Origin of the sequence: Sediminivirga luteola (genome assembly GCF_014639315.1) — a bacterium.
GTDB classification, from domain to species: domain Bacteria; phylum Actinomycetota; class Actinomycetes; order Actinomycetales; family Brevibacteriaceae; genus Sediminivirga; species Sediminivirga luteola.
This window is the reverse complement of sequence record NZ_BMFY01000001.1, coordinates 57672-115342: the sequence shown is the minus strand read 5'-3', so window position 1 is coordinate 115342 and position 57671 is coordinate 57672. Positions and strand designations below refer to the sequence as shown.

General features: G+C 70.8%; 51 protein-coding genes (1 of these 51 only partly in view). 11 read left to right on the top strand and 40 right to left on the bottom strand.

Annotated features, from left to right (window positions below):
* On the top strand, positions 1-512 hold the 3' portion of the coding sequence (locus IEW13_RS00495; protein ID WP_188548967.1) for a class I SAM-dependent methyltransferase. Its footprint begins 700 nt before the window's first position; the window shows 512 of its 1212 coding nt (coding positions 701-1212); the start codon falls outside the window, past its left edge; the stop codon is at positions 510-512.
* A 123-nt stretch (positions 513-635) separates the two neighbouring features.
* Here IEW13_RS00495 and IEW13_RS00490 read toward each other — a convergent pair whose 3' ends face one another.
* Positions 636-1199: a hypothetical protein gene (locus IEW13_RS00490; protein WP_188548966.1), complete on the bottom strand. Its 564-nt coding sequence runs from the start codon at positions 1197-1199 to the stop codon at positions 636-638.
* Between the two features lie 316 nt (positions 1200-1515).
* On the bottom strand, positions 1516-2706 hold the full coding sequence (locus tag IEW13_RS00485; protein WP_188548965.1) for an o-succinylbenzoate synthase: 1191 nt from the start codon (positions 2704-2706) through the stop codon (positions 1516-1518).
* Positions 2707-2733: 27 nt separating this feature from the next.
* On the opposite strand from IEW13_RS00485, the gene IEW13_RS00480 reads away from it, so the two are divergent.
* Positions 2734-3666: a 1,4-dihydroxy-2-naphthoyl-CoA synthase gene (locus IEW13_RS00480; protein ID WP_188548964.1), complete on the top strand. Its 933-nt coding sequence runs from the start codon at positions 2734-2736 to the stop codon at positions 3664-3666.
* A 111-nt stretch (positions 3667-3777) separates the two neighbouring features.
* Here IEW13_RS00480 and IEW13_RS00475 read toward each other — a convergent pair whose 3' ends face one another.
* The gene (locus IEW13_RS00475; RefSeq protein ID WP_188548963.1) at positions 3778-4233 is read right to left on the bottom strand and encodes a PLD nuclease N-terminal domain-containing protein; all 456 of its coding nucleotides are present in this window, start codon (positions 4231-4233) and stop codon (positions 3778-3780) included.
* Between the two features lie 186 nt (positions 4234-4419).
* Here IEW13_RS00475 and IEW13_RS00470 point away from each other — a divergent pair, with 186 nt between their 5' ends.
* On the top strand, positions 4420-4668 hold the full coding sequence (locus IEW13_RS00470; RefSeq protein WP_188548962.1) for a DUF4229 domain-containing protein: 249 nt from the start codon (positions 4420-4422) through the stop codon (positions 4666-4668).
* Positions 4669-4774: 106 nt separating this feature from the next.
* On the opposite strand, the gene IEW13_RS00465 is transcribed toward IEW13_RS00470, so the two are convergent.
* The gene (locus tag IEW13_RS00465) at positions 4775-5713 is read right to left on the bottom strand and encodes a 1,4-dihydroxy-2-naphthoate polyprenyltransferase (protein WP_188548961.1); all 939 of its coding nucleotides are present in this window, start codon (positions 5711-5713) and stop codon (positions 4775-4777) included.
* Between the two features lie 85 nt (positions 5714-5798).
* A complete protein-coding gene (locus IEW13_RS00460) occupies positions 5799-7127 on the bottom strand; it encodes an AMP-binding protein (RefSeq protein WP_188548960.1) in 1329 nt (442 codons plus the stop codon).
* A gap of 618 nt (positions 7128-7745) precedes the next feature.
* On the opposite strand from IEW13_RS00460, the gene IEW13_RS00455 reads away from it, so the two are divergent.
* The gene (locus IEW13_RS00455; RefSeq protein ID WP_188548959.1) at positions 7746-7982 is read left to right on the top strand and encodes a hypothetical protein; all 237 of its coding nucleotides are present in this window, start codon (positions 7746-7748) and stop codon (positions 7980-7982) included.
* A 71-nt stretch (positions 7983-8053) separates the two neighbouring features.
* Positions 8054-8275 (top strand): plasmid mobilization protein, encoded by a 222-nt coding sequence (locus IEW13_RS00450; protein ID WP_188548958.1) that lies wholly within the window; start codon positions 8054-8056, stop codon positions 8273-8275.
* 237 nt (positions 8276-8512) lie between these two features.
* On the opposite strand, the gene ccsB is transcribed toward IEW13_RS00450, so the two are convergent.
* The 16 genes from ccsB to IEW13_RS00370 all read right to left on the bottom strand — a co-directional run bounded on the left by ccsB (position 8513) and on the right by IEW13_RS00370 (position 25768).
* Complete coding sequence (gene ccsB, locus IEW13_RS00445) at positions 8513-9586, bottom strand: c-type cytochrome biogenesis protein CcsB (protein ID WP_188548957.1); 1074 nt, start codon at positions 9584-9586, stop codon at positions 8513-8515.
* 53 nt (positions 9587-9639) lie between these two features.
* Entirely contained in the window at positions 9640-11295 is a 1656-nt protein-coding gene (resB, locus tag IEW13_RS00440) for a cytochrome c biogenesis protein ResB (protein ID WP_188548956.1), read from the bottom strand.
* Positions 11295-12053 (bottom strand): cytochrome c biogenesis CcdA family protein, encoded by a 759-nt coding sequence (locus IEW13_RS00435; protein ID WP_188549207.1) that lies wholly within the window; start codon positions 12051-12053, stop codon positions 11295-11297. The genes resB and IEW13_RS00435 overlap by 1 nt, the downstream gene beginning before the upstream one ends.
* A 110-nt stretch (positions 12054-12163) precedes the next feature.
* Positions 12164-12799: a TlpA family protein disulfide reductase gene (locus tag IEW13_RS00430; RefSeq protein ID WP_188548955.1), complete on the bottom strand. Its 636-nt coding sequence runs from the start codon at positions 12797-12799 to the stop codon at positions 12164-12166.
* The gene (locus IEW13_RS00425) at positions 12796-13431 is read right to left on the bottom strand and encodes a histidine phosphatase family protein (RefSeq protein ID WP_188548954.1); all 636 of its coding nucleotides are present in this window, start codon (positions 13429-13431) and stop codon (positions 12796-12798) included. The genes IEW13_RS00430 and IEW13_RS00425 overlap by 4 nt, the downstream gene beginning before the upstream one ends.
* Positions 13432-13531: 100 nt before the next feature.
* The gene (locus IEW13_RS00420) at positions 13532-14983 is read right to left on the bottom strand and encodes a phytoene desaturase family protein (protein WP_188548953.1); all 1452 of its coding nucleotides are present in this window, start codon (positions 14981-14983) and stop codon (positions 13532-13534) included.
* 252 nt (positions 14984-15235) lie between these two features.
* A complete protein-coding gene (gene hemL / locus IEW13_RS00415) occupies positions 15236-16570 on the bottom strand; it encodes a glutamate-1-semialdehyde 2,1-aminomutase (protein WP_188548952.1) in 1335 nt (444 codons plus the stop codon).
* 215 nt (positions 16571-16785) lie between these two features.
* Positions 16786-17757, bottom strand: coding sequence for a porphobilinogen synthase (gene hemB, locus IEW13_RS00410; protein WP_188548951.1), 972 nt, complete (start codon positions 17755-17757; stop codon positions 16786-16788).
* On the bottom strand, positions 17754-19391 hold the full coding sequence (locus tag IEW13_RS00405; RefSeq protein WP_229744829.1) for a bifunctional uroporphyrinogen-III C-methyltransferase/uroporphyrinogen-III synthase: 1638 nt from the start codon (positions 19389-19391) through the stop codon (positions 17754-17756). Before IEW13_RS00405 ends, hemB begins: the two co-directional genes overlap by 4 nt.
* A 5-nt stretch (positions 19392-19396) precedes the next feature.
* Entirely contained in the window at positions 19397-20488 is a 1092-nt protein-coding gene (gene hemC, locus IEW13_RS00400) for a hydroxymethylbilane synthase (RefSeq protein WP_188548949.1), read from the bottom strand.
* The gene (gene hemA / locus IEW13_RS00395; RefSeq protein WP_188548948.1) at positions 20485-21888 is read right to left on the bottom strand and encodes a glutamyl-tRNA reductase; all 1404 of its coding nucleotides are present in this window, start codon (positions 21886-21888) and stop codon (positions 20485-20487) included. Before hemA ends, hemC begins: the two co-directional genes overlap by 4 nt.
* A 4-nt stretch (positions 21889-21892) precedes the next feature.
* Entirely contained in the window at positions 21893-22594 is a 702-nt protein-coding gene (locus IEW13_RS00390; protein WP_229744828.1) for a redox-sensing transcriptional repressor Rex, read from the bottom strand.
* 348 nt (positions 22595-22942) lie between these two features.
* Positions 22943-23191, bottom strand: coding sequence for a glutaredoxin family protein (locus IEW13_RS00385; protein ID WP_188548946.1), 249 nt, complete (start codon positions 23189-23191; stop codon positions 22943-22945).
* 212 nt (positions 23192-23403) lie between these two features.
* Positions 23404-23502: a 30S ribosomal protein bS22 gene (locus IEW13_RS00380; RefSeq protein WP_003792170.1), complete on the bottom strand. Its 99-nt coding sequence runs from the start codon at positions 23500-23502 to the stop codon at positions 23404-23406.
* A 147-nt stretch (positions 23503-23649) separates the two neighbouring features.
* Entirely contained in the window at positions 23650-24315 is a 666-nt protein-coding gene (locus IEW13_RS00375; RefSeq protein ID WP_188549206.1) for a potassium channel family protein, read from the bottom strand.
* Positions 24316-24328: 13 nt separating this feature from the next.
* On the bottom strand, positions 24329-25768 hold the full coding sequence (locus IEW13_RS00370; protein WP_188548945.1) for a TrkH family potassium uptake protein: 1440 nt from the start codon (positions 25766-25768) through the stop codon (positions 24329-24331).
* 105 nt (positions 25769-25873) lie between these two features.
* Between IEW13_RS00370 and IEW13_RS00365 the strand changes: the two genes are divergently transcribed.
* Positions 25874-27076 (top strand): acetoin utilization protein AcuC, encoded by a 1203-nt coding sequence (locus tag IEW13_RS00365; protein ID WP_188548944.1) that lies wholly within the window; start codon positions 25874-25876, stop codon positions 27074-27076.
* A gap of 222 nt (positions 27077-27298) precedes the next feature.
* Positions 27299-28336, top strand: coding sequence for a putative endonuclease domain-containing protein (locus tag IEW13_RS00360; RefSeq protein ID WP_188548943.1), 1038 nt, complete (start codon positions 27299-27301; stop codon positions 28334-28336).
* A gap of 267 nt (positions 28337-28603) precedes the next feature.
* On the opposite strand, the gene proC is transcribed toward IEW13_RS00360, so the two are convergent.
* The 9 genes from proC to IEW13_RS00315 all read right to left on the bottom strand — a co-directional run bounded on the left by proC (position 28604) and on the right by IEW13_RS00315 (position 39405).
* Positions 28604-29428 carry a pyrroline-5-carboxylate reductase gene (gene proC, locus IEW13_RS00355; RefSeq protein WP_188548942.1) on the bottom strand — a complete coding sequence of 275 codons (825 nt, stop codon included), beginning with the start codon at positions 29426-29428 and terminating at the stop codon, positions 28604-28606.
* Positions 29429-29903: 475 nt separating this feature from the next.
* Positions 29904-30848, bottom strand: coding sequence for a sugar phosphate isomerase/epimerase family protein (locus IEW13_RS00350; RefSeq protein ID WP_188548941.1), 945 nt, complete (start codon positions 30846-30848; stop codon positions 29904-29906).
* A 105-nt stretch (positions 30849-30953) separates the two neighbouring features.
* Positions 30954-31919: a Ppx/GppA family phosphatase gene (locus tag IEW13_RS00345; protein WP_188548940.1), complete on the bottom strand. Its 966-nt coding sequence runs from the start codon at positions 31917-31919 to the stop codon at positions 30954-30956.
* 91 nt (positions 31920-32010) lie between these two features.
* Entirely contained in the window at positions 32011-33348 is a 1338-nt protein-coding gene (gene gdhA / locus IEW13_RS00340; RefSeq protein WP_188548939.1) for an NADP-specific glutamate dehydrogenase, read from the bottom strand.
* 183 nt (positions 33349-33531) lie between these two features.
* A complete protein-coding gene (locus IEW13_RS00335) occupies positions 33532-34467 on the bottom strand; it encodes an enoyl-CoA hydratase/isomerase family protein (protein ID WP_188548938.1) in 936 nt (311 codons plus the stop codon).
* Positions 34468-34473: 6 nt separating this feature from the next.
* Positions 34474-35601: a bifunctional 2-methylcitrate synthase/citrate synthase gene (locus IEW13_RS00330; RefSeq protein WP_188548937.1), complete on the bottom strand. Its 1128-nt coding sequence runs from the start codon at positions 35599-35601 to the stop codon at positions 34474-34476.
* A 127-nt stretch (positions 35602-35728) separates the two neighbouring features.
* Positions 35729-36634 (bottom strand): methylisocitrate lyase, encoded by a 906-nt coding sequence (prpB, locus tag IEW13_RS00325; protein ID WP_188548936.1) that lies wholly within the window; start codon positions 36632-36634, stop codon positions 35729-35731.
* Positions 36634-38130: an MmgE/PrpD family protein gene (locus IEW13_RS00320; RefSeq protein WP_188548935.1), complete on the bottom strand. Its 1497-nt coding sequence runs from the start codon at positions 38128-38130 to the stop codon at positions 36634-36636. Before IEW13_RS00320 ends, prpB begins: the two co-directional genes overlap by 1 nt.
* Positions 38131-38865: 735 nt before the next feature.
* Positions 38866-39405, bottom strand: a complete 540-nt coding sequence (locus IEW13_RS00315) for a DUF4916 domain-containing protein (RefSeq protein WP_188548934.1) — start codon at positions 39403-39405, stop codon at positions 38866-38868.
* A 532-nt stretch (positions 39406-39937) separates the two neighbouring features.
* Between IEW13_RS00315 and IEW13_RS00310 the strand changes: the two genes are divergently transcribed.
* On the top strand, positions 39938-40813 hold the full coding sequence (locus tag IEW13_RS00310) for a sulfurtransferase (RefSeq protein WP_188548933.1): 876 nt from the start codon (positions 39938-39940) through the stop codon (positions 40811-40813).
* Positions 40814-40833: 20 nt separating this feature from the next.
* Here the strand turns inward: IEW13_RS00310 and IEW13_RS00305 are convergent, their stop codons facing one another.
* Positions 40834-41931 carry a LysR family transcriptional regulator gene (locus IEW13_RS00305; protein ID WP_188548932.1) on the bottom strand — a complete coding sequence of 366 codons (1098 nt, stop codon included), beginning with the start codon at positions 41929-41931 and terminating at the stop codon, positions 40834-40836.
* 254 nt (positions 41932-42185) lie between these two features.
* Between IEW13_RS00305 and IEW13_RS00300 the strand changes: the two genes are divergently transcribed.
* On the top strand, positions 42186-43346 hold the full coding sequence (locus tag IEW13_RS00300) for an NAD(P)/FAD-dependent oxidoreductase (RefSeq protein ID WP_188548931.1): 1161 nt from the start codon (positions 42186-42188) through the stop codon (positions 43344-43346).
* 211 nt (positions 43347-43557) lie between these two features.
* The gene (gene amaB, locus IEW13_RS00295) at positions 43558-45096 is read left to right on the top strand and encodes an L-piperidine-6-carboxylate dehydrogenase (protein ID WP_188548930.1); all 1539 of its coding nucleotides are present in this window, start codon (positions 43558-43560) and stop codon (positions 45094-45096) included.
* Positions 45097-45186: 90 nt separating this feature from the next.
* Here the strand turns inward: amaB and disA are convergent, their stop codons facing one another.
* From disA to IEW13_RS00275, 4 genes are all read right to left on the bottom strand, one after another.
* Complete coding sequence (gene disA, locus IEW13_RS00290) at positions 45187-46302, bottom strand: DNA integrity scanning diadenylate cyclase DisA (protein ID WP_268235158.1); 1116 nt, start codon at positions 46300-46302, stop codon at positions 45187-45189.
* 79 nt (positions 46303-46381) lie between these two features.
* Complete coding sequence (radA, locus tag IEW13_RS00285) at positions 46382-47773, bottom strand: DNA repair protein RadA (RefSeq protein WP_188548928.1); 1392 nt, start codon at positions 47771-47773, stop codon at positions 46382-46384.
* A gap of 341 nt (positions 47774-48114) precedes the next feature.
* Positions 48115-48966, bottom strand: a complete 852-nt coding sequence (locus IEW13_RS00280) for an aldo/keto reductase (protein ID WP_188548927.1) — start codon at positions 48964-48966, stop codon at positions 48115-48117.
* A gap of 157 nt (positions 48967-49123) precedes the next feature.
* Entirely contained in the window at positions 49124-49792 is a 669-nt protein-coding gene (locus tag IEW13_RS00275; protein WP_188548926.1) for a hypothetical protein, read from the bottom strand.
* A 484-nt stretch (positions 49793-50276) separates the two neighbouring features.
* Between IEW13_RS00275 and IEW13_RS00270 the strand changes: the two genes are divergently transcribed.
* Positions 50277-51278, top strand: coding sequence for an iron-sulfur binding domain-containing protein (locus IEW13_RS00270; RefSeq protein ID WP_188548925.1), 1002 nt, complete (start codon positions 50277-50279; stop codon positions 51276-51278).
* 280 nt (positions 51279-51558) lie between these two features.
* Here the strand turns inward: IEW13_RS00270 and IEW13_RS17790 are convergent, their stop codons facing one another.
* From IEW13_RS17790 to lysS, 5 genes are all read right to left on the bottom strand, one after another.
* Positions 51559-52443, bottom strand: coding sequence for an amino-acid N-acetyltransferase (locus tag IEW13_RS17790; RefSeq protein WP_188548924.1), 885 nt, complete (start codon positions 52441-52443; stop codon positions 51559-51561).
* Positions 52444-52453: 10 nt separating this feature from the next.
* Positions 52454-55072: an ATP-dependent Clp protease ATP-binding subunit gene (locus IEW13_RS00260; RefSeq protein ID WP_188548923.1), complete on the bottom strand. Its 2619-nt coding sequence runs from the start codon at positions 55070-55072 to the stop codon at positions 52454-52456.
* Between the two features lie 268 nt (positions 55073-55340).
* Complete coding sequence (locus IEW13_RS00255) at positions 55341-55679, bottom strand: histone-like nucleoid-structuring protein Lsr2 (protein WP_188548922.1); 339 nt, start codon at positions 55677-55679, stop codon at positions 55341-55343.
* Between the two features lie 34 nt (positions 55680-55713).
* Entirely contained in the window at positions 55714-55947 is a 234-nt protein-coding gene (locus IEW13_RS00250) for a hypothetical protein (RefSeq protein WP_188548921.1), read from the bottom strand.
* Between the two features lie 38 nt (positions 55948-55985).
* The gene (gene lysS / locus IEW13_RS00245) at positions 55986-57569 is read right to left on the bottom strand and encodes a lysine--tRNA ligase (protein WP_188548920.1); all 1584 of its coding nucleotides are present in this window, start codon (positions 57567-57569) and stop codon (positions 55986-55988) included.
* Between the last annotated feature and the right edge of the window lie 102 nt (positions 57570-57671).

The window sequence follows — 57671 nt, the reverse complement described above, 5'->3', positions numbered from 1 at the left end:
ATGTGGTGGAGGTGGCGCTGTGGTTCGGCGCGGCGCGCCACGGCTCCGCCCGGCGGACGGCCTTGGTCCTCGGCGACGGGGAGAGCATCGAACTGAACGAGGAACAGCTGCCGCAGGGTGATGTGCCCGCCGGGGAGCCGGCCGGATATCTCTACGAGCCCGACGGCGCGATCATCCGGGCGGGACTCGTCGGCGCCCTGGCCGGTCCCTTCGAAGCGCATCAGCTCCATCCCTCGATCGCCTACCTGAGCTCCGACCGGCTGGTCCGCTCGCCCCTGGCGGCGGTCTGGCAGGTGCGGGACGTGCTGCCGATGAACGTGCGCGCCGTGCGGGACCGGCTGCGCGAGGAGGGCATCGGCACGGTGGAGATCAAGAAGCGGGGCGCGGACATCGTCCCGGAACAGGTCCGCAAGCAGCTGCGGCTGGATGGGCCGGGGAGCGCGACGTTGTTCTACACCCGCATCGGCCCGGCCCACCGGGTGATCCTGGCCGAACGCATCCCGCAGGGCTAGCCCACAGGACGCCCTCGCCCGACTCGCCGGAACACGCACGGCAGACGCACCCCCGCTGGATTGAGCATTCCTGGGGCTGGACACTCGTGGACTGGGCACGCCGGGGCTGGCCGAAAGGCGGGCTCAGCGGCGGCGCGCGAAACCCCAGATCACCCCGGCCACCAGCAGCGTCAGCCCGAGGGCGCCGGCGACGATCGCGGTGAAGACGCTTCCCACCGTGCCGAAGAGCCCGGAGAGGAAACCGCCGGTCGATTCGCCCAGGGTCAGGATCGCCGTGACCTCCGTCTGCGCCGGCTCCGGCTGGGGCACATCGATGGTGTGCAGCCCGCTCTCCCGGGCGACGAAGGAAGCCTCCACTGTCGCCTCGGTGCCCCGCAGGGCAGAGTTCGAGCTGACAGTGGCCGGGCCGCTCTCATAGGGGTCCCCGGACGGCCCGGTGACCACGGGGCGCTGATCGAACCTGGCCCGCGGGTCCGCAGCCGAGCGGGCCAGGTAGATGAAGTAGGTCTGGCCTTCCTGGAGTTCGGCGGTCATCCGACCCGGTGCAGCCGTGTGCGCGAGGGCGTCGCCGCCGGGGCTGCCGTCCTGCTGGAGCACCCCCAGGGGGATGATCCGGACGAAGGAGAGGATCGCGAAGACCATCAGCACGATGCCGCCGGCGAGCAGGATCCCGCCGGAGACGCCCATGATGAGCGGCCCGTTCCCGGCCTTTCCAGTCCGTCCGGCGCCACCGGAAGGACGTCCCGGCGCGGCGCCGGATCCGGCCGGGGCATGCGGTCCGCCCGGACCTGACCACGGGGGAAGCGGCCCGCCATATCCGCCTGCGGCAGGGAACTCCGGCGGGCCGTAGCCTGGATGTTGCGGTGCGCCGCCGCCGGATGCGCCCGGCGGACCCTCTCCGGCTGCGCCGGATCCGGGGTGCTGATGCGGCCTGCCCGGACCCGGCTGCGGGGCGTGGGGGTGCGGCCCCGGGGACTGTGTCATCGCGACTGGGTTCCCTTCCTCACGAAGCGTGGTCGTGACCGCGGGCCTCCCCGCCCGGCGTACGACGGATCAGCTCCCAGCATGCCTGCGCCCGAGCCAGCCACGCCTCTGCTGTGCCAGGATCGGCACGGTAGCGCTCCAGGAGGGCGTCATCGGCGTCCGGCCGGGTGACCGGGAGCATGCCGCCGGAGGGCCGCAGGGAGGGATCGGCGACATCGCCGCGCAGCAGTCCCACCGTGCCGAGGCCGCAGGCGAGCGGTTCCCCGTCCGGGCCGGGCGGCAGCAGCGCAGCCAGCTCCACCCCGGCGGCGATGCCGATGGAGGTGTCCAGCGCCGAGGACACCACCGCGGGCAGCCCGGTCTGGGCGACGATGTGCCTGGCCTGAGCGATCCCGCCCAGCGGCTGGACCTTGACGACGATGTAGTCCGCTGCCTGCAGGCGTGCCACCCTCATGGGGTCCTCGGCCCGGCGGATCGACTCGTCGGCGGCGATGGGGACGCCGATGCCCGCCTCGGCGAGTTCCGCTCGCAACGCCGCCAGGTCCTCCACCGCGGCGCAGGGCTGCTCTGCGTACTGCAGGCCGAACTCCGCGAGGCGCCGCAGCGCCCGCTTCGCCTCGGCGAGGGACCACCCGCCGTTGGCATCCACCCGGATGACGCCGTCCTGGCCGAGCTCGCGGCGGACGGCAGCGACTCGCGCGATGTCCGCTTCCAGCGGCACGCCGGCCTGCGCCACCTTGACCTTGGCGGTCGTGCACCCCGGGAAACGCGCGAGCACCCGCGGCACCTCCTCGGGGTCGCAGGACGGGACGGTGGCGTTGACCGGCACCTGGTCGCGCACCGTTCCGGCGGGGCCGGGGACGTAGGCGCGTTCGAGCGCCGCGGCGAACCACCGGGCGGCCTCTGGCGGTGGATACTCCTCGAACGGGGAGAACTCCGCCCAGCCGGCCGGCCCGCGCAGCAGCATCGCGGTACGGGTGTCCACGCCACGGAATCTCATCACCATCGGGATGGAGACGACGTGGATCCGGGAGAACAGCTCCCTGACGTCCCGCGGCAGTTCGCCGGTCAGACCGGCGGGAAGAGCCCCGTAGGGACCGGGCGTCTCCGCGGCGAGCGTGCCGGCTCCATCGGTCCCGCTGAGCCCGGCGACCGGGGACGCACCGGAGACCGGCCCGGATGCGACGCCGGGATCGGGATGCGCGTTCATGGTCCCACCCTAGCTAGGCTTGGGCGCATGGCAGCTACGACGCAGGTCTCCGAGATCTTCGACCCCTCCCGCTGGCGCGAGGTCAACGGTTTCGACTTCACCGACATCACCTACCACCGGGCAGTGGACCCGCAGACGGGGAAGGACATCGGCTGCGTGCGGATCGCCTTCCACCGGCCGGAGGTGCGCAATGCGTTCCGCCCCCATACGGTGGACGAGCTGTACCGCGCCCTGGATCACGCCCGGCAGACCCCGGATGTGGGCGTGGTGCTGCTGACCGGCAACGGCCCCAGCGTCAAGGACGGCGGCTGGGCGTTCTGCTCCGGGGGCGATCAGCGCATCCGTGGCCGTTCGGGCTACCAGTACGCCTCGGGTGAGACCGCGGAGACGGTGGATCCGGCACGGGCCGGGCGGCTGCACATCCTGGAGGTGCAGCGGCTCATCCGCACCATGCCGAAGATCGTCATCGCCGTCGTGCCCGGCTGGGCGGCAGGTGGCGGCCACAGCTTGCACGTGGTGTGCGATCTGACCATCGCCAGCCGGGAGCACGCCCGGTTCAAGCAGACGGACGCCGATGTCGGATCCTACGATGCGGGCTACGGTTCGGCCTATCTGGCCAAGATGGTGGGGCAGAAGTTCGCCCGGGAGATCTTCTTCCTGGGCCGCACCTATACCGCCGAGGACATGCACCGGATGGGCGCGGTGAACGAGGTGGCCCCCCACGCGGAGCTGGAGGAGGCGGCGCTGGAGATGGCGCAGGAGATCCTCGGCAAGTCGCCGAACGCGCAACGGATGCTGAAATTCGCGTTCAATCTGGTGGACGACGGCCTGATGGGCCAGCAGGTGTTCGCCGGGGAGGCCACCCGGCTGGGCTATATGACCGACGAGGCGGTAGAGGGCCGGGACGCGTTCCTTCAGAAGCGCGATCCCGACTGGAGCCGTTTCCCCTGGTATTACTGAAAAACCTCGCACCCAGCGGCGTCCCGCAGCAGCTTCTCCCGCACCACAGAGACCTTCGTCTGGCCCGGCGGCTGCGCACGGCCACGCACGGTCACCGGTGTCGGCCTGCGGTCAGTTCTCCGCGTCGCGGTCCTCGTGCTGGCCCTTCGGCCGGCCGGGGCTGCCCTGGCCGCTAGGGCCGTCGTCGTCCTCGGGGTCGCTCTCGTCCGGGACGCCGGGATCGTCGTCCTGAGCCGGGTCCTGCTCCGCAGGCTCCTGTTCGGCGTGCTGTTCCGCGGCGGCGCGGCGCTGGTTGCGCTGTGCTTCCCAGCTGCTCTGCTCCGCGAGCTTGCGCAGGAACTCCGGGTCATCGTCGGGAGCCACCGGCGGCCGGACCTGCTTCCCGTAGGAACGGCCGAACGCGAACCACATGATCACCCCGATGGCCGGCAGCAGGATGATGACCAGCAGCCAGGCACTCTTGGGCATGGCCTTGACCTCCGAGCGGTCCCGCCGGGCGCAGTCGATCACGGCGTAGATCGTCACGGAGATCAGGATCACCGCTGCGAGCCAGAGGAGTCGTGCCATGCATCCATGCTAAAGCACCACCCTGGGAGGCGGCGAAGAGGTACCGGGCACCGGAGGCCCGCCTCGGCTGCGATCCGGCCGCTCTCATCCTCGGGTCTGCGGGCATGGCCTCCCGGACTCCGCGGGAACGGCGCGGACCCCGCCGTCCGGCGCTGCCGTTCAGCTTCGGACGATAGGCTAGACGTCATGAAAACGGTCTTCCTGTACAGCCTCGCCCGGCTCGGTCTCTTCGCCGTCGTGCTGGGCGTGCTGTGGCTGATCGCGGATCTGACGCTGCTGACGCTGGTGGCCGCGATCGTCATCTCCGCGCTGCTGAGCTTCCTGCTGCTGGGGCCTCTGCGTGAGCAGATGGTGCAGCGCATGGTGGCCCGCACCGAGCAGCGCCGCGCCAAGCGGGCCGGCACGGACGAGAACGCCGAGGACAAACTGAGCTGACCACCCGGGCGCCGGACGTTGAGGGCAGACCGGCGGGCACCCGCCAGCGCCTCCCCCGCAGCACCCGGCCCGGTTTACAGCGCCAGCAGCGACCGACCCGTGAGCGTTACAGCGCCAGTCCCAGCGCCAGCAGCAACCCGTAGACCAGCGTCGCGATCCCGGTCTGTTTCAGCGGCGGGACCAGCGCGTGGCCCTCCTCGCCGGAGAGCACCGTCTGCAGCGCGCCGACCATGAGCGCCAAGGACAGCACGGCCAGGAACACCGCCGGCGTGCCGGTGAGGATCGGGACGATCAGCAGCACATACGGGACCAGGACCATCGCGGCGTAGGCATAGCGGGCGCGTTGCTGCCCCAGCCGGACCGCGAGGGTGCGCTTCCCGCTGACGGTGTCGGTGGCGATATCCCGGATGTTGTTGATCATCAGCACTGCGCAGGAGAACAACCCCACCCCGACGGCCCCCGTCCAGGCGTTCAGCGGGATGGTGCCCACCTGCGCGTATGTCGTCCCCGCCGTCGCCACCAGGCCGAAGTACACGAACACGAAGACCTCGCCGAGCCCCCGGTACCCGTAGGGTCGTTTCCCCCCGGTGTAGTACCAGGCGGCCAGGACGGCCGTCGCCCCCACGGGAAGCAGCAGCCACGCGCCGGACACCAGGACGAGCGCCACGCCCGCCAGCGCCGCGACCCCGAAGCTGAGGAAAGCCGCTCGCTTCACCGTCTCCGGTGCCGCCAGGCCCGAGGCGGTCAGCCGCAGCGGACCGACGCGCTCATCGTCCGTACCACGCACCCCGTCGGAGTAATCGTTGGCGTAGTTCGTGCCGATCTGCAGTCCGAGCGCCAGGATAAGCGCCAGCAGGCCGCGACTGAAGACCTCCAGCATGCTCGCCCCGCCCGGAGGGGTGTCCACGTCGAAGCTGCCGATCACCAGATGCGGCAGACCGCCGAGCTCTCCCAGCGCGGCGCCCGTGCCCACCGCCACGGGCGCGGCAGCGAGGGGGAGGGTGCGAAGGCGCGCGCCTTCCACCCACTGGGCGAGTGTGGCCATGAAGATCCTCGTGAACAGACGTCGATCGGGGTCGCTACGGAATACTCATCGTACTGCCCGTCCGTGCCGGGCCGTCATGAGTTGCTCACCCATCGGGACCGCCCGGTCCTGAGAACCGGAATTCCCGCGACGCCAGACGTCCGGCCAGCGTTTTCGCCGCGGCACGGTCGGGCTTGCCGATCCCCCGCTCGGGCAGCGACTCCACCAGGAAGGCCTGCCGGGGCAGAGCGGCCGCGGGCAGCCGGCCGCTCAGCAGGGACCGCAACCGGGCGAGGTCGACGTCTCCACCTGCCCACCAGGCCGCTGCTGGCGTTCCTCCCCCCGTACCTGGATCGGGCACGCGGTCCGCGGCTGCCGCATCGGCGGAAGCCCCTCCGGGTGCATCCGGGGCGGACGCGGGCGCCGGCTCCGGCCCCTGCTCCGGTTGAAGCAGCGCGACGATGCGGGTTCCCCACTCCGGATCGTCCACTCCGGTGACGATTGCCTGCCGCAGACCCGGCAGGGCGCGCAGCAAAGCCGCCTCCACGAGCGCCGGCGAGACATTCTCCCCGCCGCTGATGAGCACATCGTCGGCCCGGCCGTGGACGCTCAGCATCCCGTCCTGGAGAGAGCCGAGGTCACTGGTGCGGAACCGCCGGCCCAGCCCCGGGACTTCCTCGAACGGGCGGAGGGAGCGCAGCCGGGCGGCCGTGCCGTCGGCCTCGATATCGGCGTAGCCCGAGGCGACCATGGGCGCGGCGATCACGATCCGTCCCTGCGGGTCGATGTCCAGATCCACTCCGGGAAGCGGCATGCGATCGTAGACGACCCCGCCGCAGGTCTCGGTCATGCCGTAGGTGCGCACCAGGTGCAGGCCCGCCTCGGTGGCACGGTCGTGCAGCGAGGGATGCAGGGCGGCGCCTCCCACGAGGATGGCATCGAACCAGGCCGCGCGCGCCAGCGCCTCGGGATCGTCCAGGAGGCGTGCGATCTGGGTCGGCACGAGGGCGGTGTAGCGACGTCCGCCAGGTTCCAGTGCCGCCTGCATGGCGGCGACATCGGCGCTGAAGCCCTCCGCCGTGAACGGGCCGGGCGATGAGACGAACGGCCGGGTGCCGGCGTGCAGGGAACGCAGCAGCACCTGCGCTCCGGCGATGTGATGGACCGGGAGCGCCAGCAGCCAGGCGCCTGGCCCGCCCAGATGCGCCGCGGTGGCTTCGGCGGAGGCGCGCAGGGCTGCGGCGGGCAGTGCCACCGCTTTCGGCTCGCCGGTCGATCCCGAGGTGCGCGCGATGAGTGCCAGGCCGCGGGCTTCTCCCGGATCGGTCACGGTCAGCCAAGGGGAATCGGCGGTCGCAGGCAGGACGAGCGGCGGGCCGGATCCGTCGAGCGCCGCTTCGAGGGCAGGCAGCACCGCGAGCGGATCGCGTGCCATCGCCTGCCTCCTCCATGCGTGCTTAAGCGTTTCCCCGGTTCCGGGCCAGCGTGCTCATGCCACGTGGACACCTGTCCCGGGCGCCCACGCCACGTGGACACCTGTCCCGGGCGCCCACGCCACATCGGCACCTATCCCGGTCATTCGCTTCCCCGGCATTCACCGCGAATCGCTCCACGGGTGCGGTGCCGGCACCGGTCCACAGGGTGCACCGAGCACCGAGCACCGACGGTACCCGCGGGCGCCGGAACGATCCTACCCCCGCCCGGTTGACTGCGCGGCACAGGCTAAGGCCTTTTCAAAGTCGTGAGGCTCTGGCACCACAACCCGCAAGACCACAGCCGACATGGCCCCAGCTGCAACTGGGGCCAACAACCACAACTGGGGCCGTACCTGCCTCACGCCGCCCCTCCTGCCCGGGCGAGTATGTGCAGACGGAAGGGAAGCTCGGGGCCCGCCCCTGTCCCGGAACTCGCCCCAGAGGGCTTCAACGGCGGCGTTCTGACGGCACAACCCTCAGAGACGCCTGCCCCCAGCCACATCACTCCGCCGTGGAACCGTCCACAGATTCGTGTTGCATGTAGAGTTACAGAGCAACACATCTCCACGATCGTGCTCATGATCGTCGAATCCGTCGAGTGGGATGAACACAATTTCGAGCACGCCACCAGGCGAGTGTCCGCTCGGGAGATCGAGCAGGCGATATGGAACGCCACCGGGGCACGGAGACACCGGCGGCATTCCAGTCGCGTGGTGGTCAGTTCGGTCACTGACGGCGGCAAACCGGTCGTGGTGATCGCTCACGTCACGCACCGGGGGCTCCGGCCTATCACAGCATGGGAGGGACGAGCATGACGACGGGGCACGAGGCCGGGTTGGCCGGCCACTACGACAGCACACGGGATACTGCCGGATTCACAGACGAGGTGCCCATCGAAGCCCGTCGGCAGGTCACCATCTCCGTGCGCTTCAGCGAAGAAGAAATCGCCGCCCTCCGAAACAGGGCTGAAGAACTCGGGATCAAGGTCACCGCCTTCATCCGTGCCGCGGCACTCGATGCCGAACGCCCGCTCGATCGCGCCGCCCTGGCTCGGCTCGCCGCTGGCGTGGAGGAACAGGCTCACCGCCTTCGCACGAGCCTGCGCTGACGACACATGAGAGCTGCCCTCCAGATGTACTGACCCGGCACGTCGGTCGAGAGAGTGTGACGCGCTGATCTGAAGTGGCAGCGCGAGAGGGCCTCCCGTGGTGCGACGTCTCAGGACATCCGTGACACGGCGCAGCGCCGGAACCGGTCCCTGAGCGCGCAGAGGCCGAAAGGCGCCCCGGCCTCCTCTGCCACACCCACCACCAGCAGGATCGCAGAGGCCGGAGAGCTGCACGCTTTACAGGCCGGAGTAGGAGTGCAGCCCGGTGAAGAAGACGTTGACGACGTAGAAGTTGAACAGCACCGACAGGAAGCCCATCAGGTTCAGCACGCCGATGGCGGTCGTGGTCCAGCCGCGGGTCGCCCGCGCATGCAGGTAGGCGGCGTAGATGACCCAGACGACGAACGTCCAGACCTCCTTGGTGTCCCAGCCCCAGTAGCGGCCCCAGGCGAACTCGGCCCACACGGCGCCGGCGATGAGGGTGAACGTCCAGGTGACGAACCCCAGGCCCGCCACGCGGTAGGCGAGGCGCTCGATGGAGTCGGCCTCGGGCAAGCGCCGCAGGAACCGGAAGACCTTGCGCGGGGACTCGGCCCCGTCGTACCACTGCTTCGCCAGCTGGAACAGCGTCAGCCCCGCCGAGAGGTACAGCAGCACGGTCGAGAAGATCGCGACCGGGACGTGGATCAGGATCCAGTAGGTGTCCAGGGCGGGGATCAGCTGAGCCGCCGGCGTGTAGAGCACGGTGATGCACAGCCCGAGCGCGATCAGCAGCGCACCCGAGACGAAGGTTCCCATGAACCTCAGGTCCCGGAAGAACAGGGAGACCAGATACGCCACGCCGATCAGCGCCGTCGCGGTGAGGGCGTACTCCATCATGTTGCCCCACGGCACGCGCTGCACCGAGGCGGTCCGCAGCACCACCGCCGCCACGTGCAGCACCACGGCGATGGCGATGAGCGCGGTGCCGATGCGGGCCATCCGCCGCGGGGGCACCGCCTTGCCACCGGCGGTACGACGCGGCTCATCGGCCCCGTCACCGGAGTCCTCGCCCGGTGCTCCACCGCCATCGGCGTCCTCCGCGGCATCGTCCGGGCCCCCGGCGGTGACGAGGGCGCGCTGGCGGCTGGTGCGCACGGCGCCCTTGGCGCCGGCCGGCCGGGACGCGGCGCCCAGTGCCGTCTGCACGGGTGCACGCTCGCCGCGGCCGAAGAGGTCGATGGCGGAGAAGATGAGGGCGATGGTGTAGACCGCCATCGCCGAGTAGATCATGAGGTTAGACCACTCGGCGAGCTCGACGTTGACGTCCACTTCCTACCTCCAGGATCCGGTCGCGTGACAGGGCACGCAGGCGGCTGCCTCGGTCACTTCGGCACCGCCGACTGCAATTCTACGACAAGTCGAGAAACCTCGGGCCGGAGCCGGGGGTCGTCCCCGCGGGCGAGGGCGGCGACTTCGACCCGGACGGCGTCATCGGGTTCCTTGCTGGAATCGGATGCGACCCGGATCCAGGCCCGGCGGCGTGGCACGAACAGGGACGCGGTCAGCCCCAGGAACGCCAGCACGGAGAACACCAGGGTCACGCCCTGCACCGGGTCGTGCCGGATGTCCAGGGCCACGTAGCGCCGGGTGCCTTCGTAGGTGACCGAGCCCAGGCCCTCCGGCAGCTGCGCCGTCTCCCCCTCGCGCAGCTGGAGGGTGAGCGGTTCACCGGTCTGCGGGTCCTGCAGCTCGCGCATGTTCTCCGGGTCGAGGGAGTACACCGACTGCGGGATGCCGGAGTCCAGGCCGAGGTCGCCGGCATAGGCACTTAGGACCATGTACGGGTTCACCAGGTCCGCGAAGGTGGAGACGAGTTCCCCGGTCTCCGGGTCCTGGGACACGGTGGGCAGCAGGATTCCCACGAAGCCAAGCTGCTCGGGTGAGGAATCCGGCACCTTGATCACGCCGCGGGAAGTGTAGACGCCGTCCTGCGGCAGGAACGTCACCGCACCGGAGAACACCACCTCGCCGGAGCCGTCACGGACCGTCATCACCGGCGCGTACCCGTTGCCGACCAGGTACACGTTCGCGCCGTCCATGCGCACCGGCTCGTTGACCCGCATGATCTGCTGCCGCTCCTGCCCGTCCTCCGTCGTGGTGACGAGCGCGGTGAACTCCCGCGGCTGGCCGAACTGATTGCCCTCGGCGACGGTGTCGAAGCTCGCGTGGAACTCGTCGAGCCGGAACCGGAAATCCTGCAGCCGGTCCGGGTCGAAATAGGCGCCCGGCTCGAAATAGTCGTAGGAGACCAGTGAATTGGAGAAGGACTCCTCCTCCACCAGGATGCGCTGACCGGACCAGCCGAACAGGCTGCCGAGGGCCACGGCGATCACGATGCCCAGCAGCGCCACGTGGAAGATGATGTTGCCGGTCTCGCGGAGGTAGCCGCGTTCGGCGGCGAGGTGGTCGCCGCGCCGGTCCACCCGGTAGCCGCGCCGCTTGAGGATCCGCTCGGCCGCGTCCAGGACGCTCTCCCGGTCGCCGTTCAGCTCCAGCTCCCGGTAGGCCGGCATCCGGCTCAGCCGGCGGGGCGCCTTGGGCGGGCGGGCGCGCATCGCCTGCCAGTGCACCTTGGTGCGGGGCAGGATGCAGCCGATGAGGGAGACCATCAGCAGGATGTAGATGGCGGAGAACCAGATCGAGCTGTAGACGTCGAAGAGCTGCAGCCGGTCCAGCCACTCCCCCACCGCGCCGTTCTCCTGGATGTACTGCGCCACCTGGGAGGGATCCTGGATGCGCTGGGGGAACAGCGAACCGGGGACCGCGGCGAGCGCGAGCAGCAGGAGCAGCATGAGCGCGACCCGCATCGTCGTCAGCTGGCGCCACGCCCAGCGCAGCATGCCGATCACGCCGATGTCCGGCGGGGCGGCCTTGCCGTCCTGAGGACCGCCAGCCGCCCCGGCCGGGGCGCCGGTGCCCTCGCCGGAGGTGTCGGCATCGGCGGCGAAGGAGTCCACCCGGTCCGCCGGTCCGCTCATCAGATCACCACCCAGAATCCGTCGATGAGTCCCTGCAGGGAATAGATCCAGCGCATCCACAGGCCGCTCGCCATCACGAGGCCCAGCAGGATGAGCATGCCACCGCCGATCCGCTGAATGGTCAGCTGGTGCCTGCGGACCCAGTCCACCCGGCCCATTCCCTTCACCAGCGCCACGGCGAGCAGCAGGAACGGGATGCCCAGTCCCAGGCAGTAGACGAAGGCGAGGATCGCGCCGCGCCACACGCTTCCCTGATCGGCGCCGAAGCCCACCGAGAGGCTCAGCACCGCCGCCAGGGTCGGGCCGATGCACGGCGCCCAGCTCAAGCCGAACGTCGCGCCCAGCAGTGGTGCGCCCCAGAGTCCGGCCGGCGGCCGCGCACCGATCTCACGGTTGCGCTGGAGGAACGCGAAACCGCCCATGAACACGATGCCGGCGAGGATGACCACTGCACCCAGGATCCTCGTCACCAGGTCCAGATGCGCGGAGACGAGCTGCCCCGCTGCACCGGCCAGCGCCCCGAAAGCGGTGAACACGACGGCGAACCCGAGGATGAACAGGCCGATGCCCAGGCCCACCCGCCAGGTGCGCCGGTCCTGCAGCGAGCCGGCGCCCAGCCCCGTCACGTAGCCGACGTAGCCGGGAACGAGCGGCAGCACGCACGGGGACAGGAACGAGACCAGGCCGGCGAGGGCCGCGACGAGCACCGCCATCAGCATGGGGCCGTTGAGGGCCACCTCCGCGAACTGCGAGCCCAGGCTGGCGACCGGGGATGGCACCGCGAGGTCCGGCATGGCATCAGCGACCGGCGCGGCGACGAGGCCGGAGCCGGACGGGATGCTGGCGAGACGGCTGAGGGGATCCGGCATCAGGACTGTTCTGCGAGCACATCGGAGATGAGGGCGCGCAGCGTGGACTCGTCCACCTCGCCGACGACCCGGGCCGCGGCCCGGCCTTCCGCGTCGAGCACCACGGTGGAGGGCGTCGCCTGGGGCGGGAGCACGTTGCTGAGCGCGGAGACCGCCGCCCCGTCGCGGTCGAGCATGGACTGGTAGGTCAGCTCGAAGGTGCGGTGGAAGGCTTCCGCGGTGGGCGCCTCGTCGCGGACGTTGACCCCTAAGAACCGCACGCCGTCGTCCTGGAACTCCTCGTAGTTCGCCTGCAGGCCCGGCGCCTCGGTCCGGCAGGGCGGGCAGGCGGCGTACCAGAGGTTGATGACGACGGGGGCGCCGCGCCACTCCTGGAGGTCGAAGGGCTCGCCATCGGTGTATTCACCCGCCAGGTCGATCGGCTCGCCGCGCTCGGACGGGCCCAGCTGAGTGATGACGCCGGCTCCGGCGATGTAGCCCTTGTCCTCGCCCGCCTGCTCGGCCAGGCCGTCGGAGGCGGGGCTGCAGGCGACTCCCACGGCGAGTGCGGCCGTCAGCACCGCGGCGGTGAGGGCGCGCCCGCGCCGCCCGGCTCGCGGCAGCCGTGCTGACCGCGATGCAGGCCGAGTGCTCATGCGCCCGGCACCGCCTTCTCGGGCAGCAGGTCGCGGCACGGCTCGGCGTAGGACAGGTCCACCAGGCGGTGGCCGTCGAAGGTCAGCGTGGTCAGCGAGGCAAGGGAGCATTCGCGGCTGCGCGGATCGTGCCAGAGGCGCCGGTTCTCGGCGTGCAGGCGGGTGACCCAGATCGGCAGCTGATGCGAGACCACCACGCCGACCCCGCCGTCGACGCGGCGGCGCAGGCTGGTCACGGCGGCTTTCATCCGCAGCACCTGCTTGTGATACGGCTCTCCCCAGGACGGCAGGAAGGGGTTCCAGGTCTTCGCCAGCATCGCCGGGCTGCGCAGCAGCCGGTCCTTGGAGACCTTCTGACCCTGGAAATCGTTCTCCGCCTCGATGACGCGGTGGTCGATGGTGGGCTCCAGCCCGGTCAGGCGGGCCAGCGGCTCAGCGGTCTGCCGTGCCCGCAGCAGCGGCGAGCTGACGATCTCACGGATCTCGTGCTGGCCGCTCAGGACCGCGCCGACCCGCTCGGCCATCTCGAAGCCCCGCTCGGAGAGGTGGTATCCCGGCAGGCGGCCGTAGAGGATGCCTTCGGGATTGTGCACCTCACCATGCCGGAGCAAGTGGATCGTCGTGGCGGCCATGGTCCCCATGTTCCCAGAATTTCGCCTGGCCTTCATCTTCGTCGGCCCCTGCGCACGGGGATCGCGGCTGTGAATCCGCTTGGAATCAGGCTAGGCGCGCTCAGCCTTCGAGCCAGCGCATGGCCGAGGCGGCACCGTGCAGACCGGGCATGCCGTGCACCGCGCCGCCCGGCGGGACGGAGGAGGAGCACAGGAAGACCCCGGGCATCGGCGTGCGGTACGGGTCCAGGGAGGCGACGGGCCGGAAGAGCTGCTGCCGCAGGCCCATGGCCCCGCCGATGATGTCCCCGCCGACGAGGTTCGCGTCGAACGCCTCCAGCGCGGCCGGGCCCATCACATGACGGGCCACGACGGTGTCCCGGAATCCCGGGGCGAAGCGCTCCACCTGATCCTCGATGGCGCCGGCGAAGGCAGTCTCCACCTCAGGCCCGAGGCCACTGGCGGTGGACAGCCTGGCGTAGGTCCACAGCAGCCGTCCGCCGGAGGAGGGACGGCGGGAGGCGTCGGCGGCGTCCTGCTGCGCGGCCAGGACGAAGGGGCGTTCCGGGATCCCGCCGGAATGGGCGGCGCGCTCCGCAGCGGCGCACTCGGCGGCGGTGCCGCACAGGTGCAAGGTGCCGGCGCCTGCCAGCCGCGGATCGGACCAGGGCACCGGTTCGCTGAGCTCGAACTCGACCCGGACGACGCCGGGGCCATAACGGAACCGGGCCAGCCGGCGGCGGTATCCCTCGGGGACGTCGAAACCCTCCAGCCGCAGCAGCTGGGCGGGTGTCAGGCTCAGCATCGTGACATCGGGGCGCTCGCCGCCGACGGTGACCTCGCGCAGGTCGGTGATGCGGTGCCCGGTGCGGATGGTGCCGCCGTGCTCCTCGATCAGCCGGCCCAGTGCCCGCGCGATGGCCTGGGAACCGCCGCGGGCGAAGGGCCAGCCGTGACGCTGCCCGATGGCGCCGAGCACGATCCCGAACCCGCTGGAGATCAGCCGTTCCAGCGGGAGCGCCGAGTGCAGGGCGATCCCAGCGAACAGTGCGCGGGCATCCTCGCCGCGCAGGGCGGAGGCCTGCAGCGCGGCCGCCGGGAGCCCGGACAGACCGAGGAATCCCAGACTGCGCATCAGGTGCTTGGGCAGCGGCAGGAGCGGGCTGAGCAGGGACTCCAGCATCGTCTGGGTCTCGGGGACGAGCGGGCCGTAGAGCGCCTTCCAGGCGCGTTCGTCGACGTCCAGCTCAGCGGCGGTGGTGGCGAGGTCGGCGTGCATGAGGGCGGCCGGGCGGCCGTCCAGAGGGTGCGCGAGCGGGATCTCGGGATGGGCCCATTCGAGGCCGTACCGCTCCAGTTCCAGCGCTTTGAAGACCGGTGACTGGGCGCCGATGGGGTGCACCGCCGAGCCGATGTCGCTGATGCCGCCCCCGCCGGTCAGATCGGCCGAGCGGGTGGCGCCCCCGATCTCCTCGGCGGCCTCGAACACCGTCACCTCGTGACCGGCGACCGCGAGCACCGCAGCGGCCGTCAGCCCATTGGGACCAGCGCCGACGACTGAGATGCGTGCCATGACCACAGCCTACCCAGGTGCCGTCGCACGGTAACCGGCTGCCGTGTGTCCCATGCCTCGTCGCATGGCAGCCGGTGCGCTTTCCTTGAGGCAGCCTGGCCCGTTACGTCGTCACCGCGCCGGTAGATCGTCACCGCCCAGGTCTGGAGCGCGACGACGTACGGGCTGAGCGACGACATCAGCACCCGAGGGCTCTGGACGGGCGCGGTCGTGCGGCGGCGATGGAGCACACCGCCGAGGGATCCCTGCGGCTCAGCCTTCGGCGGCCGCCTTGGCCGCGGCCGGCAGTGCGGCGATGATCCGGTCGACGACGTCGTCGGTGTGGGCGAGGCTGAGGAACCAGGCCTCGAACGCGGCCGGGGGCAGGTGCACGCCCTGGGCCAGCATCGACTGGAAGAACCGGCCGAACGCCGCAGTGTCCTGGGCGCGGGCGCCCTCGTAGTCGGTGACCGCATCGGCGTCGGTGAAGAAGACGCTGAACATGGAGCCCGCGCTCTGGATCAGATGCGGCACCCCGGCGCAGGAGAGCTCCTCGGTCACGGCGGCGCGCAGCGCATCGGCGGCGCGCTCGAGGACCGGGTACACATCGTGTTCCACCGTGCCGCGCAGGGTCGCCAGGCCGGCTGCAGTGGCGACGGGATTCCCGGCGAGGGTGCCGGCCTGGTACACCGGCCCCTCCGGTGCCAGCTGAGCCATCACCTCGGCGCGCCCGCCGAAGGCCGCGGCCGGGAAGCCGCCGCCCATCACCTTGCCGAAGGTGAACAGGTCCGCCGCGCCGTGCCGGTAGCCCGGGCCGGCCGGATCGCCGTACTCACCGGACTCCCAGCCGTACCACCCCGCCGGGGATACCCGGAAACCGGTCATGACCTCATCGGAGATCATCAGCGCGCCGTGCTCGCGGGTGAGCCGCCGGATGGCGTCCGTGAAGCCCGGCAGCGGCGGGACGACGCCCATATTGCCCGGCGAGGCCTCGGTGATGACGCAGGCGATCTCCTCACCCGATTCCGCGAACGCCCGCTCCAGCGCCTCGGTGTCGTTGTACGGCAGCACGATCGTCTCGGCGGCAGACGCCCCCGTGACGCCGGGGGTGTCCGGCAGCGCGAAGGTCGCCAGGCCGGAACCGGCGGAGGCGAGGAGGGCGTCGACGTGCCCGTGGTAGCAGCCGGCGAACTTCACCACCTTGGCCCGGCCGGTGTAGCCCCGGGCCAGGCGGATCGCGCTCATCGTCGCCTCGGTGCCGGAGGAGACCAGCCGGACCTTCTCCACCGGCGTCACGCGCGAGACGATCTCCTCGACCAGGAGCACCTCGTTCTCGCTCGGAGTGCCGAAGGAAAAGCCCTTCGCCGCGGTGCGCTGCACGGCTTCGAGCACGTCCGGATGCGCGTGTCCGAGGATCATCGGCCCCCAGGAGCCCACCAGGTCGACGTACTCGTTGCCGTCGACGTCCACGAGGAACGCGCCCTCGGCCCGGTCGATGAACCGGGGAGTGCCTCCGACCGCCTGGAATGCCCGCACAGGCGAGTTCACCCCGCCGGGGGTCACCTGGCGGGCGCGGTCGAAGAGCCCGGCCGAACGTGTGGTCTGCATGGTTCTCCCGTCATGTGCTGATGTGCCGGCGCTGACCTGAGGCCGGCACCGCCGTGTTCACACTCACCGTGCCGCGTACCCGCCCGGCGGTCAAACCGTGCCCGTCACCGGACGGCGGCGGACAGTCCCGCGCCGGGGCGGCACCTCGGCTGGCCTTGGCCGGGCGGGGGCGCTGTGCCCGCATCCCGTGTTCACAACCTCACGAGGAAGTACGGCTAGCTCAGCTCCGCTGCGATCTCCGCCGCCCAGTAGGTGAGGATGGCCTGGGCCCCGGCCCGCTTGAACGCCAGCAGCGACTCCATGATGGCCGGCTTACGGTCGATGGCACCCGCGGCGGCGGCCGCCTCGATCATCGCGTACTCGCCGGAGACCTGATAGGCCCATACCGGGACGCTCACGCTGTCGGAGACCCGCGCCAGCACATCCAGGTAGGGCAGCCCGGGTTTGACCATGACGACATCGGCGCCCTCCTCGATGTCCAGGAGCGTCTCCCGCAGGCCCTCGCGGCCGTTGGCCGGGTCCTGCTGATAGCTGCGGCGGTCGCCCTGCAGTTGGGAGTCGACCGCCTCACGGAAGGGGCCGTAGAACGCGGAGGCGTACTTCGCCGAATACGCCAGGACGCCGGTGTCGGTGAACCCGGCGGAGTCCAGGGTGGCGCGCACGTGGCCGACCTGGCCGTCCATCATCCCGGACAGGCCCACGAACTGCGCGCCCGCGCTGGCCTGGGCCAGCGCCATCTGGCCGTAGCGCTCCAGCGTGGCGTCGTTGTCGACTCTGCCGTGTGCGCCGATGACGCCGCAGTGCCCGTGGTCGGTGAACTCGTCCAGGCACAGGTCCGCCATGATCACGGTCGAGTCCCCCAGCGCGGCGCGCAGCCGCCCGATGGCGACGTTCAGGATGCCCTCGGGGTCATCGGCGGCGGATCCGGTCGCGTCGCGGCGCTCGGGGACGCCGAACAGCATGAGTCCCCCGACACCCGCCTCCACGGCGTGCTCCGCGGCGTCGACGAGGGAGTCCAGGGTGTGCTGCAGGACGCCGGGCATGAGACTCAGCGCGACCGGTTCGTCCAGGCCCTCCCGGACGAACAGCGGCAGTATCAGATCCCGGGCATGCAGCCGGTGCTCGGCCACCAGCCGCCGGATGGCGGGGGTCTGGCGAAGCCGGCGGGGCCGGATGACGGGGCTCATGAACGCTTCCTCCTCCTTGCCGGCGTGCGTGCCTGCGAGGGCCGCAGCGGGGTCTCGTCGTTGTCCTTGGCCTCCTGGCGGCGGGCGCGGGCGAAGTCGGCCAGGGCCGTGATCAGGGCGCCGATGTTCGCCTCCGGCGCCAGGACATCGACCCGCAGGCCGTGCTCCTCCGCCGTCTTGGCGGTGGCCGGGCCGATGCACGCCACGATGGTCCGCGGGTGGGGTTTGCCGGCGATGCCCACCATGTTCCGCACCGTCGACGAGGAGGTGAACAGCACCGCGTCGAAGTCACCGCCCTTGATGGACTCGCGGATGGGCGCCGGGGGCGGGGCGGCCCGGACGGTCCGGTACGCGGTCACGTCGTCGACGTCCCAGCCCATCTCCTGCAGGCCGGCGATCAGGGTGTCGGTGGCGATGTCGGCCCGCGGCAGCAGCACCCGGTTGATCGGGTCGAGGTCGGGATCGTACGGCGGCCAGTCCTCCAGCATCCCGCGGGCTGACTGCTCCCCGGAGGGGATCAGCTCCGGCTCGATCCCGATCTCCCGCAGCGACGCTGCCGTGACCCCGCCGACCGCGGCGATCTTGATGCCAGCGAAGCAGCGGGCGTCCAGACCCAGCGTGGACAGGTGGTTGCGCACGGCCCGGACGGCGTTGACCGAGGTGAACCCGACCCACCGGTAGTCGCCGGTGACCAGTCCGCGCATCGCCCGTTCCATCTTCTGCGGGCTGCGCGGCGGCTCCACCGAGATGGTCGGCACGATGGTGCCCACGGCGCCGAGCTCGGCAAGGGCCTCCACCGTGGCGGCGCCCTGCTCCTTCGTGCGGGGGATGATGATCTGCCAGCCGAACAGCGGCTTGGACTCGAACCACTCCAGCTCCTGGCGGAGGGCATTGCCCGGTCCCACCAGGACCACGATCCTCTCCTCCGGCGTGGAGACCTCGGCCAGATCGGCCACGTGCCGGCGCAGGGCGCCCAGGGTGGTGTCCGCCGTAACCTGGGTCGCGGTGGTCCCGCCGGAGCAGATGACGACCTCGGTCTCCGGGTCCCATCCGGCGTCGATCAGCCCGCACACGGAGTCCTCGATGTCTACCAGGCTTCCGGCGAGGACATGGCCGGTGTTGCGGTGCGGCGTCATGTCCAGGTGCGCCGTCTTGCCCGCGGCGACCAGGCGCACGGACCGGACGCGCCCGTCCGTCAGCGGGGTGCCGGTGTAGGCGGAGATCCCCGCCGGCAGGCCGACGCCGGGAACGATCTCGAAGGACATGCCGGCTCGGCGGCAGGCAGCGGCCTCATCGGTGGTGGGCGCGAACAGGATGCCGTCGTCACACAGCAGCCGCACGACGCGGCCGTACTCGCCGGCCAGGGCGGCCAGCCGCCTGCCCCGCACCCGGCCGGTGTTGCCGAGTTCCTGCGCGTCGAGGATCTGCGGGCCGTGCTGGGCGTACCGGTCGACGAGTTCCATGTGCGTCGGATCCGAAGTCACCACCACGGCGGCCCGCTCGATCGCTTCGATGGCCCGCGCGGTGATGAGTCCCGGATCGCCGGGGCCCGTGCCGACAAAGCTCACTGCCGGGCGCAACACCGGGGCTGTTTTCTTCTTCTCCGGTGGATTCCCGGACGAGACAGCGCTCAAGGCGTTCATCCGCGCACCTCCCGTCCGGTCGTGGGGTCCTCGTCTGATGGTCTCGTGCCGCCGGCGCCGGGCTCCGGCGGTCTCCCGGTACTGGCGTCCGGTCCCGCCGCCAGCCCGGCCAGGAGCGCATCGGCGGTGCGTTCGCCCAGCGCCTGGGCCTCGGCGGCCGTGCCCTCGAAGCTGCGGCGGATCAGGCGGCCGTCGTCGTCGGCGAGGACGGCGTCCAGCGTCAAGCGTCCCGTCGGCTCCGGGGCGTCGCCCGCCCGGTCTGCGGCGGCCGCGCCCTCCTGCGGGGCGTCCTCCCAGCGGGCGAGAGCGCCGATGGGGGCGGAACAGCCGGCCTCCGCCCGCGCCAGGACGGCACGTTCAGCGGTGACGGCGGCGCGGGTGGGCGCATGGTCGAGCGCCGCCAGGGCCTCGGCGATGCCGTCGCCGGGGCGGCATTCCACGGCCAGCGCGCCCTGCCCGGGAGCCGGGAGCATGCGCGCCGGGTCGAGGAACTCGGCCACCTCGGTCTCGCGGCCCACACGCCGCAGGCCGGCCGCGGCCAGCAGGATCGCGTCCAGGCGGCCCTCACGCAGGTACCCGATGCGGGTGTCGATGTTCCCGCGCAGACCGGTGATCTCCAGATCGGGGCGCAGAGCGGCCAGCTGCGTGGCCCGCCGGGGCGAGCCGGTGCCGACCCGGGCTCCTGGCGGGAGCGAGGCCAGATCCGGCGCCGAGGCGGTCAGCAGCGCGTCCCGGGGGTCCTCCCGGTCGGGGATGGCCGCGAGCAGCACCTCCGGCGGCTGCGCGGTGGGCAGGTCCTTGAGCGAGTGCACGGCGATGTCGATCGTGCCGTTCTGCAGTGCCGTGCGCACGGCGGAGACGAAGACCCCCGTGCCGCCCATCTGGGCCAGCGGTGCCATGTTCACATCGCCCTCGGTGACGACCTCGACGATCTCGACCCGGAAGCCAGCCGATTCCGCCAGGCGGCGGGCCACCTGCACGGACTGGGTCCGGGCCAGCACCGAGCGCCGGGTCCCCAAGCGGACCGTCGCACCGGAGGCCGGGGTATGTGCCGGGGGCTCGACGATGTCGAACGTGTGGTCGCTCACGAGGCGGCCTCCCGCCCGCCGAAGGCCCGAAGGACGGTGTCCTCGTCGCTGCGGTTGCCGGCCAGGCGCACATGGGCCGGGTCGATGCCGCCGATGTGCTGGCCGGCGACGTGCCCTTTGACGCCGTCGCCGGACGGCAGGTCGAAGAGCACTCCCAGCAGCGCGGCGTAGTCGACGCCCTGGGCGTCCGCGGCGAGTTCCTTGGCGCGGACGGTGGGGGTGTGGAGGATCTTGTCGGCCACTCTGCGCATCGCGGTCTCCGCCTCGGCGAGGACACGTTCATCGGCGTCCCTGCCGATCTTGCTCCGCAGCCGCGCGATCTCCAGCTCCAGGACCTCGGCCGCGCGGCTGCGCAGCGCCGCCACCGCGGGACCGATCTCACGGGCGCGGCGTTCGGCGCCTAGCCGGTTCATCTCCTGGGCGATGATGGCGCGCACCTGGGCGATCACGGCGGTCACCTTGTCCCCGGAGTGCGGGGCCTCGCGCAGCCGCTCGGCGAGATCGTCGAGCCCGATGAGGGTGACGTCCTCCATCTCGCCGACCTCCGGGGCCACATCGCGGGGCAGCGCGAGGTCGACGACGAAGGCGGGCCGGCCGGGCACCCGCCGCACCAGGTCCGGCGTGATGACGGCGCCGCGGGCACCGGTGCAGGAGACGATCAGATCGGCATCGGCGATCTCCGTCTCCAGCGTCTCCGGGGTCAGCGGCAGCGCCCGCCCGCCCACGCCGGCTGCGAGGCGCTCGGCGCGGTCCAGGCTCCGGTTCACGATGCTGATCCGGTTCAGTCCGAGCTTGGCCAGGCTGGCCACGACGAGACCGGACATCGCGCCGGCGCCGACCACGAGGGCTTTGGCTTTCGCGTAATCGCCGATCACGCCCGGAGCACTGTCCAGGGCGGTGCCCAGCAGGGACCGGGCGACGCTGTCGAGCTCGGTCTCGGCGTGGGCGCGCTTGCCGATGCGCAAGGCCTGCTGCAGGGCCTGGGAGAGTTCGCCGGTGAGCTCTTTGCGCCGCTGTCCCTCGCTGAGCACCTGGCGGACCTGGCCGAGGATCTGCGCTTCGCCCAGTGCCATCGAGTCCAGGCCGCAGGCGACATGGAGCAGATGCTCCATGGCACGTTCGTCGTAGTGGGCGTACAGGTGCGGGGCGAGGGTCTGCCAGTCGATGCCGACGGTGTCGACGAGCGCGCTGCCCAGATCGGCGAGGCCGCCGTGGAACGCCGAGACATCGGCGATCAGCTCCAGCCGGTTGCAGGTGGACAGCAGGCCCAGGCCGTTGACGTAGCTGCCGGCCAACACGGCCTCACGCAGGCGTTCGCCGGCGGCGGCGTCCAGCGCGGCGGCGTCGAGCACCGGCATGGGCGCGCTGCGATGCGACAGCCCGAGGATCAGCAGGGCCATGTGCTCAGCTCACTTCCTGGTGCTCGTCGGCCGGCGGCTGCCCGGCGTGGAAGGCGAGGATCTGAAGTTCGGTGGACAGGTCCACATTGCGCACCTCGACCGAGGCCGGCACGTTCAGCACCACCGGCGCGAAGTTCAGGATGCCGGTCACGCCGAGCGCGATCGCCTGGTCGGCGGCCCGCTGGGCGGCGAGGGCCGGCACTGCGATGACCGCCATCGTCGAGGGGGGATCGGCGATCAGCTCGGCCAGGTCGTCGGTGTGCCGGATCGTCACGCCACCGACCCGTGTGCCGATGGCGGCGGCATCGACGTCGACGATGCCCGCCAGGGAGAAGCCACGCTCGGTGAACCCGGGGTAGGCGGCCAGTGCCCGTCCCAGGTGGCCGGCACCGATGATGACCACGCGCCAGGGCCGGTTGAGGCCGAGGCAGTCGCGCAGGGTCGCGATGAGCGGGTCGACCTGGTAGCCGACACCGCGGGTACCGGTGGACCCGAGGTGGGCGAGGTCTTTGCGGAGAGTGGCCGGCCCGACGCCGCTGCGCACCGCGAGTTCGGCCGAGGGGATCGTGCGTTCCCCGGCGGCGGCGAGATCGGTGAGCACCTGAAGGTAGCCGGGGAGGCGGCTCACCACTGCGTCCGGGATGTCGCGCCGCGCGAGGGTTGCTTTCCTCCAGGGCAGCCGACCGGACGATTCAATTCCGGTCACCTCCGCTGCGCCTTCCCCTCCACCGTCAACGACCTTTCCCATGCTCGCCCCATCTGCCTGCCCGTCTATCAATCGTAGGGGCACGGGAACCAATTCACAAAGTGAGAATCCTTCCCTCACCTGGGGATTCACTCGCCGATGCGGGTCCGGATCGGCCGGCGGATGCATTGGTGTATCCGGAAACCATTTCCGCGGCAGAGTAGCTGTCCTGGTGACAGGGCACATTCGGCTATCACACCGCCGCCGGCGACGTGGTGGCGGGGGCCGCCCGGACGGTCCGCAGATCCAGGCTCCGGAGCCCTTCCGAGAAGCCTGAGGGTCCCCGGGTGGCGAGGCGCCGGTGCCCGGTCAGTTCTCGGCGTGGGCGAGGGCGAGGTCCAGCCGCTGGGGGTCGACCCGGTGGAAGGCGTGCTGGCGGCCGTCGATGAGCACGACGGGGACCTCGTCGCCGTACCGCTCCCGGAGCTCGGGATCGGAGTCGACGTCGACCTCGCGCAGCTTCACGCCGTGCTTCCGCACGGCGGAGGCGACGATGGGCCGGGCTTCTTCACAGAGATGGCAGCCGGCTCGTGACAGCAGCTCGACTTGCGTTGCCATGTTCTCCTCGCTCTGACGATATGCGGGCCGCGCACCGGCGCGACCGTCTCCTACGATTGAGGCCGGCACAGCGCCGAGCCTCCCGCACGCTACCACTTCCGGCCGGAAAGCACGCACCCCGCTGTGGGACCGCCCTTCAGGCGGGTTCTCACAACGGGGTCGGGAGCCTGCACACGGGCGCAGGCCCGGCGCAGAGAGGCCGTAAGCGGCGCCTACTTCTTGTTGCGGCGCTGGTGCCGGGTCTTACGCAGCAGCTTGCGGTGCTTCTTCTTGGCCATCCGCTTGCGGCGCTTCTTGATCACTGAGCCCACAGTTCATACCTCCGCCGGTCTGTACGAGCGTCAACGCACACGGCCGGCGCGAGCAGGAGTGCTCAAGGCGCGACGTGTGCAACCCCACGACACTATCCGTTCACACCCCGCTGGGACAAATCCAGCCGACGCCGCCCGCTATTGGTTCTAGGGCCTGGCGGCGAAGCGGTTGATCCGGTGGATCTGTCCCGCCACCAGGAGCATGTCGTCCGGGGAGACGTAAGTGCTGGGCTCGGCGTAGGTGAAGTCCTTCCCCGGGCTCTTGATCCCCACGACCGTGACGTCGTAGTTGTCCCGGATGCGCGATTCGCTCAGCAGCTTCCCCTGCACTTCGAGCGGCGGCGGGATCTTCACCACGGCGAAGTGGCCCTCGTCGAACTCGATGTAGTCCAGCATCCGCGAGGACACCAGGTGGGCGACGCGTGCGCCGGCGTCGGACTCGGGATAGAGCACGTGATGGGCGCCGATGCGGCTGAGGATCCGGCCGTGCGCCACCGAGATGGATTTCGCCCAGATCTGCCCGATGCCAAGGTCCGAGAGGTTCGCGCAGGTCAGCACGCTGGCCTCGACCGAGGTGCCGATGCCGATCACCGCCGTGTCGAACTCGGAGGCGCCGATCTGCCGCAGCGCCTCGATATTGGTGGTGTCCGCCTCCACCACGTGCGTGAGCCGGCCGGTCCATTCCTGGACGAGGTGGGCGTCCTGCTCCACCGCGAGGACCTCGCGGCCGAGCCGCTGCAGGGTCAGCGCCGTGGACGAGCCGAAGCGCCCCAGCCCGATGACGAGCACGGGCGACTGCGCCTCCTCCTTCATCCGGCGGGTGGTCCTATCCAATGATCGGCCTTTCCTCGGGATACCTGAACAGACGTTTCTGGTTCTGCAGCGCCAGCGCCGCAGCGAGTGTGATGGTACCCAGTCTGCCTTGGAACATCAGCACGCTTAAGACGTATCTGCCCGCCGGCGGCGAGGCCTCGCTCACGCCGGAGGTGAGTCCGCTCGTGCCGAAGGCGCTCGTGACCTCGAACAGCACCAGGTCGAGCGGCAGCTTGGTCACGTGCAGCATGATGATGCTGCCGCCGACGACGGTGGCCACGCCCACCAGCATCACGGCCACCGCCAGCCGGATCGTCGCCGGGCTGATCCGCCGGTGGAACACCGAGACGTCGTCCAGGCCCCGCGCCTCGGCGAGCGCGGCCAGCAGCAGCACCGCGAGGGTCGTGACCTTGATCCCGCCGGCGGTGGAGGAGGAGCCGCCGCCGATGAACATCAGCATGTCCAGGACCAGGTGGGAGGTCTGATGCATATCGGCGATGTCCATCGTCGCGAATCCGCCCGAGCGGGGCATGACCGCGGCGAAGACGACTTCCAGGACCGTCTGCCAGAACCCCTTCGACCCCAGCGTGCGCTCGTTGTTCCACTCGAAGAGCGCCAGCAGGGCGGCGCCGATGACGACCAGGACGAGCGAGACGGTGAGCGTGAGCCGGGTGTGCAGATCCCATTTCTTCGGCCGTCGCCACGCCAGGGAGAGCACCAGGATCACCGGGAACCCGAGCGAGCCGACGAACACCGCCAGGGCCACGACGAGGAGGATCCACGGGTCATCGGCGAAATGGGCCATCCCGCCGGGGTGGATGGTGAAGCCGGCGTTGTTGAACGCGGAGATGGAGTAGAAGACCGAGTACCAGAGCGCATCCCCGAACTCCTCGCCGCGGGCGAGGAAGCGGGGGAACAGCAGTGCCGCGACGATGACCTCGGCGGTCAGAACGGTGATCACCACGACCCGCAGCAGGGTGCCGACGGCACCGAGGTTCACGGCGTTCGTGGCCTGGGCGGCGATGAGCTTCTGCCGCACGCCGAGGCGCTTGGACACGGCCATGCCCATGATGGACGCGAGGGTGAGGATGCCCAGGCCACCCACCTGGATGGCCAGGGTGATGACGCTGATGCCGAATTCCGACCAGTACTGCTCCGTGATGACGGGCGTCAGGCCGGTGACGCACACGGCCGAGACGGCGACGAACACGACGACGTTGAACTCCGCCGCGCCCTCGCCCCGGTAGGAGACCGGCAGGCTCAGCAGGCCCACGAATACGAGCACCACGGCGGTGAATGAGACCAGCGCCAGCCGGGCCGGCGTGGAGGAGGCGACTTCATCGATGACGTCCCGGAGCCACCGCACTCCTGCGGTGAGGGCCCGGCCGAAGCGGGACAGCAACGGGCGGATGGACGCGGGCACGCCTCTCCTCTCGAGCCTTGACGGCTCCATCGGCCGGCCGGCGGGTGCACGGCCGGTGTGTCGATCTTCAGGCAGTGTAGACGCCCTGGGCGTCCGGCGCGCGCACCACCGGCGCGAAGCACATAGGCTGTCTCCATGAGCGCTGACGCCACCGAGGTCCTCGTGGTGTGGGATGAGTCGTTCTCGGAGTACAACTTCGGCCCGACCCACCCCATGCATCCCCTGCGGCTGGACCTCACCGCCAAGCTCGCCATCGACATGGGGCTCTTCGATCTGAGCCGCGTGCACATCGCCGCGCCGGGGGTGGCCACCGACGAGTCCCTGGCGCGGGTGCATGCGCCGGAGTTCGTCCAGGCGGTCCGGAACGCGGAGGTGAGCGCCGACATCGCCGCGAGCGTGCGGGAGGAGTTCGGCATCGGCACCGAGGACGTGCCCCGGTTCGACAAGGTGCACGAGGCCTCGGCCCGGATCTATCAGGGCAGCGTCCTGGCGGCCGAGGCGATCTCGAGCGGCCGTTACTCGCGGGCGGTGAACTTCTGCGGCGGGATGCACCACGCCATGCACGGCAAGGCCTCGGGCTTCTGCGTGTACAACGATCTGGCCGGGGCGATCACGCATCTGCTGGACAATGGCTATGAGCGCATTGCGTATATCGACCTGGACGCCCATCACGGCGACGGCACCGAGTCGATCTTCTGGGACGACCCGCGCGTGCTCACGGTGTCCCTGCACGAGAACGGCAGGTTCCTGTTCCCGGGCACCGGTTACCCGGACGAGATCGGCGGCAACGACGCCGCCGCGAGCGCGGTCAACATCGCGCTGCCGCCGCGCACGGGAGACCAGGACTGGCTGCGGGCCTTCGACGCGGTCGTGCCGCAGGTGGTGCGGGAGTTCCGGCCGCAGGTGATCGTCTCCCAGCACGGCTGCGACGGGCACCGGCAGGATCCGCTGACGCATCTGCGGCTGAGCGTGGACGCCATGCGCGAGGCGACGGTGCGGGTGCGCGCACTGGCCGAGGAGCACACCGGCGGGCGATGGCTGGCCACCGGTGGCGGTGGCTACGAGCTGGTCGAGGTGGTGCCGAGGGTGTGGGTGAACCTGGTGGCGATCGCCGCGGGCGCCGAGCTGGCGTACACATCGGAGACCCCGGAACGCTGGCGGGAGTACGTGCTGGAGCTGACCGGGCGGGACGCCCCCCGGCACATGGGCGAGGCCGAGCTGCCCCCGGTGGCGCCGTGGACGGACGGCTACGACCCGGGCTCGGAGCTGGACCGCGCGGTGATGAACACCCGCAAGTGCGTGTTCCCGTTCTACGGTCTCGACCCCTACTACGACTGAGCCTCCCTGGGAGGCACTCGCAGAACAACCGCCTGGTGACAGAACGACACCGTAGACGGTGTCGTTCTGTCACCAGGCGGTTGTTCTGCGCGCGGCACGGCGTTCCGCTGTGCCGTGCACGGCGTAGCCGCGCCGTGTCACAGGAGCCTGGTCGCGAGGCGTCCCTCCACATGATGGACCGGATCCCTGGCTGGCGCCCTGCGGTACGGCCATGCTGGCACCATGTTCAACTCATTCACCCGCCAGCGCATCGCGATCCTCCCGGATGGCAGGCGCATCCTCGACTCAGCGCTCGGCTGCTGCGTCGCACGTGCAGCCCGCGGGATCTACGCCGTCTTCCAGCTCTGCGAAGCGGACGAGCACCGCATGTTCCACTCCTTCATCGACGATGAACGCTGGCTGCAGACGGTCGCAGCCGGGAGGCGGCCGGATGCCAGCGTCCAGGACAAGGCGAAGGCGCAGCTCGCATGGCACAGAGCCCGGCTGGTCCTGCGCCGGCCTCCCGCCGGCGCCGTGGTGAGCCATGTCTCGGCAGCCGTACTGCACGGCCTGCCGATCATTTCCGCCGTACCGGAGCTGCTGGAGTACAGCGGGCCGATCTCCCGGCGCACCGCTCACATCCGGATGCACCGGCCGCCCAGGGAAGCGGCCGAGGTCAGCAGCGTCCTCGGCAGGCCGGTCACCTCGCCGTGGGCGACCGTACGCGATCTGGCCGCCGATGCGGGACTCGCCGCGGCGATCACAGCCGCGGATCATCTGCTGCGTGGCAGGAGCATCATCACACCGGACCACTCACCCGCGGTCGTGGAGGTGTACTCACAACCTGTGTCAGAGCGACTTCGCGCGGCGCATGCCCAGGCGTCCCGGTGCCGGTCGTCGGCCGCGGCGAAGCGTTATGTGAAGGTGCTGCGGCTGGCCCGCGGGCTCTCGGAGAGCCCGGCGGAGAGCCTGGCTATCGCAGTGCTGGACGTACTCGGCCTCACCGGCGCCTATCGCCAGCAGGTGCGTCTGCTGAACCGCGAGGGCCAAGAGATCGCGCGCGTGGACTTCCTGATCGGACGCATTGTGGTCGAGGTGGACGGATGGTCAAAGTACCCGGCTGAGGATCGTGCCGCTGCCCTGCACGCATTCCGCGCGGAGAAGAGACGCGAAGACGCCATCCGGGCTCTCGGCTATACGGTCGTGCGTCTGGAGTGGGCAGACCTCATCGATCCCGCGAGGACTGCGGCCAAACTACGCGCAGCAGGTGTGCGCGTCTGAGCCCGCAAGCCGCCTGCCACTCGGGCACCCCGCCACTCGGGAGCCCCGCAAGCCGCTCGCCACTCGTGAGCCCCGCCGCCCGCAAGCCGCCTGCTCCGCCCGGGCCTCCGCCTCGCAGCGCGCCCGTAGAACAACCGCCTAGTGACAGAACACCACCGTAGACGGTGGTGTTCTGTCACTAGGCGGTTGTTTTGTGCCGCAGCGTCATCGCACGCTCACCGCCTGTGCCGCGCAGCGTCGCCACGCGCTCGCGGACGATGGCGGCGGCTACTCGGCGGCCATCTCACGGGCGCGGTCGGCGGCGGCTTTGACGGCGCGGTGCGCCACCTCCGGGAAGCCGGCTTCAGCGAAGACCGCGAGCGCCGCGGCGGTCGTCCCGCCTTTGCTGGTGACCTTGCCGCGCAACGTGCCGGCGTCGTCGGCGCCGCGGGCCAGCATGGCGCCGGCTCCGTGGGCCGTGGCGTGCACCAGCCGCACTGCCGTCTCCCGGTCGAGGCCTTCCCGCACTCCGGCCTCGATGAGGACTTCGGCCAGGTGGTAGAAGTAGGCCGTGCCGGAACCGGCGATCCCCGTCATCGCGGGAATCTGGTCCTCCGGCAGCCGCACGATCACTCCGGTGGGCGCGAACAGCTCGGTCACCCGGTCGGCGGCGGCCTCCTCCGCCGGGGAGGGATCATCGGCGACGGACAGGGACGAGGCGCCGAGGCCGATGGCGGTGGGCGTGTTGGGCATGAGCCGGACCACGGGCGCCTCCCCGCTGAGATCGCGGAGCGTGCCGATGGTGATGCCAGCGGCGACGGAGACGAGCACCTGGTCCGCGCGCAGCGGGCCCAGCCCCGCGAGCGTCTCGCGGATCATCCAGGGCTTCACCCCGAGGATGACGATGTCCGCGCCGGACGCCAGCCGGCGGTTGGCGTCGGCATCATCAGCGAGGGCCACTGCCTGGACGCCGAGCCGATCGTGCAGTGCCTGCGCACTCGCCGCGCTCCCCGTGGTGGCGGTGATGCCGTCCACCGGGTGTCCCCCGGCCAGCAGGCCCTCGATGAGGGCCGAGCCCATGGATCCGGCGCCGATGAATGCCAGCTGCGTCATGCGTCTCCTTACGTGGTGCGGTCGCAGGCCGCGCCGGCCGGCGCAACCCCCACCACCCTATCGAGACCCCGCCTGGGCGGGCGGGAGTGCTGCCGCGACGGCGTCCTCAAGGGCACCGCGCGCCGCATCCGCCGTCACAGGCCGCATCTCCGCTCGCGCCTCTGCCGCTGATCCGGGGCTCGGTCGCACAGGCAGACCACGGCCAGCGTCCACCCGCCCCGGGCACACGCGCATCGGCGCCCGATGACGTCGGCAGACCACGGCCAGCGTCCACCCGCTCCAGGCACACGCGCATCAAGGCCCGAGGCCCCCGGCAGGACCCCCCAAGCGTCCACCCGCTCCAGGCACAGGGGCATCTAGGCCCGAGGCCCCAGGCAGACCACGGCCAGCGTCCACCCGCCCCGGGCACACGCGCATCGGCGCCCGATGACGCCGGCAGACCACGGCCAGGCGTCCGTCACGGCCCCCCGGGGCGTCAGGCGCCCGGTTCTGCCTCGCGGAACGTGCCGCCGGTCTCGTCGATCCCCAGGTGCCGCTTGGCGAACTCCAGCGACTCCAGCAGCATGTCGTCGCGCTTGGCGGTGGAGGCGGCGAAACGCGTGTTGACCTCGACGACCACATCGCCGTCCCAGTTGTGCTCGGCAAGATACCTGAGGGACTCCGCCACCGGCATCGTGCCGCGCCCCGGTACGAGGTGCTCGTCCTTGACGGAGCCGGCGCCATCGGTGAGGTGGATGTGCTTCAGCCTGGGCCCGAGCCGCCGGATCATGTCCATCACGTCCGCCCCGGCGGTCGCGGCGTGGGAGAAGTCGACCGTGACGGCGTCGTAGTCCTGCGGCACCGGGTCCCAGTGCGGCAGGTAGATCATCAGCTCTCGCACGCCGGCACGCCAGGGGAACATGTTCTCGACGGCCAGGGTCACCCCGGTGCCGCGAGAGACCCGGCGCACCCCGGCCTCGAAGTTATGCGCGTAACCGCCCTGCCAGCGGAACGGCGGATGCACCACGACGGTGGTGGCGCCGACGGACTTGGCCATCTCGCAGGTCGCCAGCAGCTTCCGCCAGTGGTTCTTGCCCAGCACCCGCGGCGTGACCAGCAGCGTCGGGGCATGCAGGGAGATGACCGGGAGCTGGTAGTGCTCGACCATGTCGCGGATGTGGTCGACGTCCTGCGTCTCCCGCTCGCCGGTGATCATCACCTCGACGCCGTCGTATCCCAGGTCCGCCGCGACCGCGAAGGCCTCCGTGACGGTCATCGGGTAGACGGAAGAGGTGGACAGGCCGATGCGGATGGGATGGTCGGAGACGTGCCGGATGCCCGGGTCGTAGGGCTCACCGCGGAGGTACTGCTCACGGATCCGGCGGGCATTGCGCTTCGCCTGGCTCTTGGCCAGCAGCCGGTGCCTCTTCTTGTCACCCATGCGTCATATCCTCGTCGCTGCCGTCGCCTCGCTCAATTCGACACATTCCCGTCTCACCGCAGGCCCGTCTCACCGTAGGCCCGAACTGTCCTGTCCGGCCGCCGCTCAGCCCGGGGCGATCTCACCGGGGTCCTGATCGGGATCGTCCAGATTGTCGAGTTTGCGCATGATCAGGCCCTCGCGCAGCGCCCACGGAGAGATGACGAGCTCGTCGATCCCCAGGATGGCGCAGGCCGCCTCGGCGACGATGGCGCCGGCCAGCACCTGACCGGAGCGCGCCTGGGAGATTCCCGGGAGTTCGGCGCGTTCTGCGGGGGTGCGCTCGGCGAGCTGGTCGATGATGCCCGGCAGGTCGGAGTGCTTGAGGCTTCGCGGGACGTAGATCCCCTCAGCCGAGGGCGCGGCCCCGGCCAGCCTCGCCAGGGACCGGAAGGTCTTGGAGGAGGCGACGACGTTGTCCGGCCTGCCGACCCGGTTGATGTGCCCGGCGACGCGGCCGATGGTGGCGCGGGCGTACCGGCTCAGGGCTTTGACGTCCGCCGGGTCCGCGCGCTGTTCACGGGCGAGGAACTGCTGGTGCATGCGCCCGGCTCCCAGCGGGATGGAGTAGGCCGCGTCCGGATACTCGTCCTGGCCGGCCGCCAGTTCCAGCGATCCGCCGCCGATGTCCAGCAGCAGCAGCCGGCCCGCGGACCAGCCGAACCAGCGCCGTGCAGCGAGGAAGGTGATGCGGGCCTCGTCGTCACCGGAGAGGACCCGCAGCTTCACGCCGGTCTTCTTCTCGACGTGGTCCAGGACCTCCTGCCCGTTGGCAGCCTCGCGGATGGCGGAGGTGGCGAAGGCCATGATCTCCTCGGCGCCCTGATCCTGCGCGATCTCCAGCGCCTCCGCGACGAACGCCGTCAGCCGCTTGCGGCCCTCTCCCCGCACGGCGCCGTCGTCGTCGAGCAGCTCCGCCAGCCGGATGACCTCCTTGTGCGAGGTGGCCGGCAGCGGCGCGGCGCCTGGATGGGCGTCGACGACGAGCAGGTGGACGGAGTTCGAGCCGATGTCGAGGACTGCTAAGCGCACGCAGGTCAATCTAATGCACGGGCCGCGGATCAGTCGAAGGGACGCCCCTTGAAGACTGGATCGCGAGACGGCCGGATGCCGCGAGGGGCGACTAGATGACGCCCTGGGCGATCATCGGGCGGGCCACGGCGAGGAAGCCGGCGATGTTCGCCCCGGTCACGTAGTCACCCGGACGGCCGTACTCGTCGGCGGTCTCGGCGCACAGCTCGTGAATGCGGCGCATGATGTCCCGCAGGCGCTGCTCGGTGTACTCGAAGTCCCAGGAGTCCCGGCTGGCGTTCTGCTGCATCTCCAGCGCGGAGGTCGCCACGCCACCGGCATTGGCGGCCTTGCCGGGGCCGTAGAGCACTCCGGCCTCCTGCAGCACCGCGATGGCCTCGGGGGTGCAGGGCATATTGGCGCCCTCGACCACCGCCCGGACGCCGGCGGCCACGAGCTTGGCGGCGTCGTCGGCGTCCAGCTCGTTCTGAGTGGCGGACGGCAGCGCGATCTCCACCGGCACGTCCCAGGGTTTCGCCCCTTCCCGGTATTCCACGCCGTCGCGGCGCTCGGCGTATGCGGAAAGCCGTTCGCGTTCGACTTCCTTGATCTGCTTGAGCAGTTCCACGTCGATGCCCGCCTCGTCGACGACGGTGCCCGAGGAGTCGGAGCAGGCCACCACGTGCGCCCCGAGTTCCTGCGCCTTCTGGATGGCGTAGATGGCCACATTGCCGGAGCCGGACACCGCCATCCGCTTGCCGTCCAGGCTGGTGCCCTGCCCTTCCAGCATCGCCTGGGCGAAGTAGACCGCGCCGAACCCGGTGGCCTCCTTGCGCACCAGGGAACCGCCCCAGGAGACGCCTTTGCCGGTCAGCACACCGGACTCGTAGCGGTTGGTGATCCGCTTGTACTGGCCGAACAGGTAGCCCAGCTCGCGTTCGCCGACGCCGATGTCACCGGCCGGCACATCCGTGTGCTCACCCAGGTGCCGGTACAGCTCGGTCATGAACGACTGGCAGAAGCGCATCACCTCGGCGTCGCTGCGCCCGCGCGGATCGAAGTCCGCGCCGCCCTTGCCGCCGCCGATGGGCATGCCGGTGAGCGCGTTCTTGAACGTCTGCTCGAAGCCGAGGAACTTCACGATCCCGGCGTCGACGGACGGGTGGAACCGCAGGCCGCCCTTGTAGGGGCCGATCGCGGAGTTGAATCCCACCCGGAAACCGCGGTTGACGTGCACGCGGCCCTCGTCGTCCTGCCACGGGACGCGGAAGATGATCTGACGCTCCGGCTCGCACAACCGCTCGAAGATCCCGGCGTCCGCGAACTCCGGATGCCGCTCCTCCACCAGCGTCAGGCTGGTGAAGACCTCCTTGACCGCCTGATGGAACTCGGTCTCACCGCGATTGCGCCTCAGCACGTGGACGAATGCGGACTCCAGCCGTGTGTTCATACCCCTCCTCAAGCGCGGTCAAGCCGTCTTCACCCTACGCATCTCCGGGGCTGTGCCGTGCACCGCGCCAGCCGGTGAGACGCTGTCTGCCCGCCGCGGACGGCGTCCCCGCGGTGGCGGCCGGAACTGCCCGGTCTCCGGGGCGGGATGCCGCCACAGCACCCGGACTGGAACGTCGTCCGCTCAGCCCGGCCAGTCCTGGCGGCGGAAGCCGAAGACGGGTCTTTCCTTCATCGCGAACGCCCGGCGCGCGCCCTCCAGCTGGGACCGGAACGCCCCGGCCAGCGGCGGCGCCTCGATGTCCTCGCCCGCCAGGATGCGCTTGGCGCCCTGCTGGGAGAGGTCCGAGAGGCCCGCCACGCGCCTGGCCAGGGACATCGCGCGGGCCAGCGCGTCATCGGCGATCTCGTCGATCAGCCCGAATGCGAGCGCCTGATCCGCGTCGATGATCTCCCCGGTCAGGATGAGGTACCGGGCGCGGCCAGGACCGATCAGCTCCGCCAGCGCACGGGTCGGCCCCGGCGGGTAGACCAGGCCCAGGCGTGCGGCGGGAATGCCGAAGCGCGCTCCGGGCTGACCGATGCGGATATCACAGGCCGCGGCGAGTTCCGTGCCGCCGCCGATGCCCACCCCGCGCACTGCCGCGATGGTGGGCACCCGCACCGCGTGGAGGGCACCGAGCGCGCTCGCATTGACCTCCCAGAACTCCGCGATGTCCGCGGGCAGCTCGGCGATGTCGGAGCCGGAGGAGAAGTTCTCCCCCGCGCCGGCGAGGACGAGCGCCCGCACATCCCGCCGGGCGTCGAGTTCCCGCAGGATCTCCGGGAGCGCGCGCCAGAGCGCGACCGGCAGCGCGTTCAGCTTGTCCGGCCGGTCGAAGACGAGCGTCGCCACGACGTCCTCGTCCGCCCCCGCGGCCCCGGACCCCGCATCGGCGCCGTCGCCGGCACCGGCATCGGCCGCCCGCACGCTCTCGGTCCGCAGGCGCAGGCCCGCGGTGAGCAGCGCATCGGCGGGCAGCCGGCCGGCACGCAGGATGCCGGGGACGTCCGTGCCGAGGGCATCGTCCGGGCGGCCCCCGTCATCGACGCCGCCCGGCGGCGATCCCACCGGTCCCACGGGACGTCAGCCTTCGCGCGCCGGGACCGGCCGCTGGTCCACGCCGTTGTAGGCGCTCAGCGGCCTGATCAGGGCGTTGCTGGCCTGCTGTTCGAAGATGTGCGCGGTCCACCCGGTGATCCGGCTCATCACGAAGATCGGCGTGAACGCCTGCGTGTCGAAGCCCATCAGGTGATACGCCGGACCCGAGGGGTAGTCCAGGTTGGGGTAGATGCCCTTGCGGGAGACGAACTCCTCCTCGAAGGCGTTGTACAGGTCCAGCAGCTCCGTGGCGCCCTTGGCCTCGGCCATCGCCTCGAAGGCCTTGCGCATGGTGGGCACGCGGGAATCGCCGTTCTTGTACACCCGGTGCCCGAAGCCCATGACCTTGCGCTTCTCGCCCAGCGCCTTGTCCAGCCAGGGCTTGACGTTCTCCACCGAGCCGACTTCCTCCAGGGTCGCCATGACCGCCTCGTTCGCGCCGCCGTGCAGGGCGCCCTTGAGCGCGCCGATGGCGCCGGCCACCGCGGAGTACAGGTCCGAGGTGGTGGAGGTGATCACCCGGGCGGTGAACGTGGAGGCGTTGAAGGAGTGCTCGGCGTACAGGATCATCGAGATGTCGAAGGCGTCGACGGTGGCCTGCTCCGGCACCTCACCGAACGTCATCTTGAAGAAGTTCGCCGAGTAGCCGAGCTCCGGGTCCGGATCCACCGCGTCCAGCCCGTGCCGGCGGCGATGATCGAGCGCGACGATCGCGGGCAGCTGCGCGTACAGCCGCTCGGCCTTGGCCAGATTGGCCTCCGGCGTCTCCACCTCCGCGTCCGGGTCGAGTCCGCCGATGTACGCCACGGCGGCCTGCACCACGTGCATGGGGTGCGTGTCGGCGGGCAGGCTCAGGATGAGGTCCTTGACCTTGGGGTCCAGCGCGCGCTGGGCGCGCTCCCTGGCGGTGAACTCCTCCAGCTGCGAGGCCGTGGGCAGCTCGCCGTGCCAGATGAGGTAGGCGACCTCCTCGAAGCTCACGGCGCCGGCGAGTTCCTGCACCGGGTAGCCGCGGTAGGTCAGGGAGTTGGTCTCCTGCACGACCTTGGAGATGGCGGTCGTGTCGACGACGACGCCGGCCAGGCCCTTGTAGATCTTCTCGTCTTGCGTCATTGCAATGCCTCCTTCGTCACTGTGCCGCACCGCTGGAGCGCCGTGGCACCGGATGGCCGGTTCAGCCGTTCCCGCTCGACGCCCCCGCCCCGGCCCGCGTGGGCCGCGCGGCGGACGCCGTCGAGGGTCAGCGGTGGTTCTCCTGGGAGAAGTTGAACACGGCCGAGTCGAACTCGTTGTAGGCCTCGTAGTCGATCGCCTCGTAGAGGTCCGCGCGGGTCTGCATCTTCGGCACCAGGCTCTCCTGGGTGCCGGTCTCCCGGATGGTCCGAAGCCCTTCCGTGATGGCGCCCATCGCCAGGCGGAGCGTGGTGACGGGATAGATGACGAGCCGCACGCCGGCGTCGGCCAGCTGGCGGGTGGTAAACAGCTCGCTCTTGCCGAACTCCGTCATATTCGCCAGGATCGGCACGTCCACGGCCTTGGCGAAGGCCTCGAACTCGCTCAGATCGCGCATCGCCTCCGGGAAGATCAGGTCGGCGCCGGCGTCGGTGTAGGCCTTGGCCCGGTCGATGGCGGCTTCCAGCCCCTCCCCGGCGCGGGCGTCGGTGCGTGCGGCGATCACGAAGTTCGGGTCCCGGCGGCCCTTCGCGGCGGCGGAGATCCGCTTGACCATCTCGCCGGTGGACACGACTTCCTTGCCGTCCAGGTGCCCGCAGCGCTTGGGGTTCACCTGGTCCTCGAAGTGGGCGCCGGACAGGCCGGCGTCCTCGAGCACCTGCACGGTACGGGCCACGTTCATGGCCTCGCCCCAGCCGGTGTCGGCGTCGATGAGGGTAGGCAGGTTGGTCACGCCGGCGATCGCCCTGCCGTGCTGGGCCACCTCCGTGAGCGTGGTCAGCCCGATGTCCGGGAGGCCCTGCGCGGCGGAGAACGCCCCGCCGGAGATGTACACGCCCTCGAAGCCGGTCTGCTCGATCAGCTGGGCGTTGAGCGGGTTGATGGCGCCGGGGAACTGGACGATCTGATCACCGCCCAGCAGTTCCCGGAACTTCGCGCGGCGCTCGGCCGCGGTGGTGGTGGCTCCGAGCATCAGAAGATCCCCTTCGAACCTGTGTGCTCCAAGCCCTCGACCGCGAAGGACAGCTGGCGCACCTCCGTGCCGGAGAGCTCCGGCAGGCGCTGCACCAGCTCCAGGAAGCGGTCCTGCTCGGCCGGGGCGACGATCCCCTCGGCGAGGGTGCGGAACTTGCGGATGTAGTCCTCACGGGCGAACGGCTTGGCGCCCAGCGGGTGGGCGTCGGCGACGGCGATCTCGTCCTCCAGGACACTGCCGTCCTTGAACTCCACGACCACGCGGCCGCCGAAGGCGATCTCGTCCGGGTCGGTGGAGTGGTACCGCCGGGTCCATTCCGGGTCCTCGGTGGTGACGATCTTGTGCCACAGCTCGACCGTGTCCGGCCGGGCGGCGCGCTCGGGGGCGTAGGAGCGCTCGTGGTGCCATTCGCGGTCCTGCAGGGCGACCGCGAAGATGTACATGATCGAGTGGTCGAGGGTCTCCCGGGAGGCCGTCGGATCCATCTTCTGCGGGTCGTTGGAGCCGGTGCCGATCACGTAGTGGGTGTGGTGCGAGGTGTGGATGGTGATCTTCTCGATCGCGGAGACGTCCTCGATCTGACCGCCCAGCTTCCGGGCGAGGTCGATGAGCGCCTGGCTCTGGTACTCGGCGGAGTGCTCCTTGGTGTAGGTCTCCAGGATGGCGCGCTTGGCCTCTCCCGGACCCGGCAGCGGCACGGTGTAGCGGGCCTCGGGGCCGGAGAGGATCCAGGCGATGACGCCGTCCTCACCCTCATAGATCGGCGAGGGCGCGCCTTCGCCGCGCATGGCACGGTCCACGGCCTCCACGGCCATCTTCCCGGCGAACGCGGGGGCATGGGCCTTCCAGGAGGAGATCTCGCCCTTCCGGGACTGGCGGGTGGCCGTGGTGACGTGCAGCGCCTGCTGCACGGCCTGGTAGGTCACCTCGGTGGGCAGCTGCAGGAGAGCGCCGATGCCGGCTGCGGCGGAGGGGCCCAGGTGGGCGACGTGGTCGATCTTGTGCTCGTGCAGGCAGATGCCCTTGGCCAGGTCCACCTGGATCTCGTAGCCGGTGGCGATGGCGTTGACGAGGGCCTTGCCGCCGATGCCCTTGTGCTGGGCCACGGCCAGGATCGGCGGGATGTTGTCGCCGGGGTGGGAGTATTCCTTGGCCAGGAACGTGTCGTGGAAGTCGAGTTCGCGCACCGCCACGCCATTTGCCCAGGCGGCCCATTCGGGCGAGACGGTCTCGTGGACCGCCAGGCCGAAGACGGGCGCGCCCGGCTCGGTGGGATGCGCCTGCGCCTGCTCGCGGGCGTGCGTCGGGGCCGAACGGCGGACGGAGGCGGCGGCGACCGCCGCGTTGTCGATGATGCGGTTGATCACCATATCGGTGACCTCGGCCTCGACCTCGACGGGGTCGGTCGCGACGGACGCGATCTTCCAGGCCAGCTGCTCCTCGCGCGGGAGGTTCTCGGAGCTCTTGTAGGTCCGGACTTCGTGCTCGATCATGGGGTCTCCTTATGGGGTCGTGACGGTCGAGCGGGAGCGTCCTTTGCCTTCGACCTGCGGTCACCATTGGCCGAGAGCCCAAGACCACGGCTGGTCGCCCTGCCGCTCCTGTGCCGTGCTCACCCGGGTCCGGTAGGACCGGCGTGCACGGCACGGGTGTCTCCAGCTGCGAGATCCGTTCCTAGCTTATGCGCCACAGAACCCGGCACGGCAGCCGCGGAACGAAAAACCTTGTCATCAAGATACATTCTCCCCCTTGCGGGGGTGCCGGCGCCAGTCGGGATGCATCGCGCGGCCCGGAGACCGTCCGGGAACCGCAGTGCCACGCTCACAGCACGTCTCGCCGGCGGCACCGCAGCCCCCGGCTGGCAGCACGCCTCGCCCAGCGCCGCAGGCACGCCCCAGTGCCGCCTCATGGCGCGGGCACGCCCAGGCACGCTCCTCCGAGCGACAGCCGGGAACCCCAGCGCCTCGGCCGCCGGAAGACCGTCCGGGAACCGCAGTGCCGCGCTCACAGCACGTCTCGCGGACCCGGCCCGGCGCCCCAGTGCCGCCTCACGGCGCAGGCACGCCCAGCTTCCCACGGCTGTTTCCAGAATCCCCTCGTGATCAGCGGCGGGAATTCGAAACAGCCGTGGGAATTGCCCTCACGCTTCGATCGGTCGAGGCCGGCGACGCGGCGCTTCGGTCGCAGCGACCCGCTGTGTTTCAGGGCAGCTCGCCCAGATGCGAGTTTCAGGGCAGCTCGCCCAGATGCGCGAGCGCCTGGGCGAGGACACGGTCCTGTCCGTGCCGCATCTCCTCGCGGATGCCGTCGCTCATGACCTCGGCCGGACTGAGCCAGTCCAGGCTCAGGGCATCCTGGCGGGGCGTGCATTCGCCGCCCACGGGAAGGATGTAGCACAGGGCGATGGCGTGCTGCCGCGGATCGTGCAGCGCGGCCGCGCCACGGGTGGGGAAGTACTCGGCCACGGTGAACGGCTGCGGGGACACCGGCACCTGGGGCAGCGCCATCGGGCCCAGGTCGTTCTCGACGTGGCGCAGCAGCGCCGAGCGCACCGTCTCGTGATAGCGGATCCGCCCGCTGACGAGCTCGCGGCCCAGTGAGCCGTCGTCCATGCTGCGCAGCAGCAGGCCGACCTTCTCCAGCTGCCCGTCCGGCCCCACCCGGACCGGAACCGCGTTGACGTAGGCGATCGGCAGGCGGCGGCGTACCTCGTCGAACTCATCCGGCTCGAACCAGGCGTCGCCGTAGTCCAGTGCGGTTCTGCTCATGGCCGCGAATATACCGGAGCGGCCCGCGCAGCCCGGGGTTCCGGCGCGCCTGAAGCTCTGCGCCGGGTTCAGAACAAGCGCCGGGTTCAGAACAAGCACGGACGCCGGCGCCGGCCTCGGGAGCACGTGGCGAGACAGCCCGGAGGCCACTGCCAGGCTGGCTCGCTGCTTCACCCGGCTGGCGGGGGCACCGCATCGTGCTCACGACATCGCAGGCGATACTCGGGGCGACCTCCCCCGCGGCGCTCCCGTGCCGAGCACGCCTCAGAACACACCTCGCGGCAGGTCCCGCCCCCGGCAGCCACGGGGCGCCCCTGCGGACAAACACATCTCTCCTCGTGGCAGGTCCCGCCCCCGGCAGCCACGGGGCGCCCCTGCGGACAACGGCCCCGTGCACGTGCGGAACTTCCCTGACCCTTGGTTTCGTCTCGGTCTCGGCCAGAGACGCGTTCCGTGCACATGTGGAAGTCCCGACTCCGGCAGCCGCGGGCACCCCGGTCCGGTAGCCTGCAGGAGACGAAGGGAGTTCCGCATGAGCCTCACGAACGGGCCGGGCACCTCCGGCCACCTCATCACCCCCTCGGACCTGCACGCGCTGCTGCGCGAGGGAGCGCCCGTGCGGTTGCTCGATGTGCGCTGGCAACTGGGCAAGCCCGACGGCCGAGAGGATTTCGCCGCCGGGCACCTGCCCGGCGCGGTCTTCGTGGACCTGCCCACCGAACTCGCCGACCCCGGCGCCACCAGCGGCGGGCGCAACCCGATTCCGCCAGTGGAGCGCCTGCAGGAGAACGCGCGGGGATGGGGCATCCGCCCCGGCGACACGGTCGTCGCCTACGACGATGCCGGCGGGTCGTCGGCGGCCCGGGCGTGGTGGCTGCTGCGCCACGCCGGCCTGGAGGACGTGCGGGTGCTCGACGGCGCGCTGAGCGCATGGCGCGCCGCGGGCCTGCCGCTGGAGACCGGCCCCGGGCACCGTCCCGAACCCGGGGACGTGACGCTCCGGTACGGCGCCATGCCGGTGCTGGACGCCGATGCCGCCGAGGAGATGGCGCGCACCGGCGTGCTCCTGGACGCGCGGGCCCCGGAACGCTACCGCGGGGAGACCGAGCCCATCGATCCCGTCGCCGGCCACATCCCCGGTGCCGTGAACGCGCCGGGCGAAGGCAATCTGGGCCGGGACGGCGCCTTCCTGCCCCCGGAGCAGCTGCGCGAGCGCTACGCCGGCCTCGGCGTCACGGACGAGGCGCCGGCCGGCGCCTACTGCGGCTCGGGAATCCACGCGACCCACACCGTGCTCGCACTCGCGGTCGCCGGCAAGGAGGCGGCGCTGTACCCGGGCTCCTGGAGCGAGTGGTCCTCCGACCCGGACCGCCCGGTGGCGACCGGCGAGGAGCCGGGGGAGCGATAGGCCGCATCTCAGGCAGCGCCTCACTCCCAGGGGGCGGTCTGCACGAGGGCGTCCGTGACCGCGCCGATCCCGCGGCGCCCCGCATCGGCGGCCCGGGTGATCAGCACGATCTCCCGCATGGCCGGCACGTTCAGCGGGATGGTCACGAGGTCCCGCCGGACGGCGGCGGGCTGCATCCGGAGCATGAGCGGCGTTGCCAGGGTGATCCCCAGGCCGTCGGCCACCAGGCCGAGCGCGAGCGCGGAGTCCACGACGATGTGCCGCTCTGCCGGCTCCATGCCGTTGACCGAGCAGGCGATCCGGGTCGCGCGGCCGAAGGCGGTGTCGACCGGCGGGAGGATCCAGTGGGCGTCGGCCAGCCTGGCCCAGAGGAGCCGTTCAGCCTTGTCCGCGCCGCACGGTGCCGTCGCGCCGCTGCTTCCCTCCGCCGCCGGAGCCGCCTCGCCCGCGCCGGCGGCCGCGTCGTCGCCCGCCTGGGACGCGGTTGGCGCCGGTTCATCGGCCCGACCGCCATTGCCGTTCTTCACCGCCCAGCGAGCCAGCGGATGCGTGCACGAAGCCACCACGCTGAACTCCTCCCGGTGCACCGTCTGCGAGCGCAGCCCGCGCTGCGGGGCGCGCCGGGCGTCCGGGTAGTCGAGTGCCAGGGCCACGTCCACCGTGCCCTCCAGAACCGCCTGCGGGATGCCGTCCACGTCGATCTCACGGAGCCGGACCGCCGACGAAGAACCGTGCCGCTGGGTGAGCTGCGCCATCAGCGGAGCCGCGCAGGCCGCCGCCACCGAGCCGAAGACCCCCACCGTCACGGCCACCTGCGGGGACTCGCTCATCGGCGACATGGCCTCGCTGGCCCGCGCCTCCGCCGCTAAGATCGCGCGGGCGTGCTGCAGCAGCGTCTCCCCTGCCTCCGTCAGCCGCCGGTGCCTGCCGTCCTTGACGAAGAGCTCGTGCTGCGCGGCCTTGCGCAGCGCCGCCATGTGCTGTGACACCGCGCCCGGGGTGTAACCCAGGAGCTGCGCGGCGCGGGACATCGACCCGGCGTCGGCCACGGCCACGAAGGTCCGCAGCTGCGTCAAGGTCCAGTCCACGCGCACCCCCTGCATCGTCAGTTCGGCCATTCTCCGCTCTCCCCCTCCGCCACCCAGCCCGGCCGGGCCCGCGCGCATCCGCCGTCATCCGGCGCGCACGCACAGGGCTCGCTTCGACCGTCGCGCGCACCCGTCGCGCGCAGCGGCACTCCTCTCGCGTGCGCCCCGGCAACAGTTCAGTGAAGCTGATGGGTTCATTCACATTACATCGCTGGTGCTGAACACGCCGGCCGGGTTTCGATAGTGACACACATCACTACCGGCTCTGCTGAAGGGGGTGCCGCATGGAGCTGCCGGCAAGCGCCGAGGTCGTCATCATCGGGGGCGGGATCATGGGCCTGTCCATCGCTCATCGGCTGGCCGCTGACGGGGTCAGAGACGTCGTCCTGCTGGAGCAGGCTCAGCTCGGCTCGGGTTCCACCTGCCGGGCCGCGGGCGGGGTCCGCGCCCAGTTCTCGGATGAGATCAACATCGCCCTGGGACTGCGCGGGCTGGAGGTCTTCGAGTCCTTCGCACAGGACTTCGGCCAGGAGATCGACCTGAATCAGTGCGGCTACCTGTTCCTGATCGACGAGCCCGGGGCGCTCGCCAGCTTCGAGCAGAACGTCGCCCTGCAGAACAGCATGGGCGTGCAGAGCAGGATGCTCGATGCCAGCGAGGCGCGCCGGCTGGCGCCCTCTGCCGGCATGGACGTCCTGGGAGCCGCGTTCCACCCGCGCGACGGGCACTGCACGCCGGAGTCGGTCGTCCTCGGGCTGGCCGCGGCCGCCCGTCGGCAGGGCGTGCGCATCGTCACCGGCTGCCGCTTCGAAGGTGCCGGCGAAGCGGAGCCGGGATCGGGCCGGCGTGCGCTGCGCACCTCCGCCGGGACGATCCAGGCGGCCGCCGTCGTCTGCGCTGCCGGGGCGTGGTCGGCCGCCATCGGCGATGCCTTCGGCGTCCCGCTGCCGGTCCGTCCGCTGCGCCGGCAGATCCTCGTGACCGGCCCGCTGCCGGATCTGGATCCGGCGCTGCCCTTCACAATCGACTTCGCCACCTCGCTGTACTTCCACCGCGAGGGCGCGGGCCTGCTCATCGGAGCGCCGGAGCGGGAACCCACCTGGGGTTTCGAACCGCGGCGCAGCGACGAGTGGCTGGCCGACACCGCCGAGCTGATCGCCGAGCGCTTCCCCGGGCTCTCCGAGATCGATGTGGCTTCCGGCTGGGCCGGCCTGTACGAGATGACCCCGGACCACAACGCCCTGGTCGGCGAGCACGCCGACGACGACGGGTTCCGGTTCCTGTACGCAGCCGGGTTCTCCGGGCACGGCTTCCTGATGGGACCTGGCATCGGCGAGGTGATGGCCGATCTCTACGCGGCACGCCCGCCCTGGGTGGATGTGTCGGGTCTGTCCGCGGAGCGGTTCACCGAGGGGGTGGAACGGCCCGAGCTGAACATCGTCTGAGGCTGCCCAGTGGCCGGACCGGGCCGGGCCGTGGTGTCTGTGCCGAGCCGCCCTCTTCCGGCTCCGCCGCCGGCCGGTCCTCGCCAAGCCGCCGCGCTGCGTCCGATCGCCCCGGCGTCCGCGCGCCGCACGAGCCCCGCGCATTCGCGCACCCTGCATGAACCGCACCTGCATGAACCGTACGACCCGACAGACAAAGGAGACCGACATCATGGCCATTCCCACGACCGATGAGATCCGCAGCCGTGCCGCCGCCGCGCTGGCCGCCTGCGGCGCGGATCTGGACGCGCTCACGGCACGGCAGCCGGGCCCGGCCGGGAGCCTGCCGCTGCGCAGCCCCATCGACGGCGGGACGTTCGGCCAGCTGCCGGCGGACTCGCCGGACGACATCGACGCCACGCTCGATGCGGCGCAGCAGGCATTCCTGGCTTGGCGGCGGGTGCCGGCGCCCGAGCGGGGACAGCTCGTGGCCCGGTGGGGGCGGCTGCTGGCCGAGCACAAGGCGGACCTGGCCACGCTGGTGACCATCGAGGCGGGCAAGACTCCCTCGGAGGCGGCCGGCGAGGTGCAGGAGATGATCGATATCTGCGAGTTCGCGCTGGGCCAGTCCCGGCAGCTCTACGGCCGGACCATGCCCTCGGAGCGGCCCGGGCACCGTCTGATGGAGACCTGGCATCCGCTGGGGGTCGTCGGCGTCATCAGCGCCTTCAACTTCCCCGTCGCGGTGTACTCGTGGAACACGGCGCTCGCCCTGGTGTGCGGCAACGCGGTGGTGTGGAAGCCCTCGGAGAAGACGCTGCTGTCCTCACTGGCCGCCGATGCGCTGCTGGCGCGGGCCGCGCGGGAGGTCGGGGCTCCCGAGGGCCTGAACAGCGTGATCGCCGCGGGCGCCGACGGCGGCCGGCTGCTGGTCGACGATCCTCGCGTGGCGCTCCTCTCGGCGACCGGTTCGGTGCGGATGGGCCGCGCGGTGGGGCCCAGGGTGGCAGAACGCTTCGGGAAGGTCCTGCTGGAGCTCGGCGGCAACAACGCCGCCGTCGTGGCTCCCAGCGCGGACCTGGAGCTGGCGCTGCGCGGTGTGGTGTTCGCCGCCGCCGGGACCGCCGGCCAGCGGTGCACGACGCTGCGGCGGCTGATCGTGCACAAGGACATCTCGGCCGAGCTGACGGACCGGATCGTCGCCGCCTACGGCACCCTCGGCATCGGCGCCCCCGAGCAGAAGGGCGTGCTGGTGGGGCCGCTCATCGACGAGAACTCCCATCAGGCGATGCAGAACGCGCTGAAGGCCGCCGTGGAGCAGGGCGGCGAGGTGCTGTGCGGGGGGAGCCGGGTCCTGGCCGACGAGGCACCGGACGCCTGGTACGTCGAACCGGCGGTGGTGCGGATGCCCGGGCAGACGGAGATCGTGCGGGAGGAGACGTTCGCGCCGATCCTGTACGTGGTCGAGTACGAGGACCTGGACGAGGCGATCGCGCTGAACAACGAGGTCCCGCAGGGACTGTCATCGGCGATCTTCACCTCGGATCTGGCCGAGGCCGAGCGGTTCATCGAGGGGTCCGACTGCGGCATCACGAATGTGAACATCGGCACCTCCGGCGCGGAGATCGGCGGGGCGTTCGGCGGGGAGAAGGAGACCGGTGGCGGCCGGGAGTCCGGCTCCGACGCCTGGCGCGCGTACATGCGCCGGGCCACCAACACGGTCAACTACTCCGGGGAACTGCCGCTGGCGCAGGGCGTCGAGTTCCTCTGAGCTCTTCCAGCCCCCGGTCCCGGCTGCGGCTGCTGGCCCCGGTTGCTTCCGCCGGGCGCGAGCCGCAACCGGGGTCGAGAGGGCGCGCTGTCAGAACCGCTCGGCGTCGTGCCAGGCGAGCCTGGTGATGCCCTCGCTGATCAGCCGGGCGCGGTATTCCCCGACGCCCTCGATGACGCGCAGTTCCTCCAGGCCGGCCCGCAGCAGGGTCTGGAAGTCGTCGAAGTGTTCCACGACCCGCTCCATCACCGCCTCGGGCACCCTGCGCACCCGCTGGAGGAACCGGTAGCCCCTGGGTGAGACGGCCGCGTCCAGGGTCTCCGCGGTGGCCGGGATGCCCAGCGCCCGGGCGACCGCGGCCACATCCACCAGTTCGCTGCTGTCCAGGCTCGCCAGGATGGCTTTGACGCCCTCGACCGAGTGCTGCCGGGGAAGCTGGCCCAGGTAGTCGCGGATGAGCAGGGTCCGGGCAGTGCTGAACCCGCCGACGAGTTCCTCGTGCTGGAGCGTGAGCAGCCGGCCGTCCGTGCCGAGCTCGATGATGTAGGAGCTGATCTCCGCGGAGATGCGCCGCACCATCTCCTGCCGCTGGGCCACCTGCAGGACGTCGGCGGCGGTGGCCCGGCCTGCGATCTCCAGCGCGGTGAGGGCATCGGTCACCTCGTCCAGGCGGGTCTTGTACCGTTCCAGCGTGTCCAGCGCCTGATTGGCGTGGGCGAGGATCTTGGTGGTGTTCTCCAGGACGTGCCGGCGGTCGTGCACGTAGAGCTGGACGATCTGCATCGACTGGCTGACCGTGATGACGGGGAAGCCGGTCTGCTTGGCCACCCGCTCGGCGGTGCGGTGCCTGGTGCCGGACTCGCGCGTGGGGATGGACGGCGCGGGATGCAATTGCACCCCGGCTTTCAGGATCGTCCTGGCACGGCGGTCGAGGATCACGGCGCCGTCCATCTTGGCGAGTTCCCGCAGGCGCGTGCCGGTGAATTCCACGTCGATGGGGAAGCCGCCGGTGCTGATCGACTCCACGGTGGAGGAGGTGCCCAGCACGATGAGGGCGCCCGTGCCGCCCCGCAGGACGCGCTCCAGGCCGTCCCGCAGTTCCGTTCCGGGGGCGACGGCGGCGAGCGTCTGCCGCATGAGCTCCTCGGTCGCCTGCTGCGCCGAGAGGCTGCCCTCGGCGATGCCAGCCAGCAGAGTCGTGCGCACCTGTTCCCTCATCGTCCGTGGCGGGCGTCGCCCGCGATCGTGGTCTGTGCCTTGATTCCTCCGGGCGGGGTGCCCGCGCTCAGGCGTGATTCGAGTCTAGGGAGACGGACGGCGCAGTGTCGCTCAGCACGCCGGAATTGATCGCATCTTGTAATCTCTGCGCCTCGCGGACCGCCATGCCCCTCGGCTTGCGCGTGCCCTCCATGGCGCCGCGCGGGACGATCGCGTGGGTCACGCCCTGCCGGAACGCCTCGGAGAGCCGCGATTCGATGCCCGGCACGGTGCGGATCTCCCCGGAGAGGCTGATCTCGCCGATGGCGACGGTACGCCGGCGCGGCGGCTTCCCGCTCAGCCCCGAGACGAGAGCCAGGCACAACGCCAGATCGAACGCCGGCTCCACCGCCTTCGCGCCGCCCAGCGTCGCGGCGAAAACGTCCTTGCCCAGGATGTCCAGCCCCACGTGCTTGTTGAGCACCGCGAGGATCATCGCCGTCCGGGCGTTCTCCACACCGGAGACGGCCCGCCGGGGCGGCCCGGAGGCCGGCGGCGTCAGCAGGGCCTGCACCTCCACCACCATGGGGCGCCGGCCCTCCTGCGTCACGCCGAGGAACGTACCGGGACTGGGATCCTCGGTGGCGGAGAGGAACAGCCCGGAGGGGTCGGCGAGGCCGATGATGCCGTTCTCCGTCATATCGAAGCAGCCGAACTCGTCCGTGGGGCCGAAGCGGTTCTTCACCGCCCTGAGCGTGCGCAGCCGGGAGTGCTTCTCCCCTTCGAAGGAGCACACCACGTCCACCAGGTGCTCCAGCAGCCTGGGCCCGGCGACCTGGCCGTCCTTGGTGACGTGCCCGACCAGGAGGGTCGCCACGCCCTTGGACTTGGCGGCGCGGATGATGCCGGCGGCGACCTCCCGGACCTGGGTCACGCCGCCTGGCACGCCCTCGACATCGGCGGAGGCCAGGGTCTGCACCGAGTCGACGATGAGCAGTTCGGGCTGCTCCGCCTCGATCATGCCCAGCACGGTGCCCAGATCCGTCTCCGCCGAGAGGTACAGCAGGTCCGCCAGGGCGCCGATGCGCTGGGCACGCAACCGGATCTGCCCGGCGGACTCCTCGCCGGAGACATAGAGGACTTTCCGGCCGGTACGGGCGAAACGCGCGGCGACGTCCAGCAGCAGCGTCGACTTCCCGACCCCGGGCTCTCCCGAGAGCAGCACCACGGCTCCGGGCACGATGCCGCCGCCGAGCACGCGGTCCAGCTCGTCCACCCCGGTGCCGAGGGCCTGCGCCGTGTTGGCGTCCACCTCCGCGATGGGCTGCGCGGCGGAGGACGGGCGCACGGCGCGGGTGCGCGACTGGGTCACCCCGCCGGTCTCCGCCATCGTCCCCCAGGACTGGCAGCCACCGCAGCGGCCCACCCACTTGGGCGTGGTCCAGCCGCATTCGGAGCACAGGAACATCGTCTTCGCCATGATGCTCCACTCTAGAGCCGGGCACGGACATCACGCGGCGCTGCGTCCACGCCAGAGCTACCGCGCCGGCCAGGACGCGCTTCCCCGTGAGGTCGTGAATGCGGGCTGAGGGACCAGGCAACCGCACGACACGAACGCTGGGATCCGGCGGAACCGGCGCGCGCCGATCCCCGCCCGATGCACGATACAGGCACCGGATCGGACAGCGCCGCAGCCTCGCTCTCCTCGCCGCGCCTCCGGCGGACCGCGGGCCGGGAGCGGACCACCGTCAGCCGCCGCGCCTCCGGCGGACCACCGCTCCGGCGGGCCGGAAACGGACCGCAGCAGGCGTCAGGCGGGCGTCAGAACTCCTCGTGGGAGTTGGGGTCCAGGCCCGGGCTACGACCCTCGGGCGAGTCCAGCGCGGAGATGGCCTCGACCTCCGCCGCGCTGAGCTCGAAGCCGAACACGTCCAGGTTGCTCCGCTGGCGCTCGGGGGTGGCGGACTTCGGCAGCGGCAGCACGCCCAACTGGATGTGCCAGCGGAGGATCACCTGCGCCGGGCTCACGCCATGCGCCGCGGCCGCGGCCGCGACCGGCTCCTCGTGATAGGCCGGATTCCGCTTGCCCAGCGGCCGCCACGCCTGCGTGACGATGCCCAAGGTCGCATGGACCTCCCGCAGATGGGACTGGACGAAGTACGGGTGCAGCTCGATCTGGTTCACCGCGGGGACCACGCCGGTGGCCTCGATGACGCGTTCCAGGTGCTCGGGCTCGAAGTTGCTCACGCCGATGGAACGGACCAGCCCTCGCTCCTTGAGCTCGACCAGCGCGCGCCACGCCTCCACGTACTTGCCCGCGATGGGATTGGGCCAGTGGATGATGAGCGAGTCCAGGTAATCCAGGCCCAGCCGCATGAGGGACTCCTCGGTGGCGGCGATGGCCTTGTCGTACTCGTGATACCGGCCGGCGAGCTTGCTCTGGACGCGGTAGGCGCCGCGGTCGAGCCCGCTGGCGGCGAGGGCAGCGCCGACGGTGCCCTCGTTCTCATAGTTGTAGGCGGTGTCGATCAGGCGGTAGCCGGCCTGCAGGGCGTTGGAGACGGCCTCCGTGCCGCCGCGCCCGAAGAGGGGGTAGGTGCCGAAGCCGATCGCCGGGAGGGTCGTGCCGTCATTGAGCTCGATCCACGGCTGATTCTCTGCGAGAGCGCTCATGCGTTGATTCTACGCAGACCACCCGGCGTTCCGCTTCCGGTGGCACCAGCACAAGCGACCCTGCACGGGACATGGGCGCCAGCACCTCGCCCCCGGCCGGACACGCGCACCGCATACGCCTCGCCGCGCCTGACTCGCCACATGAGCCGGCGGGCGCTCATTCGAGCGTGAAGCTCACCGGTTCGCTCTCCGTCCGCCCGAGCACGACGACCAGTTCGTACTCACCGGGCCCGGCTTCCTCGTCGACGGCGGGGCAGCCCTGCTCGGACGGGATGCGCGGCCATTCCATCACGGCGCGCCGCTCCTGCTCGGGTTCGAACGGCTCCATCACCCGCGCCGTGTCGCGGTCGGCGTCCACGTCGTAGCAGTCCGCGGAACTCCACACCTGCTCGCCGTCGCGGTTGACGATGAACTCCTGCTGAGCGGTGCCGACGTCGATCAGGCAGGCCTGCTCGGCGTCCGTGGCCACGACCAGCTCCAGGGCGGGGTTCTCCCCCTCGGCGTATTCGCCCTTGTCGGTGCGGGCAGTCACCTGCACGCTGTCCTCCGCGCAGGTCTCGGTCGGCTCGGCCGCCTCACCGTCACCGGCCTCACCCTCGTCCTCGCCGGGTTCCGGGCTGGGCTCGGGGGTGGCCTCGGCGCTCTGCTCCCCTGCCTGGGCTTCGCCGGCGGCGTCGGCTTCCGCGACCGGCTCGGCGCCGGTTCCCTGGATCAGCCCGATGACGCCCCGCACGGCGAAGACGCCACCGGTGACCAGGCCAGCCAGTACGAGCAGGGCCAGGGCGCCGACGATGATCCGCCGGCGGATGTAGACGGACTTCGGCAACCGCGCGGGAGGACCGCCGGAGGGACGCCTCGGCCCCTGTGGTCCACCCGGACCGCCCGGACCGCCACGCCCATGACCGCCCGGGGGACGCCCGCCTCCCCCGGAGCCGCTGCGCGCGGCACTCGTGCGCGACCGGCCGGTGCCGCGGTTCGGTGACCGTGAGGGGCCTGCGGCCGTCTCGCCGCCGGCCGAGCGCGGACGCCGGCCACCCGCGCCCGAGCCGCCTTGTTGTCTGGGCTGCGCTTTCCCCAATGCCTTCCCCGGTGAGGCCGGGCGGCGCCCGGCGGCACGTCCCTCGGTCCCGCCCTCGGCGGCCCGGCTGCGCGGGGCGCGGTACGGCGCCGTATGGCGCGCCGGGTCACCCCCGGAGCGTGGTGCGCGGCGGGAGCGATCGGCGGAGGAAGGGGGCTGCGTCGTCATCTCGCTTCGACTGTAGATTGTTGCCAGCACAGCCACCTAACAGACACTCCGCAACAGGGACCGCATGCCGAACTCGTCAACGCTCAACCCGTCCGTCCGTTGGGACAGCCCCGGACCGGGAACCCTGCGACGGTGGCAGGCGCTGATCCCCGGGTGGTTCGCCGCCGAGGCCAGGGACCTTCCCTGGCGGCGGCCGGACTGCACCCCGTGGGGCGTGCTGGTGAGCGAGATCATGCTGCAGCAGACCCCTGTGGTCAGGGTGCTGCCCCGCTGGGAGGACTGGATGCGCCGTTGGCCGGCACCGGCGGACCTGGCCGCTGCGCCGACCGGGGACGTGCTGCGCGCCTGGGACCGGCTGGGGTACCCGCGGCGGGCGCTGCGGCTGAAAGAGGCTGCAGCCGCGATCACCGCACGGCACGGCGGGAAGGTTCCGGAGGACGAGGCGGAACTGCGCGCGCTGCCCGGCATCGGCGAGTACACGGCGGCGGCCGTCGCGGCCTTTGCGCACGGCCGGCGCAGCACCGTGCTGGACACGAATATCCGCCGGGTGCTGGCCCGCGCAGCCCGGGGAGAGGCCGCGCCGCCCCCGGCGCTCAGCCGCACCGAGTACCGGTGGGCGGCGGCCCTCGTCCCAGAGGACGAAGCGGTATCGGTGCGCTGGAACGCGGGTCTGATGGAACTCGGCGCCCTGGTGTGCACCGCACGCTCACCCCGTTGCACGGCCTGCCCGCTGGCCGCCGACTGCACCTGGCTGGCGGCCGGAAGACCGGGAGCCGAGGCACCCACCGTGCGCAAGCAGACGTGGCACGGCACCGACCGGCAGCTGCGCGGGGCGGTCCTGGCGGTGCTCCGCGCGGGTGACGCCGCAGTCCCGCGGGGGTTGCTCGTCTCCGGGCGGGAGGGTACGGCTTCGGTCCCGGAGAGCCTGACAGAGTCCCAGCTCGAGGCACTGGCCCGGCTGCGCAGACTGAACCCCGACCCGGCGCGGATGGACCGGATCGTGACGGGACTCATCGGCGACCGGCTGGCCCAGGAGAACCCGGAAGGCCTCACCCTCCCGGACTGACCGGGCCCTGCTTGAGGCGGGTTACCACGAGCTGCCCGTGACTGGGGCGCACACGGCCAACGTCTCAGGGCTCCCCATGCTCCACAAAGACCCGTTCGACCGGCTCCTCGTCGCTCAGGCCCGAGATGAAGGCGTCACGCTCCTCACCGCGGATGTCCACGTAGGCCGCTACGGCCCGCCTGTCCAGTTGGTCTGATCCCTCTCCCGGCGGCGGGCCTCAGCAGACGCCGGGATACCGGCGACCGGGTCCTGCCGGAGCGGAGCACGCCGGACGGGACGCTCAGAGGTACTTGAGCATGCGGCTGTTGCCGAGAGTGTTGGGCTTGACCCTTGCCAGATCCAGGAACTCGGCCACGCCTTCGTCGTGCGAGCGCAGCAGTTGCATGTAGACCTCCGGCTCGACCGGGGTACCCTCGATCTCCTCGAAGCCCAGGCGGGAGAAGAACTCCGTCTCGAAGGTCAGGCAGAAGATCCGCTTGACGCCCAGTTCCCGGGCGTCGGCGAAGAGCTGTTCCATCAGGGCCTTGCCGATGCCCAGCCCGCGGTACTGCGGGTGCGTGGCCACGGTGCGCGCCTCGGCCAGATCGCTCCACATCACATGCAGAGCCGCGCAGCCGACCAGAACCGGTGCGCCGTCGGCACCGGTCACCTCCGCGACGCGGAACTCCTGCACGCTCTCGTAGTAGGCCACCTTCTCCTTGGCCACCAGGAGGCGTGACTCCGCCATCGGCGCCACCAGATCGAAGATGCGGGGGATATCCGCGACGACGGCCTTGCGCACCGTCACCGGCTGTTCCGTCGCCGTGGCCGACGGCGCGTGCCCGGCCCGGCCGGCGGACGCCGGGGCGGTGACGCGGGAACCGGCACCGCCGGTCGCGCCGCCACCCCGGCGGAGGGGCGTCACCACGTGGTGTCCCCGGCCCGCGGGCCAGGACCCGGAGTCGTCTTCGTCGTCGGCCTCGTCGCCGGAGTCGGCGCCGGACGAACCCTCGGAGGAGTCCTCCGGCTGCGCTTTCTCGCCGGAGTCCTCGTCGGCGATGCGCCCGTCGGCGCCCGCCAGTTTCGTCTTATCCGCATCGCGGACCTTCGGCGGCCGTCCGGCCGCGGCGGACCGGGCCGCAGGGGAAACCCCCTGCGGCCCGGCCGGCCGTGTCGTCTCACCCATGACTACTCCCTCAGCCGACCTTGGCTGCACCGCCGGAGAGCCCGTCGTCGGGGCCGCCGGCCGCGCCGCCCTCACCGCCGTGCCCGGCAGCGCCCGCAGTGATGGAACCCCCGCCGAGCGCGCCACCGCCGGCTGCTTCGTCACCGGAGTCGGCACCGACGGCCACCGGGACCTTCTCCTGTTCCACGCCCTCGAAGGTGAAGCGGGAGTCCGTGCCGGAGCCCTCCACATCGACCTTCACGTGCTGACCGGAGTTCAGCTCGCCGAACAGGATGCGCTCGGAGAGCTGGTCCTCGATCTCGTTCTGGATGGTGCGGCGCAGCGGCCGGGCACCCAGGACGGGATCGTAACCCCGGTCGGCCAGGACGTTCTTGGCCTCCTGCGTGAGCGAGATGCTCATGCCCCGGTCCGCCAGCCGCTCGCTCAGCCGCTTGAGGAAGAGATCGACGATCTGGATGATCTCGTCCTTCTTCAGCTGCGGGAAGACGATCGTGTCGTCCACGCGGTTGAGGAACTCCGGCCGGAAGTGCTGCTTGAGCTCGTCGTTCACCTTGGCCTTCATCCGCTCGTAGTTGGTGGTGGTGTCACCCTCCACCTGGAAGCCGAGCTGCTGGCCCTTGGCGATGTCCCGCGTGCCGAGGTTGGTGGTCATGATGATGATGGTGTTCTTGAAGTCCACCATCCGGCCCTGGGAGTCGGTCAGGCGACCGTCCTCAAGGATCTGCAGCAGCGAGTTGAAGATGTCCTGATGGGCCTTCTCCACCTCGTCGAACAGCACCACGGAGAACGGCTTGCGGCGCACCTTCTCGGTCAGCTGGCCGCCCTCCTCGTAACCGACGTAGCCCGGAGGCGAACCGAACAGCCGGGAGACGGTGTGCTTCTCCGCGTACTCGGACATGTCCAGCTGGATGAGCGCGTCCTCGTCGCCGAACAGGAACTCCGCCAGCGCCTTGGCCAGCTCGGTCTTGCCGACGCCGGTGGGCCCGGCGAAGATGAACGAGCCGGAGGGCCGCTTGGGGTCCTTCAGCCCGGCGCGGGTACGGCGGATCGCGCGGGAGATGGATTTGACCGCGTCCTCCTGGCCGATGATCCGCTTGTGCAGCTCGTCCTCCATCCGGAGCAGGCGGGAGGACTCCTCCTCCGTGAGCTTGAACACCGGGATGCCGGTGGCCATGGCGAGCACCTCGGCCACGAGTTCCTCGTTCACCTCCGCGACGGTGTCCAGCCCGCCGGTGCGCCATTCGCGCTCCCGGTTCTCCTTCTGCTGGATGAGCTTCTTCTCCTTGTCGCGCAGACCCGCGGCCTTCTCGAAGTCCTGCGCGTCGATCGCGGCCTCCTTGGCCCGGCGCGCCTCGTCGATCTGGTCGTCGAGCTCCTTGATGTCCGGCGGTGAGGAGAGCCGGGCGATGCGCAGCTTGGCACCGGCCTCGTCGATCAGGTCGATGGCCTTGTCCGGCAGGTAGCGGTCGTTGATGTACCGGTCGGACTGCGTCACGGCCGCCGCCAGCGCACCGTCGGTGATGGTCACCTTGTGGTGTGCCTCGTAGCGGTCGCGCAGGCCCTTGAGGATCTCGATGGCGTGCGCCAGCGAGGGCTCGGGGACCTGGATCGGCTGGAAGCGGCGCTCCAGCGCGGCGTCCTTCTCGATGTGCTTGCGGTACTCGTCCAGCGTGGTCGCGCCGATGGTCTGCAGTTCGCCGCGGGCCAGCATCGGCTTGAGGATGCTGGCGGCGTCGATGGCGCCCTCGGCGGCACCGGCACCGACGAGGGTGTGGATCTCGTCGATGAACAGGATGATGTCACCGCGGGTGCGGATCTCCTTGAGCACCTTCTTCAGGCGCTCCTCGAAATCGCCGCGGTAGCGGGAGCCGGCCACGAGCGAGCCCAGGTCCAGCGTGTAGAGCTGCTTGTCCTTGAGCGTCTCAGGGACGTCGCCGCGGACGATGGACTGGGCCAGGCCCTCCACCACCGCGGTCTTGCCGACGCCGGGCTCACCGATCAGCACGGGGTTGTTCTTGGTCCGCCGGGACAGGACCTGCATGACCCGCTGCATCTGGTCGGTGCGGCCGATGACAGGGTCGAGCTTGCCCTCGCGGGCGGCGGCGGTCAGATTGCGGCCGAACTGGTCGAGCACCAGCGAACCGGAGGGAGTGCCCTCCTCGCGCGCTCCGGCAGCGGCCGGTTCCTTGCCCTGGTAGCCGGACAGCAGCTGGATCACCTGCTGACGGACCCGGCCGAGGTCAGCGCCGAGCTTCACCAGCACCTGGGCGGCGACGCCCTCACCCTCGCGGATGAGGCCGAGCAGGATGTGCTCGGTGCCGATGTAGCTGTGCCCCAGCTGCAGCGCCTCACGCAGCGACAGCTCGAGGACCTTCTTGGCGCGGGGCGTGAAGGGAATGTGACCATCGGGGGTCTGCTGGCCCTGGCCGATGATCTCCTGGACCTGCTCGCGGACCTGCTCGAGGGAGATGCCGAGCGACTCCAGCGCCTTGGCGGCGACGCCCTCGCCCTCGTGGATCAGGCCCAGCAGGATGTGCTCGGTGCCGATGTAGTTGTGCTTCAGGAGTTTGGCTTCCTCCTGTGCGAGCACGACGACTCGCCTGGCGCGGTCAGTGAACCGTTCGAACATTGCACCCTCCTAGAAGATTCTTTGATGCTAACCAGCCTGGGCCGCCGTGTATTGCCCGTTTCACTCTGAGCCGAAACCCGTAAGGAACAGCCCCCTCCAGTCGTCGTCCGTTCCGGGGTGCCCGGACCGGGCAGACGCAGTGAGGCGGCTCCCCGTCCGGGAAACCGCCTCATGCAGACCAGTGCCGGATCGGGGCTCGCCAGTATGGCGGCACCCGTCCGGCGCTCTTGTCAGCGTGTTCCGCTCTTGTCAGCGTGTTCTCAGTGGTTCAGTGCGCTGCCTTGTAGGCTTCCACGATCTCCTGCGGCACCCGGCCGCGATCGCCGATCTGGTAGCCCTGCTCGCGGGCCCAGGCGCGGACCTTGGTCAGGGAGCCGCCGCTGCTGCTGCCGCTCCCGCCGCTCTGCGTGCGACGGGCCCGGCTGCGCGCCGCGGACACCCGGCGAGCCTTGCCGAGGTACGGGGAGAGCGCTCCTCGCAGTTCCTCCGCGTGCTCCTGGGACAGGTCGATCTCGTAGTCCACGCCGTCAAGACCGAATCGGACGGTCTCCGCCGCCTCGCCGCCATCCAGATCGTCGATCAGGATGACTTTGACTTTCTGTGCCATATCGAAAAGCTCCTTGTGCTCGGGGTGCTGGTGCTCAGCGCGGAGTGTCCCGGCTGGTTTCCGCCGAATCAGGCGCACCAGCGAACCCGTCCGCGGCGTTTTCACCGCGGTCGGCCCCAGCCACCGGCCGGCCAGACTCCTCATTCCGGTAGAACTCCTCCATCGCGGCGCGCTCCTTGCGGTCGGCCATCAGGATGGAACGCATTACCAGGAAGAAGATGAGAGCGACGCCGATCGACGGCAACAGAACCTTCAGGTACTCCTCCACAGTCACCCCATTATTCACATAACGAACAGATAAAGCAATTACTCAGCCGGCTTTACGAGAGGGAACAGGATCGTTTCCCGGATTCCGCGTCCGGTCAGCGCCATGAGGAGCCTGTCGATGCCCATGCCCATGCCGCCGGCCGGCGGCATGCCGTACTCCATCGCCGCCAGGAATTCCTCGTCCAGCTGCATCGCCTCCTCGTCGCCGGCCTTGCCCGCCTTCGCCTGCGCCAGGAACCGCTCGCGCTGCACTACGGGATCGACCAGTTCCGAGTATCCGGTGGCGAGTTCGAAGCCCCGGACGTACAGATCCCACTTCTCGACGACACCCTCCACGCTGCGGTGCGATCGGGTCAGAGGAGACGTGTCGAGCGGGAAATCTCGTACGAAGGTGGGCGCATGGAGCCTATCCGCGTAGAAGTGCTCCCACAGCTCCTCCACCAATTTCCCATGCGAAATGAAGACCCCGCTCAGGTCCACATCCAGCCGGGCGGCGATTTCCTCCAGCCGGGATACCGGCGTGCGCGGGGTGATTTCCTCGCCGAGCTCGGCGGAAAGAGACTCGTACATCCCGATCCACTCCCACTCGCCGCCGAAATCGTACTCCGTTCCGTCGGCAAGGGTAACGCGAAGCGAACCACATGCCTCGAGCGCGGCATTCTGAATGAGCTGCTTCGTCAGTTCCGCAATGGAGTGATAGTCACCGTAGGCCTGGTACGCCTCCAGCATCGCGAATTCGGGCGAGTGCGTGGAGTCTGCGCCCTCGTTGCGGAAATTGCGGTTGATCTCGAAAATACTTTCCAGCCCGCCGACCAGGGCGCGCTTGAGGAACAGCTCCGGCGCGATCCGCAGGTAGAGGTCGATGTCGTAGGCGTTCATATGCGTGACGAACGGCCTGGCCGCGGCGCCTCCGTGCAGCGTCTGCAGCATGGGCGTCTCGATCTCCAGGAAGCCCTGCTGCTCGAACGTCCGGCGCAGGCTGCTGAGCACCTGCGGCCGCAGCCTGGCGAGCCTGCGCGCCTCGTCGCGCACGATCAGATCGACGTAACGCTGCCGCACCCGGGCCTCCTCGGACAGCTCGGCGTGCAGCACCGGGAGGGGCCGTAACGCTTTCGCGGTCAGCTGCCAGGAATCGGCCAGCACCGAGAGCTCCCCGCGCTTAGAGGCGATCACCCTGCCGCGGATGAAGACGTGGTCGCCCAGATCCACGTCTTCCTTCCACTGATCCAGACGCTCCTTGCCGACCTCGGCGAGGCTGAGCATCGCCTGCAGGCGGGTGCCGTCACCCTCCTGCAGCGTGGCGAAGCACAGCTTGCCCGTATTGCGGACGAAGACCACGCGGCCGGTCACGCCGACGACGGTGTCGGTCTCCTGCCCCGGATCCAGATCGGGATGCCCGGCGCGCACCTGCGCGAGGCTGTGCGTGCGCTCCACCGCGACCGGGTAGGGATCCTCGCCGCGCTCCAGCAGCCGGGCGCGCTTGGCGCGCCGGATCCGCAACTGCTCGGGGAGGTCGGTCTCAGCGGAGGCAGCCGCATCGGCGGCGTTCCGGGCCGCCGGAGCGGTCTGCGCTGACGGGGCGCTGGGCACGCGGCCGCCACTGGGGTCAGGGGTGTTCGACATACGTCCTAGGCTACTTCACCGCGGCCCGGCACCTCCGACGGCTGAGAGCCAGCTCACCCCGCCTGCGGAGGCACCGTCTCGCGGCGGCACCAGCGCCGCCGC

Coding starts and splice junctions, on each gene's coding strand:
- IEW13_RS00490 (WP_188548966.1), bottom strand. CDS start 1,199: ATGGGCGTCTCCGGCGGGATCCTGCTCGCCGGCGGCATCGTGCTGATG.
- IEW13_RS00485 (WP_188548965.1), bottom strand. CDS start 2,706: ATGAACGCGCATCCCGATCCCGGCGTCGCATCCGGGCCGGTCTCCGGT.
- IEW13_RS00480 (WP_188548964.1), top strand. CDS start 2,734: ATGGCAGCTACGACGCAGGTCTCCGAGATCTTCGACCCCTCCCGCTGG.
- IEW13_RS00475 (WP_188548963.1), bottom strand. CDS start 4,233: ATGGCACGACTCCTCTGGCTCGCAGCGGTGATCCTGATCTCCGTGACG.
- IEW13_RS00470 (WP_188548962.1), top strand. CDS start 4,420: ATGAAAACGGTCTTCCTGTACAGCCTCGCCCGGCTCGGTCTCTTCGCC.
- IEW13_RS00465 (WP_188548961.1), bottom strand. CDS start 5,713: ATGGCCACACTCGCCCAGTGGGTGGAAGGCGCGCGCCTTCGCACCCTC.
- IEW13_RS00460 (WP_188548960.1), bottom strand. CDS start 7,127: ATGGCACGCGATCCGCTCGCGGTGCTGCCTGCCCTCGAAGCGGCGCTC.
- IEW13_RS00455 (WP_188548959.1), top strand. CDS start 7,746: ATGATCGTCGAATCCGTCGAGTGGGATGAACACAATTTCGAGCACGCC.
- resB (WP_188548956.1), bottom strand. CDS start 11,295: ATGAGCGGACCGGCGGACCGGGTGGACTCCTTCGCCGCCGATGCCGAC.
- IEW13_RS00430 (WP_188548955.1), bottom strand. CDS start 12,799: ATGAGCACTCGGCCTGCATCGCGGTCAGCACGGCTGCCGCGAGCCGGG.
- IEW13_RS00425 (WP_188548954.1), bottom strand. CDS start 13,431: ATGGCCGCCACGACGATCCACTTGCTCCGGCATGGTGAGGTGCACAAT.
- IEW13_RS00420 (WP_188548953.1), bottom strand. CDS start 14,983: ATGGCACGCATCTCAGTCGTCGGCGCTGGTCCCAATGGGCTGACGGCC.
- hemL (WP_188548952.1), bottom strand. CDS start 16,570: ATGCAGACCACACGTTCGGCCGGGCTCTTCGACCGCGCCCGCCAGGTG.
- hemB (WP_188548951.1), bottom strand. CDS start 17,757: ATGAGCCCCGTCATCCGGCCCCGCCGGCTTCGCCAGACCCCCGCCATC.
- hemA (WP_188548948.1), bottom strand. CDS start 21,888: ATGGCCCTGCTGATCCTCGGGCTGTCGCATCGCAGCGCGCCCATGCCG.
- IEW13_RS00385 (WP_188548946.1), bottom strand. CDS start 23,191: ATGGCAACGCAAGTCGAGCTGCTGTCACGAGCCGGCTGCCATCTCTGT.
- IEW13_RS00375 (WP_188549206.1), bottom strand. CDS start 24,315: ATGAAGGAGGAGGCGCAGTCGCCCGTGCTCGTCATCGGGCTGGGGCGC.
- IEW13_RS00370 (WP_188548945.1), bottom strand. CDS start 25,768: ATGGAGCCGTCAAGGCTCGAGAGGAGAGGCGTGCCCGCGTCCATCCGC.
- IEW13_RS00365 (WP_188548944.1), top strand. CDS start 25,874: ATGAGCGCTGACGCCACCGAGGTCCTCGTGGTGTGGGATGAGTCGTTC.
- IEW13_RS00360 (WP_188548943.1), top strand. CDS start 27,299: ATGTTCAACTCATTCACCCGCCAGCGCATCGCGATCCTCCCGGATGGC.
- proC (WP_188548942.1), bottom strand. CDS start 29,428: ATGACGCAGCTGGCATTCATCGGCGCCGGATCCATGGGCTCGGCCCTC.
- IEW13_RS00350 (WP_188548941.1), bottom strand. CDS start 30,848: ATGGGTGACAAGAAGAGGCACCGGCTGCTGGCCAAGAGCCAGGCGAAG.
- gdhA (WP_188548939.1), bottom strand. CDS start 33,348: ATGAACACACGGCTGGAGTCCGCATTCGTCCACGTGCTGAGGCGCAAT.
- IEW13_RS00330 (WP_188548937.1), bottom strand. CDS start 35,601: ATGACGCAAGACGAGAAGATCTACAAGGGCCTGGCCGGCGTCGTCGTC.
- prpB (WP_188548936.1), bottom strand. CDS start 36,634: ATGCTCGGAGCCACCACCACCGCGGCCGAGCGCCGCGCGAAGTTCCGG.
- IEW13_RS00320 (WP_188548935.1), bottom strand. CDS start 38,130: ATGATCGAGCACGAAGTCCGGACCTACAAGAGCTCCGAGAACCTCCCG.
- IEW13_RS00315 (WP_188548934.1), bottom strand. CDS start 39,405: ATGAGCAGAACCGCACTGGACTACGGCGACGCCTGGTTCGAGCCGGAT.
- IEW13_RS00310 (WP_188548933.1), top strand. CDS start 39,938: ATGAGCCTCACGAACGGGCCGGGCACCTCCGGCCACCTCATCACCCCC.
- IEW13_RS00305 (WP_188548932.1), bottom strand. CDS start 41,931: ATGGCCGAACTGACGATGCAGGGGGTGCGCGTGGACTGGACCTTGACG.
- IEW13_RS00300 (WP_188548931.1), top strand. CDS start 42,186: ATGGAGCTGCCGGCAAGCGCCGAGGTCGTCATCATCGGGGGCGGGATC.
- amaB (WP_188548930.1), top strand. CDS start 43,558: ATGGCCATTCCCACGACCGATGAGATCCGCAGCCGTGCCGCCGCCGCG.
- radA (WP_188548928.1), bottom strand. CDS start 47,773: ATGGCGAAGACGATGTTCCTGTGCTCCGAATGCGGCTGGACCACGCCC.
- IEW13_RS00280 (WP_188548927.1), bottom strand. CDS start 48,966: ATGAGCGCTCTCGCAGAGAATCAGCCGTGGATCGAGCTCAATGACGGC.
- IEW13_RS00270 (WP_188548925.1), top strand. CDS start 50,277: ATGCCGAACTCGTCAACGCTCAACCCGTCCGTCCGTTGGGACAGCCCC.
- IEW13_RS17790 (WP_188548924.1), bottom strand. CDS start 52,443: ATGGGTGAGACGACACGGCCGGCCGGGCCGCAGGGGGTTTCCCCTGCG.
- IEW13_RS00260 (WP_188548923.1), bottom strand. CDS start 55,072: ATGTTCGAACGGTTCACTGACCGCGCCAGGCGAGTCGTCGTGCTCGCA.
- IEW13_RS00255 (WP_188548922.1), bottom strand. CDS start 55,679: ATGGCACAGAAAGTCAAAGTCATCCTGATCGACGATCTGGATGGCGGC.
- lysS (WP_188548920.1), bottom strand. CDS start 57,569: ATGTCGAACACCCCTGACCCCAGTGGCGGCCGCGTGCCCAGCGCCCCG.